Origin of the sequence: Pseudoramibacter porci, assembly GCF_009696145.1 — a bacterium.
In the GTDB taxonomy this organism is placed as follows: Bacteria; Bacillota; Clostridia; order Eubacteriales; family Eubacteriaceae; genus Pseudoramibacter; species Pseudoramibacter porci.
In genome coordinates this window covers 1-57,240 of the sequence record NZ_VUMO01000013.1, presented here as the reverse complement: position 1 = coordinate 57,240, position 57,240 = coordinate 1, and the positions used below count along the sequence as shown (strand labels likewise).

Sequence of the window (57,240 nt, the reverse complement as noted above, 5' to 3'; positions counted from 1 at the left end):
CCGCGTATAACGTATTAAAAGTTATTGACTTAGACAAATATGATGTGGTGACGATCGGGATCACAAAAGACGGTCGCTGGATGATTTATACTGGAGATTGGGATAAACTGCCGGACGGCTCCTGGGAACAGGACACCGATCATCTCCGGACGGATTTTTCGGTATTTACCGATCCGCTCATTCAGAGCATCGATTTGTTCTGGCCGATGATGCACGGCCCGATGGGTGAAGACGGCACGATTCAGGGCGTCTTTGAAATGATGAACAAGCCTTACGTCGGTTGTGGGGTGCTGGCCTCCGCCGTCGGGATGGACAAGGTGGTCTCGAAGATTTTGTTTGAACGCGCTGGCATTCCAGTTGTGCCTTACATTTATTTTTACGATAGAGACTGGCGAAAGAATCAAGACGGGTTGGTCAAAGACAGCGAAGCGCAGCTCGGTTATCCGGTATTCATCAAGCCGGTGAACATGGGCTCTTCGGTGGGGATCACCAAGGCCCACGACCGGGTGGAATTTCTGGCCGGGGTCGACAATGCGCTGCAGTACGATTCCAAAATTTTAATTGAAAAGGCTGTGAACGCGAGAGAAGTTGAATGTGCGGTACTCGAGGAAGACGGTGAGATTCAAACGACATTGCCGGGAGAAGTCGTCGCCAGCAAGGAATTCTACGATTACGAAGCGAAGTACGCCGACGATCAGGATTCGAAAATTGTCATCCCAGCTGAAATTGACAGCGCCACTATTGCAAAGATCCGTGCCTACGCCCACGACGCCTTTGCCGCCATTGACGGGGCAGGGCCGACCCGTGCGGACTTCTTTGTCGATCGGGATACCGGCGAGCTTTATATCAACGAAGTCAACACCATGCCCGGCTTCACGGATATCAGCATGTATCCGATGATGTGGGGCAATATGGGTGTGGGCTACAGCGAATTGGTCGAACGGCTGATTCAGACTGCAAAACGCAAGAAAGTGACGGATTACACATTAAAGTAAAAGCGAGATTAAACAGAAAAGGAGGCCGTGATGAACGTGCGTGAAAAAAAGCCGGCGCGGCCGGTTTGGCTGACAGTGGTCAGCCAATCTGCGGTTGAAGGCGAGACAGAACGGACCGAATTCATGACCGAGGGCGATCTGGTCTGGGAAGGGGAAACCCCCTGCCTGAACTATCAGGAGACAGAAGTCTCCGGCATGTCCGGTACGACGACCACCGTCCGCATCGAATCGGACAAGGTGTCGGTGATCCGTCTCGGGACGATCAACAGTATGATGGAGTTTGAAACGGGCAGCAGCTGTATGGCTGTTTACAAGACGCCCCTCGGGGAAGTGCCGATGTCGATCGATACGCGGCAGATTGAAATCGAATGGGACGACATTTTAGGTCCCCTTCACGTGCATCTGGACTACATCATTTCCTCCAATGGGCAGGAAGTGACCGCCAACACGATGGACATCGAGGTCAAGGAACGAAAATAAGTTAAAGGTAAAGAGGAGTATTGATGACCTATATCAGAGAGAAAATAGAAAATAAGTTGAAACAGGCGGCAGCAGACGCGGTCAAATCCGCGGTGTCGGCCGGTGCCTTTCAGATCGAGCACCAGCCGGACGTGCAGCTGGAAGTGCCCCGCGAAGCGAAATTTGGCGACTACTCGACGAATGTGGCGATGCAGCTGCCGAAGGAAGCCCACATGGCGCCGCGTAAAATTGCCGAAGCCCTTACCGAACAGCTGAAGGCCGACGCCAATCTCAAGGGCATTGTGTCGAAGGTCGACATCGCCGGCCCTGGGTTTATCAACTTTACGCTGGATCCAGCCTGGCATTATGACGTCATCGGCGAAGTGGAATCCATGGGGAAGGATTACGGCCGCACCGAAGGCCACAAGGGACTGACCTACAATCTGGAATTCGTTTCCGCCAACCCGACGGGCCCGATGCACATCGGCAACGCCAGAGGCGGTGCGATCGGCGACGTGCTCGCTGAAATCGCGGCCTGGACGGGCTACGACGTGACCCGCGAATTCTACGTCAACGACGCCGGCAATCAGATCGCGAAATTCGGGGACTCCCTCGACGCGCGATTTAAGCAGGCCATGGGTCTGGACGTGCCTTTCCCAGAAGACGGCTACCAGGGCAAAGACATTATGGAACGGGTCCAGGAATACATCGCGGATCAGGGCGGAAAGGATCAGGTTGTGGGTCTGCTCGACGAAGACGACGACACCCGCAAGCGCAAGCTGATCGATTTCGCGCTGAACGTCAACCTCAAACAGATGCACACCGATATGGCCAAGTACGGCGTACACTACGACGTCTGGTTCTCGGAACAGAGCATGTACGACGACGGCGAAATCGAACGGGCATTGAAACTGTTAAAGGACAAGGGCGCGACCTACGAAAAGGACGGCGCGACCTGGTTCAAGACGACAGATTACGGCTGCGAAAAGGACGACGTGCTGATCCGTCAGAACGGTCTGCCGACCTATTTCATGGGCGATATCGCCTACCATCTGAACAAACTCCAGACCCGGAAGTTCGACCGCGCGGTTAACGTTTGGGGCGCCGACCATCACGGGCACATCGCTAGACTAAAGGCGGCGATCCGGGCGGCCGGAGAAGACGATTCCCGGCTCCACGTCGTGACGATGCAGCTCGTTCGCCTCATCAAGGACGGCGAACCGATTCGGATGTCCAAGCGCCAGGGCAAGGCCATCGGCCTGTCGGAGCTTTTGACAATGGTCGGGACCGACGCGGCCCGCGTGTTCTTCAACCTGCGTTCACCGGATTCCCACTTTGACTTCGACCTCGACCTGGCCATTCAGGAATCCAACGAAAACCCGGTGTTCTACATGCAGTACGCCCACGCGCGCATCTGCAGCATTTTAAGACAGCTCGGCGGCGAAGTGGATTTGGACGCGCCGGCAGATTTGAGCCTGCTGACCCATCCGAAGGAAATGGAACTGCTCGAAGTCATGTCCGATCTGCCGAATACGATTGTCCAGGCGGAACGCAAGAACGATCCGTCTCGGATGGTGCATTACGGACAGGAATTGGCCTCGGCCTTCCACGCGTTTTACAACGACTGCCGTGTCCGTGTGGACGACGCGAAGCTGATGCATGCCAGACTGAAGCTGATCCTCGCGACCAGACAGGTGCTCGAAAATGTGCTCGGCATTCTCGGCGTCAGCGCACCGGAATCGATGTAAGATTAAAAAAATAAGCGCAAAAACAAAAACTGCTGCGGAGCGTTAACCCCACAGCAGTTTTTTTGATGGTCGATTTAATTGATCGCGTCGACACCGTGTTCGTTGGTGCGGATGCGAATCACATCCTTTAAATCGTAAACAAAGATTTTTCCGTCGCCTGGCTGTCCGGTAACCGCTGTTTTGCGGATAATGCGGACGACCTCGTCGGCAAAAGCATCGCTGGACACGACGATTTCAAATTTGATTTTGGGCAGCATGTTGATATCTACCTTTGAACCGCGGACCACGCGGGTGTAGCCCTTTTGGGTGCCGCAGCCCATGACCTGGGACACGGTGATGCCGTGAATATCCACGGATTTCAGCGCGTCCAGCAGATCCTGATAAACTTCTTCCCGCACAATGGCTTCAATTTTTGTCATTTGATTTACCTCTCTTTTCCATTAATCCATACCGGTAAACGCTGGGTAGGCCTTTTCGCCGTGCTGCGTTTCGTCGAGACCTCGGCGTTCATCTTCTTTATTGACTCGAAGGGGCATGAACAGCGATAGGATTTTCGCGATGACGAGGGTGCCGACGACGGCGATGACGATGGTCAGGGCGATGCCGGCTAGCTGCATCAGCAGCAGATGAGATCCGCCCCCAAGGAAAAGGCCGTTCCACTTTACAGCAGGGTTGATGGCTTTGCTGGCGAAAAGACCGGTGGCGATTCCGCCCCAAATCCCGCCGACGCCGTGGCAGCCAAAGGCGTCGAGGGCGTCGTCGTAGCCGAGCTTCGGCTTGACGTAAGAGATCATAAAATAGGAAATGGGTGCGGCAGCTCCGCCAATAATAAATGACGCCCATACCGGGACGTAGCCGGCACCGGGTGTGATGGCCACCAGACCAAGGACAGCGCCGGTCGATGCGCCGACGACGGTTGGCTTGCCCGAGACGATCACGTCGATGAGCATCCAGACCATCATGCAAGTCGCGGCCGCCGTGTTGGTAGTGACAAAGGCGTGGGCGGCTAGGCCGTTTGCGGCGAGGGCCGATCCGGAATTAAAGCCGTACCATCCGAACCAAAGCAGTGCCGCACCAAGGACGACGAAGGGAATGTTGTGGGTGCGGTAGGAGACGCGGTTGTAGCCCTGACGGCGTCCGATCATCAGCGCCAAAATCAGGCCGGAAAAGCCGGAAGAAATGTGAACCACGTCGCCCCCTGCGAAGTCGAGGGCGTGCAGTTTCGAGCCGATCAGTCCGCCGGCGCCCCAGACCATGTGAGCCAGTGGGAAATACACGAGGATCAGCCAAAACAAGATAAAGAAGAAAATCGCCTTGAAGTTCATGCGTCCGGCGACAGCCCCGGTGATCAGCGCCGGCGTAATCATCGCGAACATCATCTGAAAGACGACGTAGGCCATTTTCGGAATCGACGGCGCGTAATTGCTGGTGCCCTTGAACATGCCGCGCATAAAGGCCTGGTGCAGTGTGCCGATGAGACCGCCGTGGTCGCCGCAGAAACTCACCGAGTAGCCGAAGGCGATCCACAGAACCGACGCCAGCCCCATGATGAAAAATGACATCATCATCGTATTCAGGACGTTTTTGCGCCGCCCGAGGCCGCCGTAAAAAAAGGCCAGCCCCGGGGTCATGATCATCACCAGACAGGCACAGATCAAAACAAAAGCCGTGTTACCTGCATTCATAAATAAACCTCCATAATTTAAAATAAGCCAACAAAAAAAGGCGCCAGAAGCCATAAGCTTCCGGCGCCTTTGCCGATTGACTAGATAAAAATGCAACACCCTTATTATAAGAAGAGGTGTGCGTAAAGTCAAAGAAAAAATCAGAACAGGGGAGTATATTTTTCGGAATTTATTAAAAATAAATAATTATGTTGGCATAACCACGGAAATATTTTAATAAATTGATTATCATACAACCATCAGATGAAATGAATCGGAACAACCGCAATGTAATGAAAGAAAGGAATAGAAACATGCAGGATCAGAAGATGTTTTGTTATCAGTGTCAGGAAACGGCGCGCTGCCAGGGCTGTACCGTCCGCGGGGTTTGCGGAAAAACGCCGGAAGTTGCCAATATGCAGGATTTGTTGATTTATTCAACCAAGGGGCTCTCAGTATTGACGACCGCTGTGAGAAATCAGGGCGGCGACGTACCGAAAACCGTCAATCATTTTGTGACGATCAACTTGTTCATGACCATTACCAACGCCAACTTTGATTTAGAAGCGCTTGAAAACCGCGTTGAACAGACCGAAACGCTCAAGGCACAGTGGCTTCAGAAGGTTGACAATCAGGAAGGACTGCCGGCTGCAGCAACTGAAAGCATTTCAAGAGATCAATTCGCAGAAAAAGCAAAGACAGTCGGCGTGCTGGCGACTGAAAATGAAGACATCCGTTCACTCAGAGAACTGATCACCTACGGGTTAAAAGGGCTCTCTGCTTATACCAAACACGCAAACGCACTGCTGAAAGACGACGAAGACGTTGACGCGTTCATCCAGCGGGCGCTGGCTGCAACCTTAGACGACAGCCTGAGTGTCGATGATTTGGTTGCCTTGACCCTCGAAACCGGGAAATACGGCGTTCAGGGCATGGCCGATCTCGACGCAGCCAACACTGGCGCCTACGGCAATCCGGAAATCACAGAAGTCGATTTAGGGGTCAGAAACAATCCGGGTATCTTGATCTCCGGCCACGATTTGAAAGACCTCGAGATGCTGCTCGAACAGACAAAGGGCACCGGTGTCGACGTGTACACGCACTCAGAAATGCTGCCGGCACATTACTATCCGTTCTTCAAGAAATACGACAACTTCGCAGGCAATTACGGCAATGCCTGGTGGCAGCAGACAACAGAATTCGAATCCTTCAACGGACCGATTCTGATGACGACCAACTGCATTGTGCCGCCAAAGGACAGCTACAAAGGCCGCTTGTTCACCACCGGCGCGACAGGATATCCGGGATGCGCACATATAGACGCAGACGAAAATGGCCACAAGGATTTCTCGGCGATCATCGAATTGGCGAAAGCCTGCCTGGCACCGACTGAAATTGAAACGGGTAAAATTGTCGGCGGCTTTGCACACGAACAAGTCTTTGCACTGGCTGATCAAGTTGTTGACGCAGTAAAGAGCGGCGCGATCCGTAAATTTATTGTCATGGCTGGCTGCGACGGCCGCATGAAGTCCCGCTCCTACTACAAAGAATTTGCTGAAAAACTGCCGAACGATACCGTCATTTTGACTGCAGGCTGCGCAAAATACAAGTACAACAAGCTGAATCTCGGCGACATCGGCGGCATTCCACGGGTGCTCGATGCCGGACAGTGCAACGACTCCTATTCACTGGCGCTCATCGCTTTGAAACTCAAGGAAATTTTCGGACTTGACGATGTCAACGATCTGCCGATTGTCTACAACATCGCGTGGTACGAACAAAAAGCGGTCATCGTCTTGCTGGCGCTGCTCTCTCTCGGTGTGAAGAACATCCATCTCGGACCGACTCTGCCGGCTTTCCTCTCACCGAATGTTACCAACGTGCTGGTTGACCAGTTCGGCATCGGCGGCATCACCAATGTCGATGATGATCTGGCCTCAATGGTTGGCTAAAGACAAAAAAATCCGATTGTGGTACAATCGGGCTATGGAAAATCAACAGCAACATAAAAAAATAATTGTCATTTATACAAGTATGCGCCGAGGCAATAGCGAACGCCTCGGCGATGCTTTTTCAAAGGGTGCAGAAGCGGCCGGCCACGATGTCGAGAAGATTTATCTTCGAGATCAGACCATCCAGTACTGCACAGGATGCGAAGCGTGTGAACACACGGGGCGCTGTGTTATAAACGACGATGCAGAAAAGATTGTGCGCAAAATGGTTTGGGCGGATGTGGTGGCGCTGGCGCTGCCGGTTTATTTCGGTAATATTCCGGGTCAGCTCAAAACCCTTTTTGATCGGATGAACGCGGTGTTCAGACAGCCCTATCGGTTTCGAAAGGTCGTCGTTTTGGCGACAGCCGATCAAAATCGGCCGGAGATGTTCGACGGCGTTTGGCAAAGCGTCGAGAGCTGGCTGCTCGCGTTTCCGAAGGCCGCATTGGCCGAAAAAATCGGCGTTGGCGGCGTCAACCGGCGTGGCGAAATCGAGGGGCATGCGGCTCTTCGACAAGCGGAGGATTTGGGGCGCCGCCTTTAAAATCAGATCCAGCCGTGCGCCTTGCAAACCTTGAAGATGCCGTCGTCCGTATTTTTGGGTGCGACTTCATCGGCCACAGCCTTGAGATCCGGGTGGCCGTTGCCCATGGCAATTTTGTAAAACGGATCGGCAAACATATCGAGATCATTGGTATCGTCGCCAAAGACGACGGTATTCGCGGGGTCCCCGTCGATTGCTTCGAGCATCCGGAGGATCCCGTTTTTCTTTTCATCGGGCTGAATGATCAAATACCCAGCCTCAAACCGCAGCGCGCCGTATTCGTCGGAATGATTCAGAAGCGGCAGATTGGCTTCTTCCTCCGTCGGGATGGCGACGTACATTTTGTAGATCGGCGGATGGGGCACGTAATCTTTGTCGATGATGTAGCGGGTCGGCTCGAGCCGCTCGCCGCCCTGGCGGATGAAGTCGAAATTGGCGGCGTAGACGTCAATGGAGTTGTCCTGAGCGACGAGCATACCGTAGCCCTTTTCGAGGGCCTGATCGTATAAAGCCTTGGCCGCGTCGAAATCCAGGGGAATATTTTTAATGAGCTCGCGGTCGACAATGAGGCCGCGGCCGCCGTTGCAGATCATGTTGTCGACGCCGACCTGGTCCATGACCGGAGCGCCCTTGTAGGCCGCGCGGCCGGTATTGATGGCACAGAAATGGCCGTTTTTCTGAAGCAGACGGATGGCTTCTTTGGCTGAGGGGACGACTTGATTGGTGGCGCGGTCCGTCAGCGTGCCGTCAATATCGAAGAAAAAGTATTTGCGTTGTGTTTTCATGGTGATTTCCTGTTTTATTTTCTTTTATTTTCAGAATGATGCGAAAGGCTTCGTACTTTGCGGATGAGGACGATTTTCTCTCCAGAGTAGGATAAAGTCAGCCGGTTGTGGTGAGGGGACAGTTTGTAGCGTCCAGTCACAGATTTGAGATGAAAGCGCTTGAGCGCGCGGCTCGTTACCGTGAGGTGTCCCTTTGGTTTAAAAGCAAGGCGGCCTTTGTAGGTTTCGCGTTTTTTCTTGCCCTTCTTTTTGACGGTAAAGCTTAAGCTTCCGCGGCGGTCCGGCTGAATATGAATTTCGGGTTTGGCCTTGTAGAGGGCGGCGGGCAGGCGCTGGTTAATGGTTCGCGTTTTCGGCGCGACGACCCACGTTCCAGCTGCCTGGGCAGCCGGCGAAGCGGCGAAGGCACTGCCCGGGAGCATAAAAATGAGAGCTGCACACAGCCCAGCGAGTAATTGACGTTTCATAAAAGCCTTCTTTCTAATATACGCTGTTTTACGAGAGCTCGGCATTAAATAACGCGCATGAGCCATTCGGTGACGAACACCGCCACGCAGGCGGCCACCGCGACGGGTAAAAGCCCCTTCCGGTGCCAGGCCATGATAACCGCAACGGCCAGCCCGACGCAGGCCGAGATTATCGAATGGGTCGCGGTGAACACGGCTGGAATGGTCATGGCGCCGAGGACGGCGTAAGGGATATAGTAAAGAAAGGATTTGACGAAGGGCGATTTAATTTCGTTGCGAAACAGCACCAGAGGCAGTACCCGGATCAAATAAGTCACACCGGCCATGACGGCCGTGTAGATGAGTAAGTGTTCAGCAGTCACAGCGGTCTCCTTTCTTTTCCTCTGCGCACTTTATTTCGTCGTTAAGCTCAATTTCCGTGTCGGCCGCTTCCTCAGTCAGGGGGAACAGCCAAGCGCCGAGAGCCGACGCGCCGACGCCGCAGATGATGATGACGAAGCCGCTGGAAAGCCGGTTTAAAATCGGTGTGAAGTGGAAAAGGCAGCTGACGGCGACGGCGGCGAGCACAACCACAGCTACCGATCGATGATCCCTGGCAGGCGGCACAATGATCGCGATGAACATGCCGTAGATGGCGAGCCCCAGGGCCGAGCGCACAACGTCGGGCAAAATGGCCGAGGCCAGTGCCCCGATGACGGTGCCGCCGGTCCAGCCGACGATCGGCATGATCATCAGCCCGATCATGTAGATAAAGCGCAGTTTTTTGCCGCCGGCGGCGCGGGCTGAGGACACGGCAAAAACTTCGTCGGTGTCGGCAAAAGCGATGATCATCCGTTTGACCCAGTTAAACTCCGGATGGAGCCGCTGGGACCACGACAGAGACATCAAGGCGTAGCGCAGGTTGATGACCAGCTGCACCAGCGCCATTTCAATCATCGAGCCCGACGCGGCGATGACGTCGAGCCCGGCGAATTGTCCAGCCGACGTCAGGTTCGTGAAGGAGATCAAGATAGCCGCCCAGGCCGGCATGCCCTTTTCCACGGCCATCATGCCGAAGGTAAAGGACACCGAGATGTAGCCGAGACCGATGGGCAGCCCATCGAAAAAGCCCGTTCGGAAGGCGCTGCGTTTTTCTTCCGGGGTCACGCGTCCCCATCCTTTCTTTTGAAAAGGGCTTCGGCGTTGGCCTGCGTGGTCTCCAAAATTTTTTCGAGGGGCAGGTTCTTGATCTCAGCCATCTTCGCTGCGATGTCGCTGACAAAAGCGGGTTCGTTGCGCTTGCCGCGGTGAGGCACCGGCGCCATGTACGGGGAATCCGTCTCGATGAGCAGGCGGTCTAGGGGGGCGTAAGCGACGACTTCCGGCGATTTCTTATTGTTTTTAAAGGTGATCGGTCCGTCGAAGCCGAGATAAAAGCCGAGGTCTAAAAGGATTTTCGCCGTCTCCACAGATCCGGAGTAGCAATGGAAAACGCCGCCGGCGTCCCGGCTGAAGGATTTCGATTTAACCAGGTCGACAGCATCGCCGTGAGCGTCCCGGTCGTGAATGATGACCGGCAGATTCAATTCGCCGGCCATTTCCAATTGGCGGGCAAAGACATCTTTTTGATGCGCTTTCGGCGGGTTGTCATCCCAATGGTAGTCGAGGCCGATTTCGCCGATGGCTAAAACCTTCGGATCGGCGGCAAGCTCAGCAATGCGCGCAAAATCTTCAGGCTCTGCGTCTGCACAGTCCTCGGGGTGGAGGCCGACAGCCGCGTAGACACAGTCGTATTGATGGGCCAGGGAAAGGGCCCGTTCGCTTGTGGCGACTGTCGTGCTAGGGTCGAGGATCCAAGCGACGCCCTGGGATTGTGCCCGCGCGATGACAGCGTCGAGGTCGTCCTGGAAGGCGGCGTCATCCAGATGACAATGGGTATCAATTAGCATGGTTGCCCTCTCTTTCTCAGATGGCCCGGTCAAATTTTAAGGGTCAGCGAAATCGGACAGTGGTCGGAGCCCATCACATCGGTGTGAATGGCCGCGTCCTCGAGCAGATCTTTGGCGTTGTCAGAGGCGAAGAAATAATCGATGCGCCACCCGGCATTGTTGGCCCGGGCGTTGAAGCGGTAGCTCCACCACGAATATTCGATCTGATCCGGGTAGAAATAGCGGTAGGTGTCGATGTAACCGTCATTTAAAAACTGTGTCACCCATTCCCGTTCGATGGGCAGAAAGCCGGAACGCTTCGCGTTGGATTTGGGGTTCTTCAAGTCGATTTCGGTGTGGGCGGTGTTGACATCGCCGCAGACGATGACGCGCTTGCCTTCCGCGACGAGGGCGTTCACATCTTTTTGAAAGCAGTCGTAGAAATCCATTTTAAATTGCAGACGGTCGTCGCCCTGGCCGCCGTTGGGAAAATATATATTGTAGAGGGTAAAATCCGGGTATTCCATGACGATGGTGCGGCCTTCGTGGTTGAAGCGGTCGTCGGAAAGCCCGGTGTGAATGTTCAGCGGTTCTTCTTTATAATAGACGGCCGTTCCGCTGTAACCTTTGCGCTCTGCCGGATTGAAGAAGGCGTGGTAGCCGTCGATTTGTTTGAGTGTGTCGGGCAGTTGATCTTCAGTGGCCTTGAGCTCCTGAATGCCGAGCACATCGGGCTGTTCGGACTGAATCCAGTCAACCAACCCCTTTTTTTCAGCGGCGCGGATGCCGTTGACGTTCCATGAATAGAGTTTCATCCTAGTTTCTCCCTTGATTTTTCGTTACCAAAATTATAAAAGAAGGGCTGTCAAAAGTAAAGTTAAGGAAGCGTGAGAACGGCGCGCTCGATGTGGATTTTTCTCTGCGCCTTTGCTATACTATAAAGAAAATACGCGAAAAATGGAGCATCGGATGAAATACATCGTAACCCTGGACGGGGGATTAAGCAAAACCCGGGCCGTCTTGTTCGATCTGAGAGGGCAGGAGATCGACAAGGTCGTCGTCGATAACGAGATCATCTCAGTCGGCGATTATCGGGAAATCGATATGAATGTTTTTTGGGAAAACGCGGCCGCAGCGGTGGCCATGCTGGTGGAGCACAGCGGAACCTACGGCTCAGACATCGTCGGCATCGGGCTCACCGGCGCCAGCGAAGGGCTGTGGCCGGTAGGTGAAGGCGGCGAGCCTGTCGGCAATGCCGTACTAAATACAGACGGCCGCGCCGGAGAAGACGCGGAATACGTCACAAAGAAGAACCCGGGAATGGGTCGGCTGATTCACCGCAACCTTGGGCTTTACCCGAACAGCGGCAGTCCACTGATGATTCTCAGATGGACCAAACGACACCGCCTCGAAATTTACCGTCAGATTCAGGCGATTTTGATGGAAAAAGATTGGCTGCGCTACAAAATGACGGGGCGCATCGTCACCGATTTTTCCGATGGCAACGCGGGGCTGCTCCACTTTCCCAATGGGCGCATCCCCAATCAGATGCTCACCGTGCTCGAGCTGCACGACGCGATCTCGAAGCTCCCAGGCGTGTTGGACGGCTGCACGACGGCGGGCGAGCTCACAGAGCAGGCGGCGCGCCAGATGCATTTGCTGCCGGGAACGCCTGTGGCGGTCGGCGGCGGTGAAATCGCCTCTGGCATGTTTGGCATCGGCGCGGTGCAGGAAGGGGACTTTGGCATTCTTTTAGGCGACGCGCCGGCGGTGGGCCGCATTTTAAACCGCAGACAATGCGACCCGAGCCGAAGCAGCCGCAATTATCTCTCCCATTTGACCGACGATCTGGCCATTGAGCTGGTGTCAACCCTTGATATCCAGTGCAATGTCGCTTGGGCGCTCGATGAGCTCACCGGCGGGTTCGATTTGGATCTGGCGGACCAGTTAGTCGCGAAGAGCGAACCTGGCGCCGGCGGTGTTATTTTTCTGCCCTATCTGCTGAGCCAGGCAGAGCGCATCAAGAGTGTAGAAAGCCAGGCGTGCGGCTGTTTCTTCGGCATGACCGGCGAAACGACCAAAGCGCAGATGATCCGCGCCGTCTACGAATCCATTGGCTACGCGGTGTGGGATGCAGTCGGCGACCGGGACCAGATCGATCACATCTTTTTCGGCGGCGAGGCCGAACAAGACAGTCTGCTGCCGCGGATCATTGCCAATGTGCTCGACGCGACGGTATCTGTCGCCGGCGGCAGTGAATTTCCGTCCAGAGGGGCAGCCATGGCCTGCTGCCTGGCGACTGGCGTTTACACGACGCCCGAGGATGCCGCTCAGCAATGTGCCAGACTCAGACAGGTTTTTCAGCCCCACACGAAATCAGTTTACGTCGACGGGTTTAGGCGCTACCGAGAATTGCGGAGCGCGCTGGCACCGGTCTGGAAAAATAAATAAGCCTTGAAATTGTGTCGAATATCCTTTAAAATATAAGTATTGTTTGACAGGAAAAGCAATCCATTGTCACTGCAAAAAAAAAACGCCTTTTGCAGTGATTTTTTTATTTAATGAATACGGAGGCAGCATGAAGACAAAGTATATTTTCGTCACCGGCGGTGTGGTTTCGTCCCTTGGCAAGGGGATTACAGCGGCATCTCTCGGGCGGCTCTTAAAAGCCCGGGGCTTTAAGGTTTCCATTCAGAAATTTGATCCGTACATCAATTACGATCCAGGAACAATGAGCCCGTATCAGCACGGGGAAGTTTTTGTCACGGATGATGGTGCGGAAACCGACTTGGACCTCGGCCATTACGAACGGTTCATCGACGAAAGCCTGGGTAAATACAGCAACGTCACCACCGGCAAAGTGTATTGGAATGTCATCACGAAGGAACGCCACGGCGATTATCTCGGCGGAACGGTTCAGGTCATTCCTCACATTACCAATGAAATCAAGGAAAGCGTGTCCAAAGTCGCCAACAGTCCCCTTGATCCGGATATTGTCATTACAGAAATCGGCGGGACGGTCGGGGATATCGAATCTCAGCCATTTCTCGAAGCGATTCGTCAGTGCCGCGGAGATCTCGGCGCGGAAAATACGCTTTATATTCACGTTACCCTGTTACCCTATTTGAGAATGTCCGGCGAACTCAAGACGAAGCCGACGCAGCACTCGGTCAAAGAGTTGCGTTCCATCGGGATTCAGCCGGATATCATCGTTCTGAGAAGTGAACACGAGGTCGAAGACAGCTTGAAAGAAAAGATCAGTCTTTTCTGCAACGTTGACAAGAACGCCGTCGTCAGCAATCTCGACGCCGGCGAGCTCTACGAAGTGCCGCTGATGCTCGAAAAAGAGGGTTTGGCGAATCTGGTGGTGAAAAAACTCCACCTGCCGGAACGCACGCCGAAACTCGACGAATGGAAAAAACTGGTTGTCCGCGCAAAGAATCTCGAAAATCGGGTCAACGTCGCGATCGTTGGCAAATACGTCGAACTCCACGATGCCTATCTGTCTGTCGCTGAGGCGCTGCGCCATGCAGGCATTGCCAACAACGCAGAGGTGCACATCAAATGGGTGCATTCTGAAGATTTGAATTCGGAAAATGTCGAACGCATTCTCGGCAATGAACAGGCAATCATCGTACCCGGCGGTTTCGGCAACCGCGGCATCGAAGGCAAAATTGCTGCCATCCAGTACGCGAGAGAAAACAATATCCCATTCCTCGGGCTCTGCCTCGGCTTACAGCTTGCGGTCATCGAATACGCGAGAAATGTCGCAGGCCTGAAGGATGCGAACTCCATCGAATTGGATCCGGATACGCCGCATCCGGTCATCAGTCTGATGGAAGAACAAAAGAAGATTCAAAATATGGGCGGGACCATGCGTCTCGGCGCTTATCCATGTCATTTGGAAGCGGGTACCCTCGCATACAAAGTGTACGGCAGCCAGGACATTGAAGAACGCCACCGTCACCGTTATGAGGTCAACGATGAATTTATTCCGCAGCTGGAAAAGGCTGGCATGGTATTCTCAGGCAAATCGCCGGACGGCGTGCTGGTTGAAATGGTTGAACTGCCGAATCACCCGTATTTCATTGCGACACAAGCTCATCCGGAATTCAAATCCAGACCGAACCGTCCCCATCCGCTGTTTGATCATCTGATTCAGGCTGCGATGAACCAGAAGGACAAAGCGTAAGCGAAATTTACCGGCCGCTGTCAATGCACAGTGGCCGATTTTTTTACCGGAAAATACTTGACACAAGATGTAGATAACCTGTGGAAAAGTGGATAACTTTATTGAAACGGCTTCCATTTTTCGTGTAAAACATAAAAAATGTGGACAAATCGTGTGGAAAACGTGGAAACTGTGGATAAGTTTTGAAGAATGGCTGAAATTCAGCACCTTTACCCTTTCTTAAGATGTGCACAATTTTAGGGCGGGTTCAGTTAAAGTTTGTGGATAATTGTGCAAAAAAGTGGAAAATCCTCTAAATTGAAAAGATTCGCTGAAGGGGGCCACCATATCTGGATGTGTTCTTCAAGATTAACAATTAAGAATTAGAAAAGAGACAGAAATTATGAAAGAATTTGGATTTGTGCGCACGGCAATTGCCGTTCCGCAGATCAAAGTGGCCGATGTGTCGGCTAACGTTCAGGCCATCTCGGACCTGATCGATGCGGCGGAAGCACGTCAGGCAGCTGTAGTCGTATTCCCGGAGCTTTCGGTCACGGCTTATACTTGCGGGGATCTCTTCGCGCAGTCAGCACTTTTAAACCGGGCAGAATCTGGGGTTGAAACCTTTGCGGCGCATTTGAAAAATAAAAATGTACTGGCAGTCGTTGGGGCGCCAATTCCCGTCGACGCGGGACTGTACAATTGTGCGGTGGTGCTTCAGGGCGGGCGAATCCTCGGGGCAGTGCCGAAGACCCACTTGCCCAACAGCCATGAATTTTACGAACGGCGTTGGTTTACGCCGGCCGCTTCACTGAAGGGCACGCGGGAAATCCGATATGCTGGACAGGATTTCCCAATTGGGACGGATTTGCTGTTTTGCGATTGCGACAACCGCGACATCAAAATCGGCGTTGAGATCTGTGAAGATTTGTGGGCGCCGATGCCGCCGTCGGGCCGGCTCGCTGCCGGGGGCGCGACGGTTATCGTCAATCCGTCCTCGAGCAATGAGCTTATCGCTAAAAGCGAGTATCGGGAAGAATTGGTGCGGCAGCAATCGGCGCGGTGCAACGCCGCTTATCTATACGCGTCCTGCGGCATCGGTGAATCGACGACGGACCTTGTGTTCGGCGGAGACGGGTACATTTACGAAAAAGGCGCCTGTCTCGCGAAGACTGAGCGTTTCATTGACGGAGCACAAATAGTGTACGCTGATCTCGATATTGAGGGCTTGATTCACGACCGCCGCACCCAGACGAGTTTTGCTGACGAAAGCAGCGTTGGGGAGCCGTTGCGGCAAATTCCCTGCCGGATGGGGGATTTCGCCGCCCTCGAGCGCGAAATCGATTCGGCCCCCTTTGTTCCGTCGGATTTAGCCGCGAGACGCCGCCGCTGCGAAGAAATTTTTGCGATTCAATCGGTCGGCCTCATGAGCCGACTGCGCCATATCGGCAACGTGCCGATGGTGCTCGGGATTTCGGGCGGGCTCGACTCCACCCTTGCGCTGCTCGTCTGCGCGGAAGCCTGCGACCGGCTCAATCTGTCCCGAGATCACATTCACGCAGTGACGATGCCCGGATTCGGCACAACTGACCGAACTTACCACAACGCGGTGGATTTGATTCACGGTATTGGCGCATCCTTCCATGAAATCGGCATCGGCGACGCGGTGACCGATCATTTGAACGCCCTCGGGCATCCGCTAGACTTGCACGACGTAACCTATGAAAATGCCCAAGCCAGAGAGCGGACACAGATTCTCATGGACTTGGCCAATCAAGTCGGGGGCATCGTCGTCGGGACCGGCGATTTGTCAGAATTGGCCCTCGGATGGGCGACTTACAATGGCGATCACATGTCGATGTACGCGGTCAACGCCGGGGTGCCGAAAACCCTGGTGCGCTACCTCGTCGATTACGTTGCGGACCGCAAAGGCTCTGAAGCCATCCGCGATATTCTCAAGGACGTTCTTGACACGCCGGTTTCGCCGGAGCTTCTGCCGCCGGATCAATCCGGGAAGATCGCCCAGAAGACCGAGGACCTCGTGGGGCCCTACGCGCTTCACGACTTTTTCTTGTATCACGTCATGCGCAACGGCTACGGTCCGCAAAAAGTGTATCTGCTCGCGAAGCGCGCCTTTGACGGCGCTTACGCCGATGGGGTGATTTACAAATGGCTCAGAAGCTTCTACTGGCGGTTTTTCGCGCAGCAATTCAAACGCTCCTGTCTGCCGGACGGGCCGAAGGTCGGCTCAGTCGCGCTGTCGCCGCGGGGCGACTGGCGGATGCCGTCTGACGCGAAGGTCCGCCTTTGGATGGACGAGGTAGAAAAAATCGAACACGAATAGCATAAAAATGTATCGGGAGGGGAAAATGGAAATTACAAAAACCATGGCGATTTATTTCAGTCCGACGACGACAACACGCCAGATGACCTTTGCGGTGGCGAAGGGTGTGGCCAGTGTCTTTGGCACGCAGATTCACTTTAAAAACTGGGCACGGCCAAGGATGCGCGAACAGGATGCCGTTTTCGGCAGTCAGACCCTGACCGTGGTCGGGATGCCGACTTACGCCGGACGCCTGCCGAATTTGATCGCGCCGTCTTTGAAGGCACATTTAAAAGGAAACAAGACGCCGGCGATTGCGGTCGTCACGTACGGCAACCGGGATTACGAAAACAGTTTAGCCGAATTGGTAGATCTGCTCTCGAATAACGGCTTCATCGTCGTCGCGGCGTTGGCGGTACCGTGTGCGCACGCGTTCGCCAATATCGGCAGCGGCCGGCCAAACGAGAAAGATCTTGTAGATGCGATTCGTTTCGGCCAGCAGGTCGGCGTGAATCTCGGCCAGGTGGAATACGAGCGCCAGCTGAAGCGCGTCGCCGTGCCGGGCGATCCGGAAGCGCCGTATTACAAGCCGCTGAAATCTGACGGGACGCCGGCGAATTTTCTCAAGGCCAAGCCTGAGGTGGATGGGGATAAATGCACAGGCTGCAGCGTCTGCGTCCGGCTTTGCCCGATGGCGTCCATTGTGGTCAATCCGGTCAGCGGAAAAGCCGAAATCCACGGCATCTGCATCAAATGCCAGGCGTGTCTGCGCGGCTGCGAACCGGGTGCGCTCGCTTTTACCGATCCGGAATTTCTCGCGCACAAGGCGATGCTTGAGGCGCATTACAAGGCCGAAAAAGATGCGGCGTATTTTCCATTTATCATCGACGAAGCGTAACGCATGACGTATTTAACTGAAGCTTTACGCATATAGGGTGGATATGCGGGCATTGAATGATAAAATGACGCTATGATGAAAAAGAAAATAGAAGAAAGAGGAAAACATGATCCAATTTGACAAAATCGAAGGCATACTGTGCGATATGGACGGTGTGATTTACCACGGCAATCAAATTTTGCCGGGCGTACCGGAATTTATCCAATGGCTGAAGGCGCGGGAGCTGCCTTTTCTATTTCTGACTAACAATCCAGTCTACACGCCCCGGGAACTGTCGCAGCGGTTGAAGCGTATGGGGCTGGACGTAAGCGAGGACCATTTTTACACCTCGGCGCTGGCCACTGCGAAATTTCTCGACAGCCAGAAGCCCGGATGTTCAGCTTACGTCATTGGCGAAGGCGGATTGATGAATGCGCTGTACGATGTCGGCATCACCAACAATGCGGTCGATCCGGACTACGTCGTTGTCGGAGAAGGACCGTCTTATTCGATGGAAAGCCTGACCATCGCGACGAACCTTGTGATGAAAGGCGCGCGCCTCATCGGCGCGGATTTTGACGTCTCAGGCCCGACTGAAAACGGCATCGTGCCGGCGTGCCGGGCATTGGTCGCACCCATTGAGCTGGCCACCGGCAAAAAAGCGTATTTCTGCGGCAAACCGAATCCGCTGATGATGCGCACCGGCCTACGCATCCTGGGCTGTCATTCGGAAAACGCGCTGATCATCGGCGACCGGATGGATACAGACATCATTGCCGGCATGGAAAGCGGCACACAGACAGCGCTGGTGCTTTCTGGCGTGTCCACCCGGGAATCCATTAAAACCTACGCCTACCGTCCAACAGAAATATTTGGAGGCGTCGGAGATATTGTAGAGGCAGCTGCGAAGCAGGAAAATCAAGACGCATAAAATTTATTTAGGGCAGATTTTTTGGTCTGCCTTATTTTTTTATTTTAAAATGGGAATAAAACAATAGAAAACGCGTACACCTAAGGGTATAAGACAAAAAATCATAGGTGGCAATCAAAATAATTGCAATAGAAGTTACAATTTCATAAACTATAGGCATAAAAAAAGTAAATTTAAAACTTCAAAAAGTACGGAAAACTTAATAATGTAAATTTAAATGAAGTTATTGACGGCTTTGTTTTGAATAAATATAATATACCTTATAATGAACAGTTCAGAAATATGACCTATAATCATATTTGTCGTCACACGCCCGTCTTGCAAAATATACTTAAAAAATAATTGGTATTATCAACATGAATTGGTTCAAGACGAGACGACAAGCTGAACGTCAAAATTTTTATAAGGGAGGTTTCTTAATGTCAACTCGTTTGTCAAAGAAACAAATGTGGATCGTCGCAGCTTCCTTCGCTGTGGCGATTTGTTTTGGTGTCGCGCCGGCTGCCAATGCTATGCACATCATGGAAGGCTATTTGCCGCTTGGCTTGTGTGTGCTTTGGGGTGTCATCGCGCTGCCGTTCGTGATTTGGGGATTTTTCTCCATTCGGAAGATTGTCCAGAATAACCGCCGGACCATGCCGCTTCTGGCAATGGCAGGCGCCTTTATTTTCGTCATTTCTTCATTGAAGATTCCATCAGTAACAGGTTCCTGCTCTCACATGACAGGGACAGGCCTCGGGGCACTGCTCTTTGGGCCAGCTGCTGTTGCTGTTCTTGGCATCATTGTTCTTTTGTTCCAGGCGATTCTGCTGGCTCACGGTGGTTTAACCACAATTGGGGCAAACTGCTTCTCAATGGCCATTGCTGGCCCCTTTGTCTCCTATGGCCTGTACAAACTGGGCGAAAAGCTGCATTGGAATAAAAAGGTCAACATTTTCATCGCTTGTACCATTGGCGATTTGTTCACCTATTGCGTGACATCTTTCCAGATGGCATGGGCACACCACAGCAACGTTGGCTTCGCTAAAGCCATGGTCACCAATATGGCGATCTACGCTGCAACACAGGTGCCTTTGGCAATCATTGAAGGGCTGATTTCAGTCGTTATCATCATCGCGCTTGAAAACTACGCGACAGACGAAATGAAATCTCTCGGATTTATTGAAGCGTAAGGCGGAGGTGAAAAATTATGAGTAAATCGAACAAAAAAACCATTTGGATTTGCATCATTGCTTGCATTTTGATCGCCGTTATTCCGTTTGCATACGGTTCAAAACACGGCGCATCTTTCGGTGGCTCGGATGACGCGGGCGGAGAACTGGTTAAAAAGAACGATGCTTCTTATAAAGTCTGGGCGGAACCTATTATGGAAAAAGCCATTGGCGGAGAACTGCCAGGCGAAGTTGAATCGCTGCTGTTCTGTGTTCAGACGGGTATTGGCGTTGGCATTCTGTTCTTCTTCCTGGGCCGCTTCGTCGAACGTAAAAAATTGGGAAAAGAAGATCAAGAGCTGTAACGTTTAACGAAAACAAGCAAAGAGGCTGGAGGGGGCGACCTTCCGGCCTATTTTTTTGGAATGAATAAAAAGAATTGAGAGGCATTATTCATGCAATATCATTATCATGTGATTTATTTGATGTGGCTGCTGCCGCCACTGGTGCTTTTAATTGCGGGCGGGATTCGGAAAGCCTGGATTCACCGCGCAGAAGAACACCACCATCACGGCTTTGGTCATAAACACGGCGAAGGCACCCTGTCCATTGACATGTATGCCTACCATTCGAAAATCGGGAATTGGAATCCGAAACTTAAAATCGGCTACGGTATTTTACTGCTTCTGATTTGTTTAATTTCCAACGATCCCTACGTTTCCTTCGGCGTGATCCTGTACACTTTTTTTGTGACGGTTTGTCTCGGCGAATTGGACATGGATCATTATATTGGCCTGCTCGGCATTCCGCTGGCCTTTATGATTGCCGGGTCTATTTTTATTTTATTTAATTTCTCACACACGCCGTTTTCAAATGCATTGGTCAATATTCCGACCCACTGGGCCTATATGATCATTACACCGAAGACTGCGAAAGCGACAGTCAATCTCTGGTGCAAGGCATTTGGCGCCATTTCAGCGATGTACATGATGTCTTTATCCACGATGTCCAACGAAATATTTGGGGTGCTTCGAGATATGCATTGCCCCAAGCTGATCATTGAACTCATGAATATGATGTACCGCTTTATCTTTATTTTAATGGATACCCAGCACCGGATGCGCAATTCGGCAGAATCCCGCTTGGGCTACACCACGTTAAAGCGCTCGATTTATTCCTTTGGCAGTACAGCCAGCAATCTCTTCCTCGTCTCGATGAAGCGGGGCACACAGTTTTACGACGCGATGGAAGCGCGGTGCTACACAGGAGATTTAAGATTTTTCGAAGATAAAAAGCCAATTACGAAAAAACAGCTCTTTTGGGTGATTGCCCCGACAGCTTATTTCGTTTTGGTTTGGTTCATGACTTTCCAAGGAGTAAATATCAATGTCTAATACACCTATTTTGAGCATCAAAGATTTAAAATACACTTATTCCGGCGGCGATCATCAAGCCCTCAAGGGCATCAGCCTCGATGTCATGGCAGGTGAACGCATTTGCATTGTCGGCAATAACGGCGCCGGCAAATCGACGTTTTTCTTAAACGTCAACGGGGTTCTGCATCCAGATTCCGGGGAAATCTATTTTAAAGGTGAAAAAATCACCGATAAAAAAGAATCTCTTAACGAATTGCGCCGCGGCGTCGGCATTGTGTTCCAGGACGCCGACAACCAGATCATTGCTTCGACGGTCATGGGTGAAGTCTCTTTCGGGCCGATTAATTTGGGGCTTTCAGACGATGAAGTCGAAAAACGTGTCGACGAAGCTTTGGCTGAAATGAATTTGTCTGAATTCAAACACCGCGCGCCCCATTACTGCAGCGGCGGCGAAAAAAAGCGCATTACCATTGCGGACATCATCGCGATGCACTCTGAAGTGATCATTTTCGACGAACCGACAGCCGCGTTGGATCCGCTCAATGCCAAAATGCTCGAAGAAGCGCTGAGCAAATTAGCAAAACAAAACAAAACCCTTCTGATTTCCACGCACGATATGGATTTTGCCTACCGTTGGGCGCAGAAGCTGGTGGTCTTCTCAGATGGGCAGGTCATTGCGACCGGCACGCCGGTGGAAGTGTTGAGCAATCAGCAAGTCTGTGAACAAGCCAATCTGCGTAAGCCGATGCTGATGCGGGTTTACGAAGATATGGTCAAGCGCGGCATCGCGCCGGATGACGACGCTTATCCCCAGGACGTCGACGCTTTTGATGCCTGGCTTGAAACCATTAAAGTGTCCTGAAAAAGGATGCCTTGAGACTGAAAAATAGGAAAAATGAAAGTAAGAATGCGTTGTTTGACTGCTAAAAAATATCTCTCATAATCGATTTAAATCGGGTATAATAATACAATTAGGGGTATATGCTTATACGGGCATAAAAAGAGAAAAAAGCGCAGGAGGATAAAATGCACGGGTTGATGCTAGCAGGAACCAATAGTAATGTCGGGAAGACAACGGCCACCATGGGAATCATGGCGGCCTTTAAAGCAAAGGGCTGCCACGTTGTGCCGGCCAAGACGGGCCCGGACTACATCGACCCGATGTTTCACCAATTTGTTACGGACGAAGCCTCTGTCAATCTCGACACGTGGATTGTCGATCCCGAACAGATCAAAACTCTGTACGCCCGCCGGCTGAAGGCAGACGATTTGGGGATTGTCGAAGGGGTCATGGGACTTTATGACGGCAATATGTCGGGCAGCGAGATCGGTTCATCCGCTTTCCTGGCGAAGACCCTCGGTATTCCGGTCTTTCTGATTATCGACGGAAGAGGTATGGCCGCCTCGGCCGCCGCGCTCGTCATGGGGTACGTCCATTACGATCCGGACGTGCAGATCGCCGGAGTCATTGTCAACCGAATCAAATCCCATAGCCATTTTGAACTCCTTAAAAACGCGATCGAAACCAAGGCCGGTGTGCCCTGTGTCGGCTGGATTCCAGAGGATTCGGCACTGACGATTGGCTCCAGGCATCTCGGCCTGATCCCGGCGGACGAGCTGCCCAAGCTCAAGGAAACGGTTCGCCGCGCCGGGGAGCTCACCGCCGAACACGTCGACCTCGACCGCATGCTTGCCCTTTCCGAGATCACGCCGCGTGTCGGCCGGCCTGACCCCTTCGCGGACCGCGCGGGCGCCTATTCGGATTTGACGATCGGCGTCGCTTGGGACCGCGCTTTTAATTTCTACTATCACGACAATTTCACCGCGCTTAAGACGCTGGGCGTGAATTTGGTACCCTTCAGCCCGCTGGACGATTCGCACCTTCCTAATGGGATCGACGGTCTTTACATCGGCGGCGGCTTTCCGGAAGTTTTCGGCGAAGCCTTCGAGGCCAATACAGCGATGCGCCGGGATTTAAGGGACAAGCTGGAGGCTGGGATGCCCTGCTTTGCAGAATGCGGCGGGTTGATGGTGCTGACTGAGTCGCTGCAGAATAAAGGCGGTGCCCGCCATGACGGCATCGGCTTTCTGCCGGCGACGACGATCATGACCGAACGGCTTCAGCATTTCGGATACGTCGACATTGCGGCGCGCCTCGGCGGCCAAAGGTACAATTTTCACGCCCACGAATTTCACCACAGCCGGTTGGAAACCTTTAAAACCATACCGGAAATCTACACAGTGACGAAGCAAAAGGCGGCCGGGGTGCAGACTTGGGGCGGCGGTTACATCAAAAAACACACGCTGGCGGGTTATCCCCATCTGCATTTCTACGCTGACGGCGCCGACGATTTTCTTATCGCGCTGCTGGACCGCGTGCGGCAGATCAAAGGAGAACGCCTGTGAGGCGGCTGACGACCCGAGCGCCGGGGTCCTGCGGTGAGTGGATTCAGGGGATTTACCGCGGACGGCCGTGCCTGGTGTCCTGCCCGATTGATCTTTACGCCAGAGTGACCATTACCGACGTGCCGCAGCGCATCGAGCTGCCCCCGAAGGCCATGGATTTAATCGATTACTTCCTTTGGCGCTACGGTCTGTCGGAAAAGGTCATCCGCCGCCTAAACATTGAGCTGGACTCAGAAATTCCAAGAGGCAAGGGCATGGCCAGCAGCACCGCCGATTTGGCAGCGCTGGCCGGCGCACTCAGCGCGTTTTTCGATATGCATCTGGACGCGTCGGAAATTGCCGAGCTCTGCATCGCGGTTGAACCGTCGGACAACATCATGTTTCCGACGCTGAACCTGTTTAATTTTGTCGACGGCGGCGTCCTGAAAACTTTCCGGCACAATCTGCAGGCGGCGATCTTTGTGATAGATTTTAAAGGCACCGTGGATACCGTTGGCTTCAAGGGGCAGCGCCAAATTTACACGGCTCGGGATCAGGCGAAGTTCGCCGGCATCGTCGAAACCTTTCAGCGCGGCCTCGGGCGGCGGAACCTGCAGACGGTGGGCAATGCGACGACAAAATCGGCGCTGCTCAACCAAAAAGTACTTGAAAAGCCTTATCTGCCGCTGCTGATCGATTTGAGCAGCCGCTTCGGCGGTCAGGGGGTCGTCATCGGACACAGCGGTACGGTGGTCGGCATTCTCCACGAACCGGGGCGTCTGGCCCGGGATGATCTCATGCGGGAGCTTTTGAAACACATCTCGGCGGACGAGATTGAGAGTACGTTTGAAAGACGGGTTGTGCCCGGCGGCGTACAGCTGCTGCGCAATGAATTTTAAACCCAGAAAAAAGAAAGGGAAAAATATGCGAGATTACGTTAATGAACCACATGAAATCGAAAAAAAGAGTTTTGAAATTATCGGCAGGGAGCTGGGCTCCATTAAATTTCCTGAAGAAACCGACAGCATCATCAAACGCGTGATTCACACCACAGCCGATTTTGAATACGCACGTCTCATTGAATTCAAGAACAACGCGGTGGCCCGCGGACTCAACGCACTAAAAGCCGGCAAGCATATTTACGCCGATACCGGGATGATCAAGGCAGCGGTCAACAATCGAGCGCTGGCCATGCAGCACATCGATGTGCTCAATTTTGTTCACGACGACGATGTGATCGCCGAAGCGAAAGAACGGGGCGTTACCCGCTCCACCGTTGCGATGGAAAAGGCCGTCAACCGCGAGGACGTTTCAATTTTTGCGATTGGCAACGCACCGACGGCACTTTACCGGCTGATCGATTTGATTAAGGGCGGCGCGCCGAAACCGGATTTGATTATCGGGGCTCCCATTGGTTTTGTAGGTGCCGCGGAATCCAAAAAGGCGTTGGACGAACTTGATCCGTACGATATTCCGTACATCCGCATTAACGGCCGCAAAGGCGGCAGCCCGGTAGTCGGTGCGATTCTCAACGCCATGCTTTATAAACTCGGAAGGGACTGGTAAAGGGTATGGAACAGCAGAAAAAAGGTAAACTCTACGGAATTGGCGTCGGTCCTGGCGATCCAGAACTGCTCACTGTCAAGGCAGTCAAAGCCATTGAATCAGCAGACGTCATCATCAGCCCGACGAAGAAGATGGGCAAGCCGAGCATTGCGCTTCAAATCGCCAAGCCGTACATCAAACCGGAGACGAAACTCGTCGTCATGGACTTCCCGATGCTTTCGCTGTCGGCAGAACGCGAAACCCTCGAAAAGCAGTGGAGTGAAAACGCCGACCAGATCCAGAGCATGCTGAATTGGGGTAAGACGGCAGTATTTCTGACCTTGGGCGATCCGATGGTCTATTCCACCTATTCCTACGTCATGGAATTTCTGCTCGATCGGGGCATGGAAGTGGAAACCATCTCCGGGATTCCATCCTTCTGCAGCCTGGCCGCCCATTTAAACCTGCCGCTGACCCAGGGAGAAGAGTCCCTCGGCGTGGTCGGCATGACCCAGTCAGAAGACGAAGTCGCTGCAGTGATTGACGCCCATCAGAACGTCGTCGTCATGAAGGTCTCGGCCAATGCTGCAGGACTTGCGAAAGCTCTGCGGGACCGCCATTTAGAAGATCATTTTGTGATGATCTCCAATATCGGGATGGACAGCGAAAAGGTCACCCGCGATATTGCAGATCTTGAAAAGAAGGTGCCGTATCTATCGACGGTATTGATTAAAAAAGCAAAATGAGTGAAGACATTCTGAAACATCCGGTCGATCGCTACGTTGAAAAGGGCGGCAAGCGGATGCGCTACGGTTACACAACGGGGTCCTGCGCGACGGCGGCGTCGAAGGCTGCGGCACGCATGCTGTTCTCCAGCGAGATCAAAGACACGGTCGAAATCAGTACGCCAAAGGGCTGGGACCTGACCATCGATTTGTTCGACTGCAAGATCGACGGAGATAGGGCGTCCTGCGCTGTCGTCAAAGATTCGGGCGACGATCCGGATGTCACAAAGGGGACCCGAATTTACGCCGCTGTGCGTCTGATCGATGCGCCCGGCGTGACTTTCAAGCGGGGCAAGGGGCTTGGCATCGTGACGCTGCCAGGCCTGTCCGTGCCCGTAGGCGAACCGGCCATCAACCCCACGCCCCGCGCGATGATCCGCAAGGCGCTGGCGTCGGTGGCGGAGACGTATCATTATACCGGCGGTTTCGAAGTGACGATTTCGCTGCCCGAGGGTGAAGAGCTGGCCAAGCGCACCTTCAATCCGAAGCTTGGTGTCGAAGGAGGGCTTTCGATCATCGGGACGACGGGTATTGTGACGCCGATGAGCGAGGAATCTCTGAAGGCATCGATGCGTCTGGAACTTTCGGTTTTAAAAGAGAAAGGGATCCGCGATATCCTCTTTGTGCCGGGCAATTACGGTGCAGATTTTTCAGAGGAACTGGGACTTCAGACAGACCGCATGGTCAAAATCAGCAATTTCGTTGGCTACATGTTTGAGCAGGCGGAAAATATGGGGATTGAACGCATCCTTTTTGTTGGCCATCTGGGCAAGCTGATTAAAGTCGCCGGCGGTATTTTCCAAACCCATTCATCTTATTCCGACGCGCGGATGGAAATTCTAGCGGCTTACGCGGCGCTTCAAGGCGCAGACCAGAGCTGCATCGCGCAGGTCATGGGCTGCACGACGACGGACGACGCCGTTGAGGTCCTGCGGCAAAGCGGAATGGGCCGGGATTATTTCGACCATCTCGCCGAAAGGGTGAAGATCCGCTGTGAGCGCAAGGTTTACCAAAATATCGCAGTTGAAGTTGTGCTCTTCAGCCGGAAATACGGCCTGCTCGGAAAATCAAAAGGTGCGGAAACATTCGAGGCATTATTCAAATGAGAACAGAACCCCAATACAATACACTGACGGTTGTCAGCCTTGGCCCCGGCGCGCCGGATTACATTCTGCCGGCAGCGCTGACAGCCATTGGCGAGGCGGAGGTCGTCGCCTGCGGCAAGCGTCATCTTGAAAGTTTTGACGCGTCGGGCAAGGAAGTCCACATCATCGGCTCCGGCGGCGGAAAGCTCACCGAAGTGATGGCGGCGGTCAAGGCGGTCTATCCTTACAAAAAGACGGCGCTGGTGGTGTCTGGCGACTGCGGCTTTTACAGCTTGCTCAGCTACGCGCGCCGCGTCGTCGGCGCTGAACATGTTCAGGCGATTCCCGGAGTGTCGTCGCTGACTTACTTATTCGCTAAAATCGGCAGGCCCTGGCAGGACGCGGCACTGATCAGCCTGCACGGACGTGATCAGGATTTGATCGGCCGCGTGAAACGCCACGGCACGGTCGGCGTCCTGACGGATGACACCCACAACACCGCCTATATTGCCGGCGCGCTGAAGGCCAATGAACTGGGCGGAAAAATTCTGTACGTCGGGGAAGATCTGTCCTACCCTGAGGAGCGGATTACGAGATTAACAACGGAGGAGGGACTGACGTTTTCGGAACGGGGAATGTCGGTCGTGATTGTAACAGATGAGTGAAATAGCAGGTTATCAGGACGAGGCTTACGTCCGCGGCAAGGCGCCGATGACAAAGCGGGAGATCCGTATTTTGACGATTGCCTTTCTGAACATTCAGCCTGAGGATGTCGTCGTCGACATTGGCGCCGGCACCGGCGGCATCACGATGGAAGCGGCCCACGCAGCTTATCGCGGCAAGGTTTACGCGGTAGAGGGCAAAGAAGCGGCACAGGCCCTGATTCTTCAGAACAAGGCCCATTTTGACGCGGCACCGGTCACATTGATCGCGGGTCAGGCGCCGGAAGCCCTCGATCAAATTCCAGAGATGGTGGATAAAATCGTGGTCGGCGGCACCGGTGGTGAAATGGCCGGCATTTTTGACTGGGCAAAGACACACCTCAAGCCGGGCGGAAAAATCAACGCGAATTTCATTACGTTGGAAAACGCAGCCCGCGCCCGCGTGTTGATGAGCGAGCGCTTCACCGACGTCGAGGTGGTCGAAATCGGCGTCAGCCGCGGAAGAATGGTCGGCGGTCTGACGATGATGACGGCACAGAATCCGGTCTATTTGATGACGGCAACACAGCCGTCTTCATCACCGTCGAAATAAAATAAGTTAAAAAGAGAGAAGGAGGCAGTCATGGCGTTTTTTCGGACATTGATCTGGTTCATTCGCTTTTGGCTGTACCAGCTGATTGCGATTCCCGCGTATATCAAGATTCGCCGGCTCGGCCGTCAGGGCAAGACGGCTGAGCACGACGCACGCTTGCATCAGATTGTCGGCAAATGGGCGCGGACCATGTTCACGATGGCCGGCGGGCGCGTCCGTGTCAAGGGACTTGAAAACCTTGTGGAAGGACCAGCGGTTTACGTGTCCAATCATTTGGGGTATTTTGACATTCCGCTGATGATCGGCTTTCTGGGCGACGACACGAAGCCGATGATGGCGAAAAAGCAGATCACCAAAATTCCGGGCATTGCGGCGTGGATGCGGGAACTGCATTGCGTGTTCGTCGACCGGGAAAATCCGAGAGAATCCATTAAGGCGCTGAAGGAAAGTGAACACTGGCTTGCCGAAGGCTATTCAATGGTCATTTTCCCGGAGGGTACGCGGAGCCAAGATGGCGCAGTACACACCTTTAAATCCGGCGCGTTCCGCATCGCAAAGGCGGACCGCGTGCCGGTCGTGCCCTGCGTCATTGAGGGCACCGAACGGATGATGAAACCCGGCTCGATTTGGATTCATCCGGCGGAGGTGTCCTTGACGGTGCTCGAGCCGATTGATACTTTGGATTTTGGAAAAAAGGAATGGCGGGAGCTGCCGCAGCGTGTGCAGCGCATTGTCAGCGCGTACCGGGCCGAACAGCTTAAAAGGTTCAAACAGAAAGAAGAAAGATAGGAGGCAGCTTGTGGAAATCGTAGCAGTGGGACTGGATCACCGGAAAGCGCCGATGGAGGTTCGCGAAAAGGCGGCTTTCACCGTGCGCTCCCTCGAAGAGGTGACCGGGACATTAAAGAAACGGGGCATTGCGGAGGTGGTGGTGCTCTCAACCTGCAACCGCAGCGAAATCTACGCGGCAGCAGCGGATGGGGAAGCAGCCGTCGAGACGTTAAAAGAATATTATATTGACTACAAAACGCCGGAAATCGCACCCTATCTTTACACCTTTGACGGCCGGGACGCAGTGTGGCATTTGTTCAGGGTCGTCGCCGGTCTGGATTCGATGATTCTCGGAGAAGATCAGATTCTCGGACAGTCAAAGGACGCACTGGCCAACGCTGAAAAAATTCACGGCACCGGCAAATTTCTGACCAAAGCTTTCCGCGAAGCGATTACTTTTTCAAAGAAGATCAAAACCGTTTATAAGATTTCCGAAACGCCGCTGTCCCTTTCGTCGACAGCGGTCAAGCATGTCAAGCGTTTGTTCCCCGACGATTACCAGGATAAAAAGGTGTTGATCATCGGCTCCGGTAAGATGGGGACCCTCGCACTCCAGTACATGGACGCCGAAGGGTTCAACGATGTCACCATGACCAATCGCACCTACCATCCGGCACTGGACTACAAGGACACCTACCACGGTGAAGTGAAAGTTGTCCCCTATCCCGACCGCTACAATGCAGTACCGGAAATGGACGTCATCATCTCCGCGACGGCGTCGCCCCACACGGTGTTAAAAAGCGAAGCCTTCCCGGCACTGGCCAAGCCGCTGCTGCTCATCGATTTGGCCCTGCCCCGGGACATCGACCCGGCCCTCGCCCAGGTCGACGGCGTCACGCTTTTGACCATCGACGATTTCAACCATATCATCGACGAAACCAAGGCTTATAGAGAAAAGGTGGCGCAGAAAATCGCCGTCGCCGTCGAGGACGCGGTCGACGACATGATGGAATGGCTTCAAAAGGCCAAGGTCGACGACATGGTCGGGGGTCTGAACCGCAAGGCTCAGGGACGCGCCGACGAAACCATCGCGATTTTGAACAAGCGTTATCATTTCGAGGGTAAAGATTACGAATATCTCGAAAAGATTGTTCGGTCCGAATTTAGAAAAATGGTTATGCCGACGATCAAGAAGCTTAAAAAGCTCGACGACGACGCCAGTGTGAAAAAGGCCAAGAAGGCCTACCATTGGCTGATCGAAACGGAAGAAAATTAGTGGAGATAGCGATGAAACTGCCGATTCTGTTGGAAATGGACGGGCTGAAGGCGCTGGTGATCGGCGGCGGAAATGTCGGCAGCCGGCGGGCGCAGACTTTTGCGCAGGCCGGCTGCCGCGTCACCGTGCTTACCCCATCGTCTGAAGGCAATCAACGGGAAATTCCGGGGTGCTGTGTGCAGGCGCAGCCCTACTCGGCCGAGCAGCTCGAGGGCGTTTCAATCTGTGCGGCGGCGACGAGCGACCACGCCCTCAACGCTCAGATTGTCGATGATTGCAAGGCGAGAGGCATTCTCGTCAACGCAGCGGACGATCCCGATCGATCGGATTATTTTTTCCCGTCGGTGATTCGCCGGGGGGATTTAACCATTTCGGTCTGCACCGAAGGCGCGAGCCCGTCCATGACGCGGGAAATCGCCGAGACCCTTCGGGAGCAGTATCCGGAGTCGGTCGGTGAAAAATTAAAATATCTGAAAATTTTGAGAGGGCGTATATTGAATGATGGCCGCCCGAAAGCAGAGCAGCGCCGCGATCTCAAGCGAATCGCCGGCTGGCCGCTCGAAAGGCTGAAAGAAGAGGCTGAAAGGGGAGCGTAATATGGAAAAAGAAAAGGTGTACGTCGGGTCCAGAGGGAGCAAGCTGGCGGTCACCCAAACCAACTGGATGATCGACCAGCTGCGTACCGCTAATCCCGACGTCGATTTTGAAATCAAAATCATCAAGACGCGGGGGGATAAAGTACAGAACCGCCCGCTGGACGAGATCGGCGGCAAGGGGCTGTTCACAAAAGAAATTGAAGATGAGCTGCTGTCCGGGGAGATTCAGATGGCCGTTCACAGCATGAAAGATATGCCGGCCGCACTGCCGGAGGGGTTGATGCTGGCGGCGCCGCCGGTTCGGGAGGATCCGGCAGACGTGCTCGTGACCCACGCAGACGTCTGGGGCCTTGAAGCGCTGCCGGAAGGCGCCGTCATCGGCACAGGAAGCAAGCGCAGGATGTTCCAGATCGCTCAAATGCGGCCGGATATCCAATGTGTGAACATTCGCGGAAATATCGACACGCGCATCCGCAAGCTCGACAGCGAGCATTTGGACGGCATCATTCTCGCGGCTGCGGGCATGAAGCGCCTCGGCGTTTACGACAACCCCAACTACAACGTCGTGCCGCTGGAGCCGACAGATTTCATCTGCGCACCGGCTCAGGGCATTCTCGCTGTGGAAGTCTGCGAGGATCATTTCAAAATGCGGAAGATGATTGAAAAGGTCAAGGATCAACAGGCTGAACTCCAGATGAAGGCGGAGCGCGCGTTTCTCGTTGCCCTCAACGGCGATTGTCATCTGCCAATCGGAGCTTACTGCGATATTGGCCGAAACGGCAGACTGACGCTTCACGGCATTTACGGCGACGCGTCAGGCGAGCACCTTGCGATGGCGTCAATGATGGGCCATTGCTGCGAGGCGGAAGATCTCGGCCGACGTCTGGCCGAACAACTGAAAGGGGAAGTAGAGGGATGAGTCAGAAAATAGGTAAGGTGTATTTGGTTGGCGGCGGCTGCGGCGATCCTGAGCTTTTGACACTCAAGGGGAAACGGGTTCTGTCCCGTTGCGACGCTGTCGTGTACGACGCGCTCGTCAACCCGGCCCTTCTGGAATATGTGTCGGCCGACTGTGAACGAATCTACGTCGGTAAGCGGGCGGCGCATCACGCATTGCCGCAGGATGAAATTAACGAACTGCTCGTCAAACTCGGACGCGAAGGCAAAACCGTCGTTCGGCTCAAAGGCGGCGACCCTTACGTTTTCGGACGTGGTGGCGAAGAAGGGGTCCGGCTCCACGCGGCCGGCGTACCCTTTGAAGAAGTCCCAGGGATCACGTCAGTGATCGGCGGGTTGGCCTACGCGGGAATTCCGATCACCCATCGGGATTGCGCGTCCTCGTTTCAAGTCGTGACCGGTCACCTAAAAAATGACGCGGCCCATTTGGATTGGCCGGTGCTGGCGGCGACGAAAGGCACCCTCGTGTTTTTGATGGGCATGAAAAACATCGAGATCATCACGTCGAAGCTCATCGAAAACGGCATGGCACCTGATATGTCGGCGGCGGTGGTGCGCGAAGCTACGACGCCGAAACAGCAGACGGTGACAGGGACTCTGGCCGACATTGCGGAAAAAGCGAAAGCTGCAGGCCTCGGCGCGCCGGCACTGATTGTAATCGGCAAGGTCGTAGGCCTTCGGGAAGAGCTGCGCTTTTTTGACAGCCGTCCGCTTTTCGGAAAATGCTTCGTTGTGACCCGTTCGAGGGCGCAGGCTTCCAAACTCGTTGAAAAAATTCAAGATCAGGGCGGCGAGGCAATCATGTACCCGACGATTCGAATTCATCCGGTTGCGTCGGAGATGGCACGGCTGGGCAGCGCGATCGACCACATTGGCGATTACACCCACTTGATTCTGACGAGCGTCAACGGCGTCGACCTGTTCTTCAAGCAGCTCGACGATATGGGCAGGGACAGCCGCACGCTGTCCGGTCTGACGGTCACAGCCATCGGAAAGGCCACGGCGGCGGCGCTCAAGTCCCACGGCGTTACGCCGGACGTTGTGCCGGAGCGCTTCATCGGTGAAGCCCTCGTCGAACAATTGGGGCCAATGCTGACGGCGGACGATCGAATTCTGCTGCCGCGCTCGAAAAACGCAAGAGCGTATGTCGCTGAAAAACTTTCGGCGCTCTGCGCAGTTGATGAAATAAAAATATACGAAACTCTGAGAGAAGACCGTACAGACGTCGACGTCGCAGCGATGCTGAAAGCCCGCCAGGTCGATTACATTACCTTTACGTCCTCGACGACGGCAAAATATTTCGCCGAAAAAATCGGGGAAACGTGTCCAGCAATTATTCGGGACTCCGGTGCGAAATGCGCTTCCATTGGGCCGAAAACCTCAGAACAGCTGAGAGCCCTCGGCCTGCCGGTGGATATTCAGGCCGAAACTTACACGATCGACGGTTTGATGGCCGCCATTAAAGAAGATTGCACAAAAAATCATTAAGGGTATAATATTTTTATAAAGATTTGTGTTTACAGCATTTACGAAAGAAGGTTTCAATATGTTACCAACCAGATTGAGAAAAAATGAAAAGATCCGCAAATTGATTCGCGAAACCCGCTTGTCCATGGACGACGTGGTTTATCCGGTTTTCGTGATCGAAGGCGAAAATATTAAAGAAGAAATCCCGTCGATGAAAGGGCAGTACCGCTACTCGATCGATCGGCTCGACGAAGCCGTCGAAGGCTTCAAGGTGGCGGGTATCGAATACATCATCCTGTTCGGGATTCCGGACGAATCCAAGAAAGACGGCGAAGCGACGCCGGCCTTTGCCGACGACGGCATCGTCCAGCAGGCGATCCGCAAAATCAAAGCCCTCGCGCCGGACATGTATATCATCGGCGACGTCTGCCTGTGCGAATACAAGGCGGACGGCCACTGCTGCTTCTTCGAAGAAAACGGCGATATCAAACGAGACAAATCTCTCGATACCTTGTGCAAGGTTGCGGTCAGCCAGGCGAAAGCCGGCGTCGACATGATCGCGCCTTCGGATATGATGGACGGTCACATCGCGGCCTTGAGAAACGCGCTGGATACAGCTGGTTTTGAAAGCATCCCGATTATGGGCTACTCTGCAAAATTTGCGTCAACCTTCTACGGTCCATTCAGAGATGCGGCGGATTCGGCGCCGGCCTTTGGCGATCGCCGCGCCTATCAGATGGATCCGGCCAACGGCAAAGAAGCCTTGAAAGAAGTGGAATTGGATATTGAAGAAGGCGCGGACATTGTCATGGTCAAGCCGGCCATGCCGTATCTCGACGTCTTGAGCCAGGCGAAGGATTTATCGTTTTTGCCGATGGCGGCCTATCAGGTCTCCGGCGAATACGCGATGATCCGCACTGCAGTCGACGAAGGGCTGTTGGACGAACGGGCGATCTTCGAAAGCCTGATCTGTATCAAGCGGGCCGGCGCCGAAATCATCATCACCTATTTTGCGCCGATTCTCAAGAAACTGCTCGCAAAATACCAGGACTGAGGACAAGGCTAAGATGAATCACGAAAGATCAAAAAAATTATACGCGCGTGCAAAAAAAGTCATTCCCGGCGGAGTCAACTCACCGGTGCGCGCCTTTAAAAACGTCGGCATTGCGCCGGTGTTTGCCGACCACGGCAAAGGATCCCAGATCACCGATGCGGACCAAAACACCTACACCGACTACATCTGTTCGTGGGGACCGCTGATTTTCGGCCACGGATCGGATATTTATTATCAGGACGTCGATCGGGCGCTGGCGAAGGGGACGACCTTCGGCCTTGCGACAGAAATCGAAGTCGAAATGGCTGAAACCCTCGTCGACGCCTTCCCAAGCGTCGAACAGGTGCGCATGGTCAATTCCGGGACGGAAGCGACGATGTCGGCCATTCGTCTGGCGCGCGGCTACACCGGCCGGGAAAAGTTCATTAAATTTGAAGGCTGCTACCACGGCCACTCGGATTCGCTGCTCGTGAAATCCGGATCGGGCACCCTGACCTTCGGTGAGCCGACCAGTGCCGGCGTGACAAGGGGCACGGCGAAGGACACCCTCGTCGCCACTTACAACGATCTGGATTCAGTCAAGGCACTGTTCGCCGAAAACAAAGGTGAAATCGCCTGCGTCATTGTCGAACCGGTCGCCGGGAATATGGGTGTTGTGCCGCCGAACCCGGGGTTTTTGGAAGGTCTTCGGGAAATGACCCGCGAAGAGGGCGCACTGCTCATTTTTGACGAAGTCATCACCGGCTTCCGTGTCGCTTACGGCGGCGCACAGGAACTTTTTGGCATTCAGCCGGATCTGACCACAGTCGGCAAAATTATCGGCGGCGGGATGCCCGTCGGCGCATTCGGCGGCCCGGCTGAAATCATGGCCATGCTCGCGCCGGACGGTCCGGTTTATCAGGCCGGCACTTTGTCGGGCAACCCCATCGCGATGCACATGGGGCTCAACACTCTGCGTTATCTGAAGGCCCATCCGGAAACCTACGATGTTGTCAACGCACGGGCCAAACGTTTGGCGGAAGGTTTTGAAGCCAATATCAAGGCGACGGGCGTCAAGGCGGTGGTCAATCGCTGCGCCGGTATGTCTGCGCTGTTCTTCACCGATCAGAAGGTGGAAAACTTCAGCGGGGTCATGACGAGCGATACCGAAGTGTACGCCAATTACTTCAGAAAAATGCTTGACATGGGCAATATGCTGCCGCCGTCACAGTATGAAGGGATTTTCGTTTCCCTCGCCCACACGGAAGCGGATATCGAAAAGACCATTGCGGACAACCGCAAGGCCTTGGAAGCCATTGCGGAAGGTTGTTAACAGGAGAATAAAATGGGAAAACAGGCATTACTGGTCATATCCTTCGGGACTTCCTACCACGAAACCTATCACAAAACCATTGAGGCGATCTGCCGCGATTTACAGACTGCCTTTCCGGACAGCGATCTTTTTTTGGCCTACACATCGAAAATTATCATTAAGAAGCTAAAAAAACGGGACGGCATTTCAGTGATGACGCCGGCAGAAGCGATGGCGCAAATCGTCGCGGACGGCTACGACAGCGTGATCTGTCAGACGACTCACGTCATCAATGGCCATGAATTTTACGGCATGCTCTTGGAGCTGAGACCCTATCTCGATCAAATCCCTTCGATTAGAATCGGGCGGCCGCTTTTGAGCGGACACGATGATTTTGAACGGGTCACTGACATTATGCTGCAGCAGGTACCGCCGCTCTCGCCGGTGGACGCGCTGGTGTTCATGGGCCACGGCACCGAACACCACGCCAATTCCGCCTATCCGGCGATGGATTATTATTTAAAACAGGCGGGCGGCAGGCATATTTATATGGCCACGGTTGAAGGTTATCCAACGTTGGCGGAAGTGATAGACCGATTGAAGGCTGAGCACATCCGCCGGGTGACACTGGTGCCCTTTATGGTTGTCGCAGGGGATCACGCCCTTAACGACATGGCCGGCGATGCGCCGGACTCTTGGAAAAATCAGCTCATCGCCGAGGGATTTGACGTGAGCTGTATGGTTAAAGGAATGGGCGAACTGCCGGAAATTCGCGCGCTTTTTTCAGCGCATCTTCAAAACGCCGATGATTTAAAGGAGTTAAAATGAAAAAAAATACAGTCTATTTGATTGGCGCGGGGCCAGGGGATCCCGAGCTGATGACCCTCAAGGGCAAGCGTCTGATTGACGCCGCCGACGTGATCATTTACGCGGGCTCCCTTGTCAATCCCAAGGTCTTGGAAGGCCACAAGGAAGGTGCTGAAATTCACAATTCGGCGTCAATGACTTTAGACGAAGTGCTCGACGTGATTCAGACCGGTGTCGAAGCCGGCAAGCGCGTCGTCCGCGTCCATACCGGCGACCCGTCGATTTACGGCGCAATCCGCGAACAAATGGATCGTCTCGAAGAAATGGGCATTTCTTATGAAGTGGTACCGGGGGTTTCGTCCTTTACGGCGTCGGCTTCCGTGCTTAAAAAGGAATTTACGCTGCCGGACGTCTCCCAGACCGTGATCTGTACCCGTCTCGAAGGGCGCACCCCGGTGCCGGAGCGGGAACAGCTGGAATCCCTGGCGAAGCACCAGGCATCGATGGCCATTTTCCTGTCGGTTCAGAATATCGGCGAAGTGGTCCGCCGCCTGCTCACGTCCTATCCTGAACAGACGCCGGTGGCTGTCGTTCAGCGCGCCACCTGGCCGGATCAGAAAATCGTTCAGGGCACATTGGCCGACATCGAAGAAAAAGTGAAGGCGGCCGATATTCACAAGACGGCGCAGATTCTCGTCGGCGATTTCCTCGGAGACCGCTACGAACTGTCTAAACTTTACGACCCGAGCTTCAGCCACGAGTTCAGAAAAGCCAAGGTTTAATGAATGAAGAAGCGCTGGGCTTTTCTAAGTGTCAGCCGGGAGGGGGCGCGCTTGGCCGGGCGCTGCGCCAAGGCCATGGCCGGCGAGGTGCAGATTTCGGTTTACACCCTTAAAAAATATGCAGAGGGAGCCGCGCAGCCTTACCCCGGCGACGGCAAGCTTGGATCTTTCTGGGCGCAGGCGATGATGGACTTCGATGTGCTGGTCTGTGTCATGGCAGCGGGCATTGTCGTGCGGGGCATTGCGCCCTATATTCAGCACAAGTCAAAAGATCCTGCAGTGCTGGTGCTCGACGCCGGCGGCCGCTACGTGATCAGCCTGCTGTCCGGCCATTTGGGCGGCGCCAATGCCGCAGCGAGGACGTTGTCCGCGCGAATCGGCGCCGAACCGGTCATCACAACGGGAACGGACGTGGCCGGGCTTTTGGCTGTGGACACGCTGGCCCAGAAACTTAACTGCACCTTTACGGATTTCGAGGCCGCCAAAAATGTGACGGCCTTGATTTTAGATCAGAAACCCGTTGAAATCGTCAATGAAGCGGGCGTGGATTTGTCGGCTGTTTCCCTGCCGGACACGGTGGCGGTAACGGCACGCATGACGGCATCCTCCCAGGGACAGATTGTGATTTCTGAAAGCGACCGGCTGACCCTTCAGTCCGGTCATCAGGTTCAGCTGATTCCCCGGGATGTGGTGCTCGGCATCGGCTGTAAGAAAAACACGCCGGCCGAACGCATCACGGCAAAGGTGAAAGGGCTTTTGAAGGCCTATCATCTGCATCCCAAGGCCCTCGCCGTTTTTGCGACCATCGGGCTCAAAGCCCATGAGCAGGGGTTAATTAAAAGTGCCGAAGCTTTTGGCGCAGCGGTCAAAATTGTAGAGGATGATGCCATTAAGTCCGTTCAGGATCGATTTGAAGGCTCGGATTTTGTCGAAAAGATCACCGGCCTTCGCGGCGTCAGTGAACCGGCCGGCTATGTTGCGTCAGGACAGGGGAATTGTATTGCCCCTGTGGTGAAGGGAGACGGCGTCACGCTGTCCCTGTGGCGAATGGCGCACAATCAAAAATAGAATCAGAGAGAAAATAATGAATCAGAAAAAAATTTATGTGACAGGGCTTGGCCCTGGCAATGCAGACCACATGACAGGGGCTGCACTGGCTTCCATGGCCGATGCGGATATTGTCGTGGGTTATAAAACCTATATCGATTTAATTAAAGATCTGGACTGTGTCCAGGGCAAAACCCTGAAAGCGTCCGGCATGCGCAAGGAAGTCGACCGCTGCCAGGAATGTCTGGACTTGGCCCTGGAAGGCAAAACGGTGACTTTGGTCAGTTCCGGAGACGCCGGGGTTTACGGCATGGCCGGCATCATGCTGGAACTGGTTGAAAAACAGAAGGCCGACGTGGAAGTGGAAGTGGTGCCGGGGATTTCAGCCGTCAACGCAGCCGCTTCTATTCTGGGGGCACCGCTGATGCACGATTATGCCGTGATTTCCCTGTCCAACTTGTTAACTGACTGGGAACTGATCAAGAAGCGCATCCGCTGCGCCGGCGAAGGCGACTTCGTCATCGCCCTGTACAATCCGAAAAGTAAGGGGCGTCCGACCAATATCAACACCTGTCAGGAAATCCTGCTTCAGGTGAAAGATCCCAAGACGCCGGTGGGCATCGTTCAGAACGCCATGCGGGACGGCCAGAAAAAATGCATCACGACGCTGGATCAGATGTGCGATCAAGAAATCAACATGTTTTCTCTCGTCATCATCGGTAATTCTAAGACTTACGTCACAGATGACGGCCAGACGATGATCACACCCAGGGGGTACACCCTTTGATTTTCGTCGAAGGCGGCACCGCCGATGGCCGTGAGGCGGCGGAGCAGCTGTCGGCTCGCGGCATGGATGTGATCTATTCGTCCATCTCCAATTACAACGCACCGAAACAGAACACACACCTAAAGTGGCACATCGGCACGATGGATGGCGACGCCCTTGAAGCTTTTTTGAAGGCTAACGCTGTCACGGTCTTTGTCGACGGCACACACCCTTACGCAAAGGCGGCGTCAGTCAACGCCATGGCCGCGTGTCAAGCGGTGGGGCTTCGCTACATTCGTCTTGAACGGCCGGGAATCAGTGCGATGACGCCGGAATTTCAGCGTATCGTTCGGCATTTTCCAGATTACGACACCATGGTCGCCTACCTGAAAGACGCCCCGGGCAATATCCTGGCGACGACAGGCAGCCGGGAGCTGGCGCATTATCAGCCCCTTGACAAAGAGCGGCTCTACATTCGGGTGCTGCCAACCTCCGGCGTGCTCGCAAAATGCGAAGACCTAGGCTACAAGCCCAATCATATCGCCGCGATGCAAGGGCCGTTTTCAAAGGCAATGAACGTGGCGATGATCGAGAACTTCGATATTCATTTCGTGACGACGAAAGACTCCGGCGATATCGGCGGTGTGACGGATAAAATTGCGGCAGCAGAAGCGTGTGGCGCGGAAATGCTCTGCGTCGATCGTCCGGCGCTGGATTATCCGGAAATCGTCACCGATGCAGGCGAGCTGATGAGCCAGCTTTAGAGAGAAGAACAACAAACGAAAAAATAGATCGAGGAGATAGAATGGGAAAGCAAGCTAAAAAAATTATGTTTCAGGGCACCGGCTCGTCGGTAGGGAAAAGCCTGATCTGTGCGGCAATGTGCCGCATTTTTAACGACATGGGCATGACGGTCAGACCTTTCAAGGCGCAGAACATGGCATTGAATTCGTTCATCACTAAGGACGGAAAAGAGATGGGCCGCGCCCAGGTGACACAGGCCGAATGCGCCCGGGTCGAACCGGATGTCCGAATGAATCCCGTTCTGCTCAAGCCCAATTCGGATGTGGGATCTCAAGTGATCTTAAACGGTGTTGCCGAATTCAACATGGATGCGGCAGAATATCACCGATACAAAAGCCAGTTGACGGACGTCGTCATGGACGCCTATAATACGCTGGCCAATGAGGCGGATGTCATCGTCATCGAAGGCGCCGGCAGCCCGGCGGAAATTAATCTTCGAGACAACGACATTGTCAACATGGGGCTGGCGGAAATGATCGATGCACCGGTCGTACTCGTCGGGGATATTGACCGCGGCGGCGTCTTCGCATCCATTTACGGCACGATCAAGCTGCTGCCGCCGGAAGAACAGGCACGCTTCGCCGGGTATCTGATCAACAAATTCCGAGGCGACGTTGAATTGTTAAAGCCCGGGATCGAAATGATGAATCCGATGCTCCACGTGCCCTGTCTCGGCGTCGTGCCCTACACGCGGGTTGTAATCGACGATGAAGACTCTGTGACCGAGCGCTGGTACGGCACCCACGAGGGGCAAATCAAAATCGGGGTTGTCCGTCTGCGCCACGTTTCAAATTTCACCGATGTGACAGTTTTTGACATGTATCCGGAAGTTTCGGTCGAATATTACAAAAACGAACGGGAAATCGAACGGGCCGAACCGGATCTGCTTGTGATCCCGGGATCGAAGAACACCATTGATGACGTCAAACACCTGAAGATGTCAAAGATGGCCGATGCGATCATCAAAAAGCACGAGGAAGGGGTGCCGGTAGTGGGCATTTGCGGTGGCTACCAGATCATCGGCAAGACCATTTCCGATCCGCACCACGTTGAATCTCAGGCGGATATCATCGAAGGGCTTGGTTTGCTCGATATCGACACCGAACTCGAGGAAACAAAGACGACCACCCAGGAAACCGGAACAATGCTCAACGGCTTCCTCGACATCGACCCGAACGACAAAAATGTGCGCGGCTATGAAATTCACATGGGACAGTCCCTGCCGAGGACAGCGGAAACGAAGCCCTTTGCAAAGTTGGCTGACGGGCGGTACGACGGCGCGGTATCGCCGGATAAAACTGTCGTTGGGACCTACCTCCACGGCATTTTTGATAACGACGAGCTGCGGGAAGGTTTGCTCAATCAAATTAAGGCGAAGAAGCACATGGAAGCTGGAAAGGTGCACGACTATCAAGCCTTTAAAGAAAGCCAATACGATTTACTGGCTCAAACGGTCAAAGCAGCAGTCGATATGGACCAGATCATGGCCATTCTCGACGGGAGCCAGACACATTGATGGGTAGCTCTGTGCCTTATTTGTGGTGGATGCTGTTGATTCTCGGCGCAGTGGCATTGGATTGGATTGTCGGCGATCCGGTGAAAATCCCCCATCCGATTGTTTGGATTGGAAAATGTATCGGCGGGCTGACCAAAAGGCTGAACACTACCCCAGAAATCAAAAGTAAATCCCGAGCAAAGGGACTTTTGATGTGGGTGGTCGTCATCGTCCTGACCGGTGCAGTGAGCGCCGGGGTGCAGTGGCTATGTCTGAAAATTCACCCGGTGCTGTTTGTCGTGGTGACCTTATGGTTTCTCGGGACGACGCTCGCGGAAAAGAGCCTGCGTCAGGCGGTTGAAGGCGTGGTAAAAGCGCTGGAAGCCGGCGATTTAGAACAAGCGCGGGTGCAGGTGGGCTACCTTTGCGGACGGGACACCAGCGCGCTTTCGGAACACGATGTCATTCGTGCAACGGTGGAGACGACGGCAGAGAATACGATCGACGGGATTCTCGCGCCGATGTTTTACATGCTGGTCGGTATGGTTCTTCAGCATTTTCTTTGGTTTCTTTCACCGCTGACGCTGGCAATGGTCTACAAGGCAGTGAACACGATGGATTCGATGACGGGTTACCTGCAAAAGCCCTACACGCATTACGGCTATTTTCCGGCGAAGCTCGATGACGCCTTCAATTTTCCCATCGCGCGTCTCGGCTCGTGGATGATGCTGATCGCCGGTGCGGCGCTTGGGTTTGATTTTAAGAATGGCGTGCGCGTCTACAAGCGGGACCACAGGATGCACAAAAGTCCCAACGCCGGCCATCCCGAATCGGCAGCTGCTGGACTTTTGCGGGTCCAGATTGGCGGCACCAATATTTATTTCGGCCAAGTGGTGGAGAAGCCGACCATCGGCGACGCGGATACGCCGCTGACGGCCGACACCGTGCGTCAGAGTTTAAAGATCATGACCGGGTCGGAAATGGTCTTTGCGGTATTGGCTACGGCCGTATATATTGTCTCAATATTTTTTCAATTGCGGTAGGCTGTGTAAAATGAGAGAGAAGAGGAGAATAATATGAATCGTCACGGAGGATATCAGGGCGACCGTTCAGGGATGCTGGACTTTTCAGTCAACATCAACCCACTGGGTATGCCGCCCCACTTGAAATACGCGCTGGAGGATGCCCTCGGCGATCTTGGACGCTACCCAGAGCCGGATGGCAGGCGGCACAAAAAACGCCTGGCCCGCCGCTTGGGCGTTGCGGACGACTGGGTGATCCTCGGCAACGGCGGCATTGAGCTGATTTATCTATACGCGATGGCTTTTTCCGGTGGCACTGCCGTCATCGTCGTACCGACGTTTAACGAATACGCCGAAGCCTTGACAGCGGCAGGGTGGGAACTTCGGCTGTGGCAGACCGATTGGGAATCTCGATTCCGCTTGGACACCGACGCCTTTGCCGATTACATCTGCCAGACGAAGCCCGACGCGGTTTTTCTCTGCAATCCTAACAATCCCACCGGCGTTGCTTATTCGCCGATGTACATCGGCTCGCTCATCGACCACTGTCCGAATACAGTGCAGTGGTTCATTGACGAATCCTTCGTGGGCTTTTCATCAAAGGAATCCTGCTTTTCTCTGGTGGACGGCAATCGAAACGTGGTGCTGCTGCGCTCGATGACGAAATTTTTTGGCATTCCGGGACTGCGCCTTGGCTATGCGGTTGGGCAGCCGCAAATCATTTCAGAGATGGCGGCGATTCAGATGCCCTGGAGCGTCAATACGCTGGCGCTGACGGCGCTGGACACGGTATTTGAGGATCAGAAATACATCGAGGATACAAAATCCTATACCAGCCGGGAACGGCACCGGGTGCGCGTTGCGCTGTCGGCGCTTCCGGGACTCGAGGTCTTGCCATCCGGAGCGGATTTTCATTTATTCCGGTTGAAGAAGGGGACAGCGGCAGATCTCAACGCGCTGCTCGAAACGCAGAAAATTTATATCCGGACCTGCGAAGATTTTGTGGGGCTTGGCGATGCGTATTTTCGAGCCGCCGTCAAGAAAAAAGACGAAAACGATCGATTGATTGCGGCACTGACGGCCATCTTGACGAGTCAGGCCTATGAGGACAAATAAAGGGGGAGACATGGCCATTACATTGGTGACAGGGGGCGCGCGCAGCGGCAAGAGCCGCTACGCCGAAAAACAAGTATTCATTTCAGAGGCGGCGGGCCGGTCACCGGTCGCCTATATTGCGACAGCCATTCCTTTCGATGACGGGATGAAAGACCGCATCGCCCACCATCGGGCGAGACGCCCAGCGCGTTGGGCCACGATTGAACAATACAGCGCATTCCACACGCTGATGCAGCAGCCGGCTTTTGCAGAAGCGGAGACGGTGCTTTTCGACTGTTTAACGGTGATGATCACCAATCAGATGATGGCCCTCGAAAAGGATTGGGATCACATTTCGATGGGCAGGGCAGGCGAGGTTGAAGACCATATTCTGGCGGACGTGAAGGATTTGATTCACGCCCTTCGAACGAAAAAGGAAGCTTATATTGTGACCAATGAAGTCGGAATGGGGCTCGTCCCGGCTTACCGGATGGGCAATCTATTTCGGGATATCGCCGGGCGGGTCAACCAGATGGTGGCCGCCGAGGCGGACCGCGTTGTGTTCTGCGTTTCGGGGATTCCGATGGTTATCAAAGGATCAGGCGCGGAACCCTTTGAGAAAATATAAACGTGTGCTGAGCAGGCTGAATTATAAGCCTGCTTTTTTTGCTTATGTGTGATAAAGAAGCAATAGAAGTGCAAAAAATTTTGCCGTTCCTATCCGACACTTGGCCATTGTGTCGGATAGGTCGGGCGGTTATTCGGGCAAGTCAATCTTGCCGACAAAGCTGTAATAAATCTCAATGTCCTGCCTGCGGGTGCCGTTCTCATCATAGCTGCACTCATGCACCACAATTTTCTCGATCATTTCCCGCAAGAGAGTGGGGGTCAGTTCTTCAAAGGCAAGGTGCTTGCGGACAATGCCCATAAATTTCTCGGCGTTGACGGTAGCTGCCTGTGACTTGTCCAGTTCGGCTTGCAGGGCGGCGGCTCTCTTTTTCAGCTCCGCTTGCTCGGCTTCGTAGTCAGCCGACAGTTCCATGAAACGCTCATCGCTGATTTTGCCGTTTACATTGTCCTCATACAGCCGCTTGATAATGCGGCTGATTTCAGAAATGCGTTCCTGCGCCTGTTCAAGCTGCTTGATGGCTGCGGCGGTCTTTCGCTTGCCGCCGATCTCGTTCTGCTGGACAAGTAGTTTCACAAACCGGCTCTCATGCTTGGCTGCGTATTCGGTCACTTGCCGGAGATTTGCCAGGACACCAGCGGTCAACAGATCGGTGCGGATAAAGTGCGCCGTACAGTTGCGGGTGCGCTTCTTGTAGCTGCCGCAGATGTAGCAGTCCTGTTTGCGGTCTTTGTTCTGATACCGCTGCTGATACAGCACATGGCCGCAGTCGGCGCAGAACAAAATCCCGGAGAACAGCCCCACTTCATCGTAGCGGTTCGGGCGTTTGCGCTGTTTGCGTAACTCCTGCACCCGTTCCCATGTTTCCTTGTCGATGATCGGCTCATGGTGGTTCTCGAAAATGGCCTGCTTCTCGACGGGGTTCTCTATGCTGTGCTTGACCTTATAAGAAGGCTTTTCCGTTTTGAAGTTCACCAGACATCCGGTGTACTCTCGGTTTTCGAGGATATGAACGACGGTGTTGGTCGCCCATTTGCACTCATAGCCTGGGTGATAACGGCGGGTGCTGCCTGTCCGCTGATATTCCAGCGTCCCCGGCGTGGGGATTTGCTGCTCCGTCAGCATACGGGCAATCTTGGTCGGGCCGTTCCCGGCAAGGCAAAGCTGGTAAATCTGCTGCACCACCGGGGCGGCTTCCTCGTCTATAATAAAATTCTCGTCCTCGTCCATCACATAGCCGTAAACCGGCTTGCTGGTAACAGGCTTGCCGCTCATGCCTTTTGACTTTTTCACTGCCTTGATTTTCTTGCTCGTATCTCTCACCAGCCATTCATTGAACAGATTTCGCAGCGGGGTAAAATCGTTGTCCATGCCCTCGCTGGCACTGTCCACATTATCGTTGACAGCGATAAAACGCACACCCTTTTGAGGGAACAGCATTTCCGTGTAAAACCCTACCTGCAAGTAGTTTCGCCCTAACCGGCTCATGTCCTTGACGATGACCGTACCCACTTTCCCGGCTTCAATGTCCGCAAGCATGGCTTGAAATCCGGGCCGCTGGAAGTTCGCGCCGGAAAAACCGTCGTCGGTGTACCAGCGCAGATTGGTAAAGCCGTTCTGTTTTGCGTAGGTTTCGAGTATCCTTTTTTGGTTCGATATGGAATTACTCTCGCCTTGCAATTCATCCTCGTGGGACAATCTCGGATAAAGGGCGGTAATGAGGTTTTGGGTGGCTTGTCTTAACATAAAATCCTCCGTTTCCGACAGCCAGCCCCACTATTCCGTGGTTTCATTGTACCACGGAACGGCGGGGGCTGTACAGCGGCAAAAGCGTTAAATTTGCTTCTTTACAGCTTTTCAATTTTCCGATTTTTATGGTATGGGTTGTCGTCCCATATTTGCAGTAGAAAAGTTCATAACTCCGTGGTATACTCTGATTTAACAAAAAAATCAGAAGTTAAAGGAGAAAACATGAAGTATACAATAGATGAATTAACCGCGGCCAAAAGGCAAATTGATTCAACTCTGCACAAGCTAAGAGAAACAGTAAAAACATTTGAATCAAAGGATAATTCCGAGCGTTATAAATCACAAATCACATTGGCAAAGAGAAGAATAAAAGCCTTTGAAATTGCAAATTATTTTATAGAGAATGAGATTAAGAATTGCTAAAGCACTTCCGATTTTCGTTCCAGCGGTCATGCTCCCTGGCATGGCCGCTTTTCCATGCCCCGGTTCACGCCGGATAAGTCGGCTCCTGTGTAGCAGCGGCTTCCGCTTCCAGTACCCGCGCCATTTTGTCGGCGGCTGTGGTTGTGGTGTCTTTCTTGAAATAGCCGGACACGACAAGGACGGAATTGCCCATGCGGATTTCCGTCACACAGTCAGGGCGGCGGGTGGTGCGGGTGTCGTGCTGCTTGTTATCTGCCATAGGCAATACTCCTTTCAGTCGGTAATCAGTTTCTTCATGCTCTCCATTTTCCGCTTGGCGGTTTCCTGCCGGAAGTTGTCGCCGGTAAAGCGTACCGGGACGCACATGGAAAGCAGGCGGTCATAAATCCGGGAATGGGCGGTGTCCTCCGGGTTGTGCAGGTCGTCCAGCGTAAGGTTGGTCGTGACGATCAGCGGCTTGCCGCTGCGGTAACGGCTGTCAATCACATTGAACACCTGTTCCAGCCCGTATTCCGTCCCGCGTTCCATGCCGAAGTCGTCAAGGATCAGCAGCGGATAACGACAAAGGCGGGAAATGTACTCGTTGCGCCCCTCAAAGCTGGCGGCAAGGTCATTGAGGATAAGAGCAAAGTTCGTCATGCGGATGGGGATTTCTTTCTCCATGAGGGCGTTTGCGATACAGCCTGCAAGGTAGCTTTTGCCGGTGCCTACGCCGCCCCAGAACAGGCAGCCGATATTGTCTGTCCGCATATCTTCCCAATGCTCCACATACCGGCGGGCAAGCCCGGTCTGCGGGTTCCTGCCGTTGTCGTTCTCGAAAGTCCAGTCCCGCATGGTGGGGTCGGTAAAGCCCCGGCGTTTCAGTTCTTCCACGGTGTCAAGGTGTCTGCGCCGCTTTTCGGCGGCTTCCCGTTCCTCGCGGGCGGTTCTCTGGCAGTCGCACTCTGCCGGGTGGCGGTCGCGCCCGAAGATAGCGGCCTTATCCGGCGCAAAATAGGCTTCTTTCGGCTTGCGGCACTTGCCGCAGTACAGTAAACCGTCCTCGCCGGTGTAGTCCTCCGGCTCCGGGATGGTGGTCGTCATATTCTCCAAAACCGCGTTGATTTCATTCTTCATAAACTCTCGCCCTCCTTGCATGAGTAGTCTGGTATGCCCTTTTTAGGGGCTTCCTTTTTGTCGTTCCCCGCCCATATCCGCAGGGCGGCGGCATAGTTCTGGTAGCTTTTCCCGTTGGCGGCAAGGTAGCGGCTCATTTCCTCGATGAACCGTTCCAGCCTGTCAGGGTACTCTGCCTGCAACTCGTCGTATTCGGTCTGTGACAGAAAAATATTTCCATATCGGCCATAGGGCGCGGACGGCCCCCCACTCACTCCCTTTGTTTGGCTCTCTGTAAGGTTGTTTATAGTAGTTTGGTTAGGGGACGGTTTTCCGACCATCATAAGGTCGGTTTTCTGACCATCAGTAGGACGGTTTTCCGGCTCTATGAGGGGCGGACTTCCGGCCATCAGTTGGTCTGAAAACTGTACCTGTGGCACTGGCGGTACTTTGACATAAAGCCGGTTCGGTGCGGAGAAGCCGCCCCGTTCCCGTTCCAACAGCCCCGCCGTGTCCAGTTCATTAAGCGCCCCCTTGATGGTGGTGCTGCCTTTATCCAGTATTTCTGCTATCTCCGCGATGGGATAGATAATATAAATCCTGCCCTCGTCGTCCAGCCACTTGTTTTTCTGGGAGAGGGTGGAACGGTCTAACAGCAGCGAATACAGCAGCTTGGCGGTCTGTGAAATCTCCATTTTCAGCAGGAAACGGGGATACGGCAGATAGGCGGGCAGCCGCGTGTCTGCCCTGATATAATCAGCGATAGGATCACCTCCCTGTGTTCGGGTTGATTTTGGCGTATTGTCACGCATTAAAACGCCGTTTCCGGGGGAAAAGGATAAATGTATCGCGTACCCTTTGACACCCACGAAAAAAGCCTTGATTTATGCGGGTTTGAAAGGCTCTAAAGCGTGACATCTCTGCCTTTGTTTCCGCTTTCTCTCGGCGGCTTTGATTTTCTTCATGCGCCCGGCGCAGTCGGGGCAGTATTTTCCCCGGTTGGATTTGGGGACAAAGGCCGCCCCGCAGACGGCACACCGTTTCCGGCTTCCCCGGCACAAGAGGGCTGCGGCCAGCTCCCCGTCAAGGGGCAGGACAGCCACACGGAACCAGTGGCACATGAGGGAAAAGGAAATGCTCTGGACGCACACGCAAGGCTCCCCGTCGTCCAATAGCAGGCAGTTCCCCTCATCGTAGTTACAGCACTCATGTACCAGCCGCCGCGCCCGCCGGTGCTGGCGGTAGTCCATGTGGGGCAGGTTATCGCTCATGGCTCTGCTCCTTTCTGCGGTGCGGCTCGTCCCGGCGCAAAATCTGGTCGATGTTCCGCTTGACGGTCTGCAACTCCTTGAACCGCTGTTTCTGTTCGTGATAGGTGTTATACAGGCCGTCTTTCTCGGAGATAAGCTGCTCGATCTCGGCCTGCAACGCTTTCCGGGCGGGCAGCTTGGTAATGCCATGCGCCTTGAAATACCGGGCTGCTGCGTCGGCTATGATAAAATCGCTCTCATGGGCCTGCCGGTATGCGGCGCGGGCTTTCTCGGATTTCTGTGCCCGCAGCCCGTCGCGGGCGGCCTTGGTCTGGGCGTAGGCCAACACCTGCCGCTGCAACTTCTTTTTCCCTTGCAGCTTCGTTTCCAGTGCTTTCAGTTCGCCGCTGGTCTGGCGCATTTTCTGATAGGCGGTGTCAACGGCGGCTTCTAACTGCTCCGGGGAAGTAAAGCCGTATTGCTGGTAGACGGACAGCGTTTTGGCGGCCTGCTTCAGATTGTGTATCTTCGCCCAGCGTTCATAGCCCCGGCCTTTGCCCTCGGCCATTTTCTGCTCAATGTCCACAAGCCGCTGCACTCCGTCCTGTTTCGGGGCGGCTATCTCGGCTCTGGCAACCTGCAAGCGGTCTTTTATGGTGCGTGGGGGATCGGGGGATCTGGCTGGCGCTTCGGCTGCTCTGGCGGCGTTTTGCTCTAAAACGGCAAAGACAGCGGCGCGGTCAAAATCGTCGCCCAGCTTCCGGGCGGTAATTGGCTTTGTCCTGTCCGGCGTGAGGTAGGAAAGCCGCCCCCGGCTCTCCTTGACGGTCACACCCTCCTGCAGCAACAGAGAGGAAAACTCGTCAAAGCTGGCGGCGGTGGCAAGGGCTTTCCGTAGGGTCTGCCGCAGCTTCTCCTTGTTCGTTTCAAACTTGGTCTGCCGGGGCGTGATACTATCGGCAATCATGGGGGCGTTCTGCTTGTCCAGCGCGGCCTGTCCCTTTTTCTGCGCCCAATACTCCCGGTCGGTGACGCGGTTCTTGCTGCCGTTCAAGAGGTCGATTTGATAAAGCCCCTCCCGGTGGCACATCTCCATGACTTCGGATTTGAAGTAGCGCAGGGCAGCGTCGGTACATCGGTGCTTGCAGCCGACTTTCGTATCGGCCGGCCTGTCCATGTAGGGCAGGAACGGCACTTCCTCAATCCGCAGGCTGTTTATGACGATATGCACATGAATGTTGCCGCTGTGGTTATGCCCGTCCGGGTGGGTGCAGACAAGGGCCTGGTGGCCGGGAAAATGCTCTTTACAGAATTGTTCCCCCAACGCCTGCGCCCGGTCTACGGTCAGGCCGTTGTCCGGCCCGTCCCGCGGGTCAAAGCTGATGATGTAGTGGTGGCTTTTCACATCTTCCCGCCGCTGGTTTTTCTGATAGCGGAGATTGGCCCGCATACACGCAACGGCAAAATCCTCCCCGTCGCAGTTCAGCGTGGACAGCCGGTAGTCCTCGCGGGGGATAAGCCTGCCGGTTTCATCAAGGACGGGCTTCATGGTAAACTCGTCATGCTCAAAGAGAAGATATTGCTCGGCGGCTCCGTAGTCGGCGTTTTTAGAGTTGATATGCTTGAGTGTTGCCAACCGCGTCACCTACTTTCTTGAGGACTTCATACTTGAGGACGGCAAGGTCGGATATGGCGGCGCGTACCTCGCCGGAAAGGGTGTTGTAGGGTACGCCGTATTCGTTCAGATACCGGGCAATCTGATTGAGGTTGCCGCCGATCCTGCCGTACTCGGCTGTCAGCTTCCCGACAGCGGAAAGCAACTCGTCATTGACCGGCGACACATGGACAACCGGGCGTATGGTCGCCCGCCGTATCGCCTGCCGGAGAAATTCGGACTGGCTGATACCATAGGGCGCAAGCCGCGCTGTGAAGTCGGCATACTCATCTTCGGACAGCCGGGTTTTCACAACGCGGCTGCGGTGGGGCGTGTTGTATTTCTTTCGCATGGTGTGACCTCCTTTCTCGCCCGTAAGGGCGCATGAGCAGGGTTTGGGGAAGGCACTCCCCAACAAGTTTCCCGCGAGGGGCAAAACTGCAGAATTGCGGATTTTGGCACCGTGGTAGAAACTTGCTCTCCGTGACTGCAAACTTTCTCTCACTTCCGTCCGCCACTTTTTTGGAAAACTGCAACCACAAAAGTTTGTTTCTCTTTTTCTGCTACTACTAATCCTGTAAAGGGCATTCCTGCCCGCTTTCGCTAAAATGACACCGGACGCAGTGGTTTCTACCCGGTGTTGGAGAAATCCTTTCTCTTTGCCCTCTACTACGGGTAAATGCTCCAAATGCCAAACACCAGGGCAGAAAAATTCCCTCCTCGCTTACTACTACAACCGGCAGGGGGCAAAATGGCCGGGAGCGGAGCCGGACAACAAAAAAAGCAGTAAATCTTTTTCAAGACTTACTGCTTTCGCTGGCCGCGTCGGTGGCGGCTGGTATTCAGTTTTTATGACTTGTCCGGTGGTTCGTCAAGCCGGAACTTGAATTGACAGTCAATTAACCGCTGCTTTACATAGTCCTCCACCTCGGCGTTGACCTGCCCGTTCACTTTTGAGAAATAGCGGATATATCCGGCATAGTGGGAAAGAATGGTGTCGATTGCGTCCGGGTCGCCCTCACGGGCTTTGAGGATTGTTTCATAGGGGAGAAGTCTACTCATACCGGCTCACCCCCATTTCTTCGCGTAGCCGCTGCAAGGCAAGCTGGATATGCCGCCCCGCTGTGCTGCGTGACCGGCCAATACACGCGCCGATCACGCGCTGCGGCTGGCGCAGAAAGTAATAGCGCAGGATTTCTTCCCGCGTCTGCTCCGGCAAAACAGAGATCGCGTCGGCAAGGGCGGCGTTGCAGAGCAGGACGGTCTGACCGCAGACGGTAAATGGGTATTCCTCGTCCGGCTCCGACGCGGCAAACTGGACAAACTTCTCGTTCATCAGATAGTCAAGGGAAACTTGCCGTTCCCATTGCCGTTTAAGCTTCAAAATCTTGTCCAAGGCGGCACAGCGGATAACAGTCTTGCAAAAGGCGTTGTACCTGCGCTGGATATATTCTTGATAGGCTATCTGGTCGGTCATGGAAATTCCCCTTTCTGAATAATAGTGCGGGGCGGTGGCACTTCTTGCTGTCGCCCCTTGATTGCCTACCAGCAAAGGCGGGCGGGGCTGTCAACGGCTGCGCATATGCGCCGTTCATCTTGACCGTTGACTGGCTCGGCTGGGTTTGCTATTTACCCGACAAACTTGAATTTATTTTAAGCTATCACGTTTTACCTTCTTAAGCCTTACTATCATTACCATAGGAATTTCTTTGTTGGTTTTAAAACATTCTTCATAAAATCCATCAATGACAAATCCAGCTCTAAAACAAAGGTTAAAAATATCTTGTATGGAACGATGATAATAAATCTGCTCTTTCGGTTGCCCTTCAATCGCTATATCATAGTAACTGTGCGGTGTCATATATTTTTCAGTCAACGTGACAAAACAAGGGTGTTGCGTTGCAAAGACAAAAATTCCGCTTTCCTGCAACAGTTCATAAACAGCCATAAGAAGTGGTTCAATATCCGTAATATCCATAATTGCCATATTAGAAACTGCTTTCGTAAAGGCTCGATTTCTTTTTAATTCTAATATACTTTTTCTATCGGTCGCATCCGCCACACAAAATTCAATTTGTTTTGCATATTGTGATTGCCGTCTTTTAGCCAATTCTATCATTTTTTTGCTGTAATCAAAAGCGACAACCGAAGCGCCTCTTTGTGCAAGATACGAAGAATAATTTCCATTGCCACACGCAATATCCAAAATGTAATCCGCAGGATTAGGAGATAGAAGTTCCGTTACTTTGGGACGCACTACCTCTCTGTGAAATTCATTAGATTCGTCACCCATTGCATTATCCCAAAATTGTGCGTTCTCCTCCCAGATTTTTTTACTTTCCTCTGTTCCCATGTTCTCTCCCACTCCCCAAATTTGCTTTTTTGCTTCCATTAAATCTTCCTTACTATATTCCATTGTTACCCTCCATAACTTCTGATTGTTGCCGTCTTGACGATTATGTATCTTTACATTACCTTCTGAAACATATAGCGCACCTTGTCCAGGCGGCTGTTTGGACGGCGGGGCTGGATGACTGGCTTGCCGACAGCGGCCTGATACCCTTTCAGTTCTGTAAGGCATACGCTCTGCCCGTTGGTGTAAAAGGCCAGATCAGTACGGTATGCCTGTATACAGCGGGCGGGAATCTCGCCAGTAAAGACAACTTCATCCTTTTTTACCTGGACCGTTTCGATGGTGGCACAGTACTTTGGTGCGTCATTATAAGCCCGTGAAAGATATTCCTGCGGTGCAAAAAGGGTAAAGGAAAGGTATGGTTCCAACAGTTGTGTCCCTGCTTTTTTCAATGCCTGTTCCAATACAATCGGGGCCAATGAGCGGAAGTCCGCCGGCGTGCTGACCGGACTGTAATAAAGCCCGTATTCAAAGCAAATCTTACAGTCCGTTACGTTCCAGCCGAACAAGCCCTGCTCCAGCCCGTAACGGATACCATCCCTGACAGCGTTTTGAAAACTCTGGTTCAAGTATCCCAGCGAAACCCGGCTCTCGTATTGTACACCGGAGCCAAGCGGGAGTGGTGTAACAGACAGTCCGATGGATGCCCAAAACGGGTTGGGCGGCACCTCGATATGGATGGTGTGGCTGGCTGCTTTGAGCGGCCGCTCCATATAAATGACGGTGGGTTCCTTTACCACTGTTTCAAGCTTGTATTTTTCCGACAGCAAAGCGGAAACAACCTCCAACTGCACCCGGCCCAAAAAAGAAAGAATGATCTCATGGGTGATGGAATCCACCTCGCAGCGCAAAAGCGGGTCAGTATCCGCAAGTTGCGTAAGAGCGTCCAGCAGCCGTTCTCTTTGCGCTGCCGTTTTCGGCGCAATCGACGTCCGCAGCATGGGGAGGGGGTCCTCACGCCACCTTTTACGAGGGAGCCGGGTTGGGTCCCCTAATACATCGTTTAACCTCACGCTGTCGCTGGGAAGGATAACAATTTCACCCGGATAAGCGGTGTCTGTCCGAACAATTTCCCCTTTGGATGGAATACGCATCTCTGTGATTTTCAGCTTTTCTCTCCCGGCCAGGGCCACCGTATCCCGCAGGCGCAGCGTTCCGCTGTATAGCCGTAGATAGACACGCCGCTGGCCGCAATCTGTATACTCCACCTTGAAAACGCTGCCGCATAGGGCGGCGCTCCCCTGTTCCCCAATCGGTTGGAACAGCCCTGTCACCGCATCCATCAACGGTTGAATGCCAAGGCCCTTTTTGGCGCTGCCATAATAGACCGGGAACAGGGAGGCGTCTTGAACCCGCCGCTGTTCCTCCCGCACAAGTTTTTCCCGGCTGATTGGTTCTCCTGCGATATACTTTTCCAATAATTTATCGTTATTTTCGATGACCGCATCCCATGCTTCTATGTCGGTATTTTCCTCCAGGACTATTTCCGGGGACAGCGACACCGTCTGCTTGATGATAATATCGGCGGAGAGCTTATCCCGAACAGACTGAACCACGCTCTGCAAATCAACGCCAGCCTGGTCGATCTTGTTGATAAAGATAACGGTGGGAATGTTCATTTTCCGCAGGGCATGGAACAGAATACGGGTCTGGGCCTGCACGCCATCTTTAGCGGAGATCACCAAGATGGCCCCATCTAAAACAGCCAAAGAGCGGTACACCTCCGCCAAAAAATCCATGTGGCCGGGCGTATCCACAATGTTGACTTTACATCTGTGCCACTGGAAGGAAGTGACTGCCGCTTGAATGGTAATCCCACGCTGCCGCTCCAAAAACATGGTGTCCGTCCTCGTTGTCCCTTTTTCGACGCTCCCCGGTTCTGAAATGGCTCCGCTGGCATATAGCAGGCTCTCCGTCAAGGTCGTCTTTCCAGCGTCTACATGGGCAAGAATTCCAATATTGATTATTTTCATGTGATTGTCCTCCCTTTACTGCCCCGAAGGGCATAAAAATCCCCAGCAGTAAAATACTTTTACCACTGGGGATGATAATTTGCGGACATACACATATACAGCATACACCTGTTTGTGAATGCTGTTTTTTGGATATGTCAAAATTGATAAGGCAAAAGTATTCTTAAATTGGGTACAAAAAACCAAGCCCCCACAAAAGGAACTATCATAATCCTTTGTTCCCACTATTTGATTATAGTTTTATTTAAGAATACCTTGCCGCATATTTTTTACTCCTTTTCTGGAATGGAACTATTATATCACATCAGTTTTAGGAAAGAAAGTACCTAAAAGAAATTTTTCTTCCCCTTATATGTAATAATCATACCGGCTTCCTGGCGTTCAGAATGGTTTCTGCTGTCTGCTGTGGTGTTTGGTTGGAATTGTCCAGCCAAAAGCCGATCCGTGGTGTTGTCTGCATTTTACTAAATACAAATTCAATGTATACAGAAAGATATAAGGAGTGGGAGGGATTCCGCCGTAGTCGGCATTGTAGGAAAATCCAAAAGTTTAGATTTTCTCAAAATGCTTATCTTTTGGTCTTTGGTTCGGAATAGTGTAGTGCTGGCGGTCTATCTATTGTTTTCGGTTGCTTGCTTCTTTACCGTACATGAGCATTTGTTGAAAGAATGAAACCCATTTTTTTAGAAAAAACAATAAATGTAAATTGTCCTCAGGTGATATGATAGAAATCACAACATTGTATACAATATAAGTTTTAAAACGCAGTAATGATCATAAAAACGAAAGAAGGTTCTTGTCATGAGTTTTAATCCGGTTACAAAGGAATTGGTCGATGCGCTGCTCGACGCATTGGGTGAACACAAGGTTAAACAGGATCCAGATATTCTGCAGTCTTACCAGACCGATCAAGAAGGGGATCCCAAGTATCACCACATGCCGGAGCTGGTCGTCTTTCCAGAATCGACGGAAGAAGTCGCAAAGGTGGTCCGGCTGGCCAATCAATACAAGGTGCCGATTACACCGAGAAGCGGCGGCACTTCAGTCTCCCGCGGGGCCATTCCGGTGTACCACGGCATTGTACTGGTGCTGACGAAAATGAATCACATCTTAAAGCTGGATGCGGACAATTTGTACGCGGTGGTGGAAACCGGCGTCTACACCTCTGATCTGCAGAATGCGGCCAAGGCTAAGGGCTTGATTTACGCAGGGGATCCGTGCTCGGCGACCAGCTGCATGATCGGCGGCAACGTCGCGACCAATGCCGGCGGCGACCGCGCGGTTAAATACGGCGTCACTCGGGATCAGATTTACGCCATGAAAATCGTAACGCCGACCGGCGACATTGTGACAGTCGGAAAGCGGACGAAGAAAAACGCCTGCGGCTACGCCCTCGAACAGCTGATGATCGGTTCAGAAGGGACATTGGGCATCATCACGGAAATCACGGTCAAGCTCCTGCCGCTTCCGAAATACCGCCAGGATGTGGTCGCGGTCTTCCGGGACAATGCGAAGGCGCTGCGTCTGCCTAACCGATTGACCCGGGAAGGCATTGTGGCGATGAGCATGGAATATTTGGATTACAAGGCGATTCAAGCGGTGGCGGAATATTTAGATGTGACGGCGCCCTTTGCAGAAGATTTCTGCGTCTACGTGATCATGACCATTGAAACCTACAACGAAGCCTACATGGACGAACAGCTGGTGACCATCGACGAAGTGGCGCGGGAAATGGGCGCAGAAGATGTGCGCATTATCGAACCGAAGTCGACGATATGGAATCTGCGTAAAAATTTCGGCGAAGCGGCGAGAGAAGCGAGCCCGAAATATTATCAGGAAGATTTCGTTGTGCCGCTGGACAAAATCATCGATGTGATGGAAGCCATTCCGACCTTTGAAAAGAAGCACGGTATCCCGACGATTACCTGCGCGCACATCGGCGACGGCAACATCCACACGGCGCTTATGAATTACGATTTTGACGACGACGAATGGAAACAAAAGGTCGAAGCCTTTCACGACGATGTTTACCCGCTGGTCTACAGCGTGGGCGGCACCATGTCCGGTGAACACGGCATCGGCTACAAGCGGGTCGCTGATTTTGAAAAATACACCGATCCGGCGGAATTCAAGATGATGCAGGCCATTAAAAAAGCCCTCGATCCCAACGACATTCTCAACCCTGGGAAAATTTTTGATTTGGAACAGAAATAAACGAACAGCGATCGCGGCGCGCCTCTGACGGCGCGCCGTCAGACTGTAGACAAACGAGGCTCTGAGAAAATACTCAGGAGCCTCGTTTGATTTAATATCAAGCTGCAATTTGTAGATTTATAAATTGAAATCGAAATATAGGACGATTCGGTCCTGAGTGGTTCT

At 53.4% G+C, this 57,240-nt stretch carries 58 protein-coding genes (1 of these 58 only partly in view); 39 read left to right on the top strand and 19 right to left on the bottom strand.

Annotated elements, in window-relative coordinates:
• The 3 genes in view from FYJ52_RS08875 to argS are tightly spaced (at most 30 nt apart) and all read left to right on the top strand, a layout consistent with a single transcriptional unit that may run on beyond the window.
• A protein-coding gene (locus FYJ52_RS08875; RefSeq protein WP_154576862.1) for a D-alanine--D-alanine ligase family protein crosses the window boundary here: on the top strand, positions 1–995 show its 3' portion. It extends 70 nt beyond the left edge of the window; 995 of the gene's 1,065 nt are visible here — the last part of the coding sequence; the start codon falls outside the window, past its left edge; it ends in the stop codon at positions 993–995.
• A 30-nt stretch (positions 996–1,025) separates the two neighbouring features.
• The gene (locus FYJ52_RS08870; protein WP_154576861.1) at positions 1,026–1,475 is read left to right on the top strand and encodes a DUF1934 domain-containing protein; all 450 of its coding nucleotides are present in this window, start codon (positions 1,026–1,028) and stop codon (positions 1,473–1,475) included.
• Between the two features lie 23 nt (positions 1,476–1,498).
• A complete protein-coding gene (gene argS / locus FYJ52_RS08865; protein WP_154576860.1) occupies positions 1,499–3,202 on the top strand; it encodes an arginine--tRNA ligase in 1,704 nt (567 codons plus the stop codon).
• Between the two features lie 74 nt (positions 3,203–3,276).
• On the opposite strand, the gene FYJ52_RS08860 is transcribed toward argS, so the two are convergent.
• On the bottom strand, positions 3,277–3,621 hold the full coding sequence (locus FYJ52_RS08860; protein WP_154576859.1) for a P-II family nitrogen regulator: 345 nt from the start codon (positions 3,619–3,621) through the stop codon (positions 3,277–3,279).
• A 21-nt stretch (positions 3,622–3,642) separates the two neighbouring features.
• A complete protein-coding gene (locus FYJ52_RS08855) occupies positions 3,643–4,887 on the bottom strand; it encodes an ammonium transporter (RefSeq protein WP_154576858.1) in 1,245 nt (414 codons plus the stop codon).
• Positions 4,888–5,180: 293 nt separating this feature from the next.
• Here FYJ52_RS08855 and hcp point away from each other — a divergent pair, with 293 nt between their 5' ends.
• A complete protein-coding gene (hcp, locus tag FYJ52_RS08850; protein WP_154576857.1) occupies positions 5,181–6,818 on the top strand; it encodes a hydroxylamine reductase in 1,638 nt (545 codons plus the stop codon).
• On the top strand, positions 6,784–7,404 hold the full coding sequence (locus FYJ52_RS08845) for a flavodoxin family protein (RefSeq protein WP_205960819.1): 621 nt from the start codon (positions 6,784–6,786) through the stop codon (positions 7,402–7,404). The genes hcp and FYJ52_RS08845 overlap by 35 nt, the downstream gene beginning before the upstream one ends.
• 2 nt (positions 7,405–7,406) lie before the next feature.
• Here the strand turns inward: FYJ52_RS08845 and FYJ52_RS08840 are convergent, their stop codons facing one another.
• The 6 genes from FYJ52_RS08840 to FYJ52_RS08815 are packed head-to-tail and all read right to left on the bottom strand — an operon-like array spanning position 7,407 to position 11,378.
• Complete coding sequence (locus FYJ52_RS08840; RefSeq protein WP_154576855.1) at positions 7,407–8,189, bottom strand: HAD hydrolase family protein; 783 nt, start codon at positions 8,187–8,189, stop codon at positions 7,407–7,409.
• Between the two features lie 14 nt (positions 8,190–8,203).
• Positions 8,204–8,656, bottom strand: a complete 453-nt coding sequence (locus FYJ52_RS08835; RefSeq protein WP_154576854.1) for a hypothetical protein — start codon at positions 8,654–8,656, stop codon at positions 8,204–8,206.
• 44 nt (positions 8,657–8,700) lie between these two features.
• Positions 8,701–9,018: an AzlD domain-containing protein gene (locus FYJ52_RS08830; protein ID WP_328598796.1), complete on the bottom strand. Its 318-nt coding sequence runs from the start codon at positions 9,016–9,018 to the stop codon at positions 8,701–8,703.
• A complete protein-coding gene (locus FYJ52_RS08825; protein WP_328598795.1) occupies positions 9,008–9,802 on the bottom strand; it encodes an AzlC family ABC transporter permease in 795 nt (264 codons plus the stop codon). Before FYJ52_RS08825 ends, FYJ52_RS08830 begins: the two co-directional genes overlap by 11 nt.
• Positions 9,799–10,584 (bottom strand): TatD family hydrolase, encoded by a 786-nt coding sequence (locus FYJ52_RS08820; protein ID WP_154576853.1) that lies wholly within the window; start codon positions 10,582–10,584, stop codon positions 9,799–9,801. Before FYJ52_RS08820 ends, FYJ52_RS08825 begins: the two co-directional genes overlap by 4 nt.
• A gap of 29 nt (positions 10,585–10,613) precedes the next feature.
• Complete coding sequence (locus FYJ52_RS08815) at positions 10,614–11,378, bottom strand: exodeoxyribonuclease III (protein WP_154576852.1); 765 nt, start codon at positions 11,376–11,378, stop codon at positions 10,614–10,616.
• Positions 11,379–11,532: 154 nt separating this feature from the next.
• Here FYJ52_RS08815 and FYJ52_RS08810 point away from each other — a divergent pair, with 154 nt between their 5' ends.
• From FYJ52_RS08810 to cobU, 32 genes are all read left to right on the top strand, one after another.
• On the top strand, positions 11,533–13,014 hold the full coding sequence (locus FYJ52_RS08810; RefSeq protein WP_205960818.1) for an FGGY-family carbohydrate kinase: 1,482 nt from the start codon (positions 11,533–11,535) through the stop codon (positions 13,012–13,014).
• A gap of 127 nt (positions 13,015–13,141) precedes the next feature.
• A complete protein-coding gene (locus tag FYJ52_RS08805; protein WP_154576850.1) occupies positions 13,142–14,755 on the top strand; it encodes a CTP synthase in 1,614 nt (537 codons plus the stop codon).
• Between the two features lie 382 nt (positions 14,756–15,137).
• Positions 15,138–17,078, top strand: a complete 1,941-nt coding sequence (locus FYJ52_RS08800; protein WP_154576849.1) for an NAD(+) synthase — start codon at positions 15,138–15,140, stop codon at positions 17,076–17,078.
• A 25-nt stretch (positions 17,079–17,103) separates the two neighbouring features.
• Entirely contained in the window at positions 17,104–17,955 is an 852-nt protein-coding gene (locus FYJ52_RS08795) for a 4Fe-4S dicluster domain-containing protein (RefSeq protein WP_154576848.1), read from the top strand.
• Positions 17,956–18,061: 106 nt separating this feature from the next.
• Positions 18,062–18,865: an HAD-IIA family hydrolase gene (locus FYJ52_RS08790; protein ID WP_235901583.1), complete on the top strand. Its 804-nt coding sequence runs from the start codon at positions 18,062–18,064 to the stop codon at positions 18,863–18,865.
• Positions 18,866–19,284: 419 nt separating this feature from the next.
• On the top strand, positions 19,285–20,037 hold the full coding sequence (locus tag FYJ52_RS08785) for an energy-coupling factor ABC transporter permease (protein ID WP_408003711.1): 753 nt from the start codon (positions 19,285–19,287) through the stop codon (positions 20,035–20,037).
• Between the two features lie 17 nt (positions 20,038–20,054).
• On the top strand, positions 20,055–20,381 hold the full coding sequence (locus FYJ52_RS08780; RefSeq protein ID WP_154576847.1) for an energy-coupling factor ABC transporter substrate-binding protein: 327 nt from the start codon (positions 20,055–20,057) through the stop codon (positions 20,379–20,381).
• Between the two features lie 90 nt (positions 20,382–20,471).
• A complete protein-coding gene (cbiQ, locus tag FYJ52_RS08775; protein WP_154576846.1) occupies positions 20,472–21,410 on the top strand; it encodes a cobalt ECF transporter T component CbiQ in 939 nt (312 codons plus the stop codon).
• On the top strand, positions 21,403–22,254 hold the full coding sequence (locus FYJ52_RS08770) for an energy-coupling factor ABC transporter ATP-binding protein (protein ID WP_154576845.1): 852 nt from the start codon (positions 21,403–21,405) through the stop codon (positions 22,252–22,254). The genes cbiQ and FYJ52_RS08770 overlap by 8 nt, the downstream gene beginning before the upstream one ends.
• Before the next feature lie 164 nt (positions 22,255–22,418).
• On the top strand, positions 22,419–23,798 hold the full coding sequence (locus FYJ52_RS08765) for a cobyrinate a,c-diamide synthase (RefSeq protein WP_154576844.1): 1,380 nt from the start codon (positions 22,419–22,421) through the stop codon (positions 23,796–23,798).
• Positions 23,795–24,676 carry a GHMP family kinase ATP-binding protein gene (locus FYJ52_RS08760; RefSeq protein WP_154576843.1) on the top strand — a complete coding sequence of 294 codons (882 nt, stop codon included), beginning with the start codon at positions 23,795–23,797 and terminating at the stop codon, positions 24,674–24,676. Before FYJ52_RS08765 ends, FYJ52_RS08760 begins: the two co-directional genes overlap by 4 nt.
• A 25-nt stretch (positions 24,677–24,701) precedes the next feature.
• Positions 24,702–25,343 carry a precorrin-8X methylmutase gene (locus tag FYJ52_RS08755; RefSeq protein WP_154576842.1) on the top strand — a complete coding sequence of 214 codons (642 nt, stop codon included), beginning with the start codon at positions 24,702–24,704 and terminating at the stop codon, positions 25,341–25,343.
• 5 nt (positions 25,344–25,348) lie between these two features.
• The gene (gene cobI / locus FYJ52_RS08750; protein WP_154576841.1) at positions 25,349–26,068 is read left to right on the top strand and encodes a precorrin-2 C(20)-methyltransferase; all 720 of its coding nucleotides are present in this window, start codon (positions 25,349–25,351) and stop codon (positions 26,066–26,068) included.
• Positions 26,065–27,213 (top strand): cobalt-precorrin-5B (C(1))-methyltransferase CbiD, encoded by a 1,149-nt coding sequence (gene cbiD / locus FYJ52_RS08745; RefSeq protein ID WP_154576840.1) that lies wholly within the window; start codon positions 26,065–26,067, stop codon positions 27,211–27,213. The genes cobI and cbiD overlap by 4 nt, the downstream gene beginning before the upstream one ends.
• A complete protein-coding gene (gene cbiE, locus FYJ52_RS08740) occupies positions 27,210–27,857 on the top strand; it encodes a precorrin-6y C5,15-methyltransferase (decarboxylating) subunit CbiE (protein WP_154576839.1) in 648 nt (215 codons plus the stop codon). The genes cbiD and cbiE overlap by 4 nt, the downstream gene beginning before the upstream one ends.
• The gene (gene cbiT, locus FYJ52_RS08735) at positions 27,850–28,446 is read left to right on the top strand and encodes a precorrin-6Y C5,15-methyltransferase (decarboxylating) subunit CbiT (RefSeq protein ID WP_154576838.1); all 597 of its coding nucleotides are present in this window, start codon (positions 27,850–27,852) and stop codon (positions 28,444–28,446) included. The genes cbiE and cbiT overlap by 8 nt, the downstream gene beginning before the upstream one ends.
• A gap of 30 nt (positions 28,447–28,476) precedes the next feature.
• On the top strand, positions 28,477–29,235 hold the full coding sequence (locus FYJ52_RS08730) for a lysophospholipid acyltransferase family protein (RefSeq protein WP_154576837.1): 759 nt from the start codon (positions 28,477–28,479) through the stop codon (positions 29,233–29,235).
• A 10-nt stretch (positions 29,236–29,245) separates the two neighbouring features.
• A complete protein-coding gene (hemA, locus tag FYJ52_RS08725) occupies positions 29,246–30,493 on the top strand; it encodes a glutamyl-tRNA reductase (RefSeq protein ID WP_328598794.1) in 1,248 nt (415 codons plus the stop codon).
• Positions 30,494–30,504: 11 nt separating this feature from the next.
• Positions 30,505–31,089 carry a precorrin-2 dehydrogenase/sirohydrochlorin ferrochelatase family protein gene (locus FYJ52_RS08720; RefSeq protein ID WP_154576836.1) on the top strand — a complete coding sequence of 195 codons (585 nt, stop codon included), beginning with the start codon at positions 30,505–30,507 and terminating at the stop codon, positions 31,087–31,089.
• A gap of 1 nt (position 31,090) precedes the next feature.
• A complete protein-coding gene (gene hemC / locus FYJ52_RS08715; protein WP_154576835.1) occupies positions 31,091–32,008 on the top strand; it encodes a hydroxymethylbilane synthase in 918 nt (305 codons plus the stop codon).
• Positions 32,005–33,534, top strand: a complete 1,530-nt coding sequence (gene cobA / locus FYJ52_RS08710) for a uroporphyrinogen-III C-methyltransferase (RefSeq protein ID WP_154576834.1) — start codon at positions 32,005–32,007, stop codon at positions 33,532–33,534. Before hemC ends, cobA begins: the two co-directional genes overlap by 4 nt.
• Positions 33,535–33,592: 58 nt before the next feature.
• Positions 33,593–34,567, top strand: a complete 975-nt coding sequence (hemB, locus tag FYJ52_RS08705; protein WP_154576833.1) for a porphobilinogen synthase — start codon at positions 33,593–33,595, stop codon at positions 34,565–34,567.
• Positions 34,568–34,580: 13 nt separating this feature from the next.
• Positions 34,581–35,879, top strand: a complete 1,299-nt coding sequence (gene hemL / locus FYJ52_RS08700; protein WP_154576832.1) for a glutamate-1-semialdehyde 2,1-aminomutase — start codon at positions 34,581–34,583, stop codon at positions 35,877–35,879.
• A gap of 12 nt (positions 35,880–35,891) precedes the next feature.
• Positions 35,892–36,686, top strand: coding sequence for a sirohydrochlorin cobaltochelatase (locus FYJ52_RS08695; protein WP_154576831.1), 795 nt, complete (start codon positions 35,892–35,894; stop codon positions 36,684–36,686).
• On the top strand, positions 36,683–37,447 hold the full coding sequence (gene cobM / locus FYJ52_RS08690) for a precorrin-4 C(11)-methyltransferase (protein ID WP_154576830.1): 765 nt from the start codon (positions 36,683–36,685) through the stop codon (positions 37,445–37,447). The genes FYJ52_RS08695 and cobM overlap by 4 nt, the downstream gene beginning before the upstream one ends.
• Before the next feature lie 3 nt (positions 37,448–37,450).
• Entirely contained in the window at positions 37,451–38,515 is a 1,065-nt protein-coding gene (locus tag FYJ52_RS08685; RefSeq protein ID WP_154576829.1) for a cobalt-precorrin 5A hydrolase, read from the top strand.
• Positions 38,516–38,531: 16 nt separating this feature from the next.
• Positions 38,532–39,281: a precorrin-3B C(17)-methyltransferase gene (gene cobJ / locus FYJ52_RS08680; protein ID WP_154576828.1), complete on the top strand. Its 750-nt coding sequence runs from the start codon at positions 38,532–38,534 to the stop codon at positions 39,279–39,281.
• Positions 39,278–40,024 (top strand): precorrin-6A reductase, encoded by a 747-nt coding sequence (cobK, locus tag FYJ52_RS08675; RefSeq protein WP_154576827.1) that lies wholly within the window; start codon positions 39,278–39,280, stop codon positions 40,022–40,024. The genes cobJ and cobK overlap by 4 nt, the downstream gene beginning before the upstream one ends.
• A gap of 41 nt (positions 40,025–40,065) precedes the next feature.
• Positions 40,066–41,580: a cobyric acid synthase gene (locus FYJ52_RS08670; protein ID WP_154576826.1), complete on the top strand. Its 1,515-nt coding sequence runs from the start codon at positions 40,066–40,068 to the stop codon at positions 41,578–41,580.
• Positions 41,580–42,602, top strand: a complete 1,023-nt coding sequence (gene cbiB / locus FYJ52_RS08665; protein WP_154576825.1) for an adenosylcobinamide-phosphate synthase CbiB — start codon at positions 41,580–41,582, stop codon at positions 42,600–42,602. The genes FYJ52_RS08670 and cbiB overlap by 1 nt, the downstream gene beginning before the upstream one ends.
• Before the next feature lie 33 nt (positions 42,603–42,635).
• On the top strand, positions 42,636–43,697 hold the full coding sequence (locus FYJ52_RS08660) for a pyridoxal phosphate-dependent aminotransferase (protein ID WP_154576824.1): 1,062 nt from the start codon (positions 42,636–42,638) through the stop codon (positions 43,695–43,697).
• Positions 43,698–43,707: 10 nt separating this feature from the next.
• The gene (gene cobU, locus FYJ52_RS08655; protein ID WP_154576823.1) at positions 43,708–44,304 is read left to right on the top strand and encodes a bifunctional adenosylcobinamide kinase/adenosylcobinamide-phosphate guanylyltransferase; all 597 of its coding nucleotides are present in this window, start codon (positions 43,708–43,710) and stop codon (positions 44,302–44,304) included.
• Positions 44,305–44,433: 129 nt separating this feature from the next.
• On the opposite strand, the gene FYJ52_RS08650 is transcribed toward cobU, so the two are convergent.
• Positions 44,434–46,050, bottom strand: coding sequence for a recombinase family protein (locus tag FYJ52_RS08650; protein ID WP_002596236.1), 1,617 nt, complete (start codon positions 46,048–46,050; stop codon positions 44,434–44,436).
• A gap of 225 nt (positions 46,051–46,275) precedes the next feature.
• Between FYJ52_RS08650 and FYJ52_RS08645 the strand changes: the two genes are divergently transcribed.
• The gene (locus FYJ52_RS08645; RefSeq protein ID WP_002596235.1) at positions 46,276–46,476 is read left to right on the top strand and encodes a hypothetical protein; all 201 of its coding nucleotides are present in this window, start codon (positions 46,276–46,278) and stop codon (positions 46,474–46,476) included.
• A gap of 64 nt (positions 46,477–46,540) precedes the next feature.
• On the opposite strand, the gene FYJ52_RS08640 is transcribed toward FYJ52_RS08645, so the two are convergent.
• The 10 genes from FYJ52_RS08640 to tet(W) form a co-directional block, all read right to left on the bottom strand.
• Complete coding sequence (locus FYJ52_RS08640; protein WP_002596234.1) at positions 46,541–46,735, bottom strand: transposon-encoded TnpW family protein; 195 nt, start codon at positions 46,733–46,735, stop codon at positions 46,541–46,543.
• A 14-nt stretch (positions 46,736–46,749) separates the two neighbouring features.
• A complete protein-coding gene (locus FYJ52_RS08635) occupies positions 46,750–47,592 on the bottom strand; it encodes an ATP-binding protein (protein ID WP_154576822.1) in 843 nt (280 codons plus the stop codon).
• Positions 47,589–48,440, bottom strand: coding sequence for a replication initiator protein A (locus FYJ52_RS08630; protein ID WP_002596232.1), 852 nt, complete (start codon positions 48,438–48,440; stop codon positions 47,589–47,591). The genes FYJ52_RS08635 and FYJ52_RS08630 overlap by 4 nt, the downstream gene beginning before the upstream one ends.
• A gap of 15 nt (positions 48,441–48,455) precedes the next feature.
• On the bottom strand, positions 48,456–48,842 hold the full coding sequence (locus FYJ52_RS08625) for a cysteine-rich VLP domain-containing protein (protein WP_002596231.1): 387 nt from the start codon (positions 48,840–48,842) through the stop codon (positions 48,456–48,458).
• Complete coding sequence (locus FYJ52_RS08620) at positions 48,832–50,457, bottom strand: relaxase/mobilization nuclease domain-containing protein (RefSeq protein ID WP_002596230.1); 1,626 nt, start codon at positions 50,455–50,457, stop codon at positions 48,832–48,834. Before FYJ52_RS08620 ends, FYJ52_RS08625 begins: the two co-directional genes overlap by 11 nt.
• Positions 50,429–50,827 (bottom strand): plasmid mobilization protein, encoded by a 399-nt coding sequence (locus FYJ52_RS08615; RefSeq protein ID WP_154576821.1) that lies wholly within the window; start codon positions 50,825–50,827, stop codon positions 50,429–50,431. The genes FYJ52_RS08620 and FYJ52_RS08615 overlap by 29 nt, the downstream gene beginning before the upstream one ends.
• Positions 50,828–51,324: 497 nt before the next feature.
• On the bottom strand, positions 51,325–51,537 hold the full coding sequence (locus FYJ52_RS08605) for a helix-turn-helix domain-containing protein (RefSeq protein ID WP_154576820.1): 213 nt from the start codon (positions 51,535–51,537) through the stop codon (positions 51,325–51,327).
• Positions 51,530–51,952, bottom strand: coding sequence for a sigma-70 RNA polymerase sigma factor region 4 domain-containing protein (locus FYJ52_RS08600; RefSeq protein WP_002586616.1), 423 nt, complete (start codon positions 51,950–51,952; stop codon positions 51,530–51,532). Before FYJ52_RS08600 ends, FYJ52_RS08605 begins: the two co-directional genes overlap by 8 nt.
• A 171-nt stretch (positions 51,953–52,123) precedes the next feature.
• Positions 52,124–52,891 carry a class I SAM-dependent methyltransferase gene (locus FYJ52_RS08595; RefSeq protein WP_002586626.1) on the bottom strand — a complete coding sequence of 256 codons (768 nt, stop codon included), beginning with the start codon at positions 52,889–52,891 and terminating at the stop codon, positions 52,124–52,126.
• Positions 52,892–52,941: 50 nt separating this feature from the next.
• The gene (gene tet(W) / locus FYJ52_RS08590; protein ID WP_154576819.1) at positions 52,942–54,861 is read right to left on the bottom strand and encodes a tetracycline resistance ribosomal protection protein Tet(W); all 1,920 of its coding nucleotides are present in this window, start codon (positions 54,859–54,861) and stop codon (positions 52,942–52,944) included.
• 801 nt (positions 54,862–55,662) lie between these two features.
• Here tet(W) and FYJ52_RS08585 point away from each other — a divergent pair.
• A complete protein-coding gene (locus FYJ52_RS08585; RefSeq protein WP_154576818.1) occupies positions 55,663–57,075 on the top strand; it encodes an FAD-binding oxidoreductase in 1,413 nt (470 codons plus the stop codon).
• Positions 57,076–57,240 lie beyond the last annotated feature (165 nt).

Coding starts and splice junctions, on each gene's coding strand:
- FYJ52_RS08845 (WP_205960819.1), top strand. CDS start 6,784: ATGTCGATGATGATCTGGCCTCAATGGTTGGCTAAAGACAAAAAAATC.
- FYJ52_RS08585 (WP_154576818.1), top strand. CDS start 55,663: ATGAGTTTTAATCCGGTTACAAAGGAATTGGTCGATGCGCTGCTCGAC.
- FYJ52_RS08615 (WP_154576821.1), bottom strand. CDS start 50,827: ATGCGAAAGAAATACAACACGCCCCACCGCAGCCGCGTTGTGAAAACC.
- FYJ52_RS08785 (WP_408003711.1), top strand. CDS start 19,285: ATGTCAACTCGTTTGTCAAAGAAACAAATGTGGATCGTCGCAGCTTCC.
- cbiQ (WP_154576846.1), top strand. CDS start 20,472: ATGCAATATCATTATCATGTGATTTATTTGATGTGGCTGCTGCCGCCA.
- cbiT (WP_154576838.1), top strand. CDS start 27,850: ATGAGTGAAATAGCAGGTTATCAGGACGAGGCTTACGTCCGCGGCAAG.
- FYJ52_RS08605 (WP_154576820.1), bottom strand. CDS start 51,537: ATGAGTAGACTTCTCCCCTATGAAACAATCCTCAAAGCCCGTGAGGGC.
- cbiE (WP_154576839.1), top strand. CDS start 27,210: ATGAGAACAGAACCCCAATACAATACACTGACGGTTGTCAGCCTTGGC.
- FYJ52_RS08805 (WP_154576850.1), top strand. CDS start 13,142: ATGAAGACAAAGTATATTTTCGTCACCGGCGGTGTGGTTTCGTCCCTT.
- FYJ52_RS08650 (WP_002596236.1), bottom strand. CDS start 46,050: ATGTTAAGACAAGCCACCCAAAACCTCATTACCGCCCTTTATCCGAGA.
- FYJ52_RS08820 (WP_154576853.1), bottom strand. CDS start 10,584: ATGCTAATTGATACCCATTGTCATCTGGATGACGCCGCCTTCCAGGAC.
- FYJ52_RS08855 (WP_154576858.1), bottom strand. CDS start 4,887: ATGAATGCAGGTAACACGGCTTTTGTTTTGATCTGTGCCTGTCTGGTG.
- FYJ52_RS08640 (WP_002596234.1), bottom strand. CDS start 46,735: ATGGCAGATAACAAGCAGCACGACACCCGCACCACCCGCCGCCCTGAC.
- FYJ52_RS08625 (WP_002596231.1), bottom strand. CDS start 48,842: ATGAGCGATAACCTGCCCCACATGGACTACCGCCAGCACCGGCGGGCG.
- FYJ52_RS08695 (WP_154576831.1), top strand. CDS start 35,892: ATGGGAAAACAGGCATTACTGGTCATATCCTTCGGGACTTCCTACCAC.
- FYJ52_RS08780 (WP_154576847.1), top strand. CDS start 20,055: ATGAGTAAATCGAACAAAAAAACCATTTGGATTTGCATCATTGCTTGC.
- FYJ52_RS08600 (WP_002586616.1), bottom strand. CDS start 51,952: ATGACCGACCAGATAGCCTATCAAGAATATATCCAGCGCAGGTACAAC.
- FYJ52_RS08720 (WP_154576836.1), top strand. CDS start 30,505: ATGAAACTGCCGATTCTGTTGGAAATGGACGGGCTGAAGGCGCTGGTG.
- FYJ52_RS08870 (WP_154576861.1), top strand. CDS start 1,026: ATGAACGTGCGTGAAAAAAAGCCGGCGCGGCCGGTTTGGCTGACAGTG.
- FYJ52_RS08860 (WP_154576859.1), bottom strand. CDS start 3,621: ATGACAAAAATTGAAGCCATTGTGCGGGAAGAAGTTTATCAGGATCTG.
- FYJ52_RS08770 (WP_154576845.1), top strand. CDS start 21,403: ATGTCTAATACACCTATTTTGAGCATCAAAGATTTAAAATACACTTAT.
- FYJ52_RS08730 (WP_154576837.1), top strand. CDS start 28,477: ATGGCGTTTTTTCGGACATTGATCTGGTTCATTCGCTTTTGGCTGTAC.
- cobA (WP_154576834.1), top strand. CDS start 32,005: ATGAGTCAGAAAATAGGTAAGGTGTATTTGGTTGGCGGCGGCTGCGGC.
- FYJ52_RS08835 (WP_154576854.1), bottom strand. CDS start 8,656: ATGAAACGTCAATTACTCGCTGGGCTGTGTGCAGCTCTCATTTTTATG.
- FYJ52_RS08670 (WP_154576826.1), top strand. CDS start 40,066: ATGGGAAAGCAAGCTAAAAAAATTATGTTTCAGGGCACCGGCTCGTCG.
- cobU (WP_154576823.1), top strand. CDS start 43,708: ATGGCCATTACATTGGTGACAGGGGGCGCGCGCAGCGGCAAGAGCCGC.
- FYJ52_RS08660 (WP_154576824.1), top strand. CDS start 42,636: ATGAATCGTCACGGAGGATATCAGGGCGACCGTTCAGGGATGCTGGAC.
- hemB (WP_154576833.1), top strand. CDS start 33,593: ATGTTACCAACCAGATTGAGAAAAAATGAAAAGATCCGCAAATTGATT.
- argS (WP_154576860.1), top strand. CDS start 1,499: ATGACCTATATCAGAGAGAAAATAGAAAATAAGTTGAAACAGGCGGCA.
- FYJ52_RS08790 (WP_235901583.1), top strand. CDS start 18,062: ATGATCCAATTTGACAAAATCGAAGGCATACTGTGCGATATGGACGGT.
- FYJ52_RS08795 (WP_154576848.1), top strand. CDS start 17,104: ATGGAAATTACAAAAACCATGGCGATTTATTTCAGTCCGACGACGACA.
- FYJ52_RS08765 (WP_154576844.1), top strand. CDS start 22,419: ATGCACGGGTTGATGCTAGCAGGAACCAATAGTAATGTCGGGAAGACA.
- FYJ52_RS08645 (WP_002596235.1), top strand. CDS start 46,276: ATGAAGTATACAATAGATGAATTAACCGCGGCCAAAAGGCAAATTGAT.
- FYJ52_RS08800 (WP_154576849.1), top strand. CDS start 15,138: ATGAAAGAATTTGGATTTGTGCGCACGGCAATTGCCGTTCCGCAGATC.
- FYJ52_RS08685 (WP_154576829.1), top strand. CDS start 37,451: ATGAAGAAGCGCTGGGCTTTTCTAAGTGTCAGCCGGGAGGGGGCGCGC.
- FYJ52_RS08810 (WP_205960818.1), top strand. CDS start 11,533: ATGAAATACATCGTAACCCTGGACGGGGGATTAAGCAAAACCCGGGCC.
- FYJ52_RS08595 (WP_002586626.1), bottom strand. CDS start 52,891: ATGGAATATAGTAAGGAAGATTTAATGGAAGCAAAAAAGCAAATTTGG.
- cobM (WP_154576830.1), top strand. CDS start 36,683: ATGAAAAAAAATACAGTCTATTTGATTGGCGCGGGGCCAGGGGATCCC.
- hcp (WP_154576857.1), top strand. CDS start 5,181: ATGCAGGATCAGAAGATGTTTTGTTATCAGTGTCAGGAAACGGCGCGC.
- FYJ52_RS08815 (WP_154576852.1), bottom strand. CDS start 11,378: ATGAAACTCTATTCATGGAACGTCAACGGCATCCGCGCCGCTGAAAAA.
- cobJ (WP_154576828.1), top strand. CDS start 38,532: ATGAATCAGAAAAAAATTTATGTGACAGGGCTTGGCCCTGGCAATGCA.
- FYJ52_RS08755 (WP_154576842.1), top strand. CDS start 24,702: ATGCGAGATTACGTTAATGAACCACATGAAATCGAAAAAAAGAGTTTT.
- cbiD (WP_154576840.1), top strand. CDS start 26,065: ATGAGTGAAGACATTCTGAAACATCCGGTCGATCGCTACGTTGAAAAG.
- FYJ52_RS08840 (WP_154576855.1), bottom strand. CDS start 8,189: ATGAAAACACAACGCAAATACTTTTTCTTCGATATTGACGGCACGCTG.
- cobI (WP_154576841.1), top strand. CDS start 25,349: ATGGAACAGCAGAAAAAAGGTAAACTCTACGGAATTGGCGTCGGTCCT.
- FYJ52_RS08635 (WP_154576822.1), bottom strand. CDS start 47,592: ATGAAGAATGAAATCAACGCGGTTTTGGAGAATATGACGACCACCATC.
- hemL (WP_154576832.1), top strand. CDS start 34,581: ATGAATCACGAAAGATCAAAAAAATTATACGCGCGTGCAAAAAAAGTC.
- hemC (WP_154576835.1), top strand. CDS start 31,091: ATGGAAAAAGAAAAGGTGTACGTCGGGTCCAGAGGGAGCAAGCTGGCG.
- cbiB (WP_154576825.1), top strand. CDS start 41,580: ATGGGTAGCTCTGTGCCTTATTTGTGGTGGATGCTGTTGATTCTCGGC.